The following is a 47,218-nucleotide window of genomic DNA, read 5'->3' as shown; positions in this document are numbered from 1 at the left end:
AAGCGGAAAATTGCTGCGACGCCGAAACTGGGGGCGAAGAACCAGCCTGATTGACCCAAGGGGTAAAGCAGGAACACGGAAACAAACACGGCGATGGGGCCGGTGAATGCTAGGGCGTTGTAGGGACGGATGCCTACCAAACGGGAGATTTCGATCTGACGCAGGCAAAAGCCGATCAGTGCGAAAGCGCCGTGGAGGGCGACAAATGTCCACAGCCCGCCGAGTTGGAACCAGCGGGTGAAGTCCCACTGTGCTTCGGGGCCCCATAGGAACAGCAGGGAGTGTCCGAGGCTGTTGGCTGGGGTGGAAACTGCTACGGTGAGGAAGTTGGCTCCTTCGAGGTAGGAGCTTGCCAAACCGTGGGTGTACCAGGATGTGACGAAGGTGGTGCCTGTTAACCAGCCACCGATGGCTAGGTAGGCGCAGGGGAATAGCAGGATGCCAGACCAGCCTACGAAGACGAAGCGATCGCGTTTGAGCCAGTCGTCGAGTACATCAAATATGCCTCTTTCGTTCTGGGCGCGTCCGACTGCGATTGTCATTTACGCAAATCTCCAAATGGATATAATTACAACGGATCTGTCTCTAGTCATGAGTCTTCCACCGTTGCCTCTGCTTAGCAGAAAACAAGTTGGATTATGAACAGAGTTTACTTTTCTTTACCGTATTGACGATTATAGAGGTAATTCTTTACAAGAGCAAGTTTTTCTTAAAAAACTTTCGGCTCTTGACTTTTGACTTGTGCGAAGTCCCCCAAGCCCTCGAAGTCCCCGAAGTCTTTGCCCTGCATTTGGGAACTTCTACTATATAGGAGTCTCTGCGCTTTGCGTCAGAAGCCCCGTGGCTTGGTAGATGTATCGCCCTCAACCTCTGATTTTTCTAAGAAACTGGGTTTCCGTGGGTAAGTCCTATATATATACTGAGGATAGAGCTCCAAACTTAGGTTTTTAAGACTATATGTTCAGCATTGACATCATTGTGAAAAATACGCCCGTCTCGCTGTCGGTGCAGCGGAAGTTGGAGGAGGACGCTGAGACTGTTTACCAGCAGGTACTGGCGGCGATTCGCAACTCCCAACCGCAAGTTTTGGAACTAACTTGCGAGAAAAATCCTGAGAAAAAGGTGGCTGTGATCAGCAGCGAGATTTCTGGGGTGGTGGTTTCTCAGAAATCGGGGGCGTCATCTACAGGCAGATCCCCTGGTTTTGTCTCGCTGTCGGCTGCAGAATGAGGGCTGGGGGTGTTGGTGCCGATATGGGCCAGTCAGCGGTTGCTGTGCGGGATTTGGGTTTTTGCTGGCCGTCGGGCGATCGAGTGTTGCAAGGTTGCTCTCTGGATGTACCCAAGGGCGAGTTTTGGATGCTTTTGGGCACTAACGGCAGCGGCAAGTCTACGCTGTTGAGGCTGATGGCTGGGCTGCTGCACCCCCAGTCGGGGGAAATTGACTTGGGTGGGCGAGTGGGTTTTGTGTTCCAAAACCCGGATCACCAACTGGTGATGCCGACTGTGGGTGCGGATGTGGCTTTTGGTTTGGTGGAGGAAAAGCTTTCTAACGTTCAGGTGCGGGCGAGGGTGGCGGAGGCTTTGGAGGCTGTGAATTTGCTGGAGTTGCAGCGGCGGCCGATTTATGCTTTGAGTGGGGGCCAGAAGCAGCGAATTGCTCTTGCTGGGGCGATCGCCCGTCACTGCGAAATTTTGCTGTTGGACGAACCGACGGCTTTGTTAGATCCTGATTCTCAGTTGGATTTGGTGGCGGCGGTGCAGCGGTTGGTGAAAAATCGCGGGATTACGGCTTTGTGGGTGACTCACCGTTTGGATGAGTTGAATTATTGTGATGGGGCTTTTTTGTTGGAAAAGGGCCAAGTCGTCGATCGGGGAGATCCGGCGCGTTTGAAGCAGCGGTTGATGCAAACTCAAGATGTTTAGCCCTCAAGCAATTTGAGAATTAAGTCACTCTGCGCTATGGAAATCGCAAAGAGAGTCAAACGAAGTGTGCCTCCGCAGACTAAGAAATAAATAGGGTATTTAACCAGAATTTCGCTGCACGCCAAATTAATCTCGCAATCCTCGATCGCGCAACAAAGCATCTGCCCAAGCTGCATCTGTTTCCGAAAGTGGCGGTACTGATGGCAGACTATAATTTATCTCCAGATCGTAACCTGCAATATCATATATTCCATTGAACAGCATTTGCAAATCAACAACAGGCTCAGGATCTTCTGAACGCAAAGGCAACGGGAAAGAAGGAATTACATTCTGAATATTAAAAGCATATAAATCACCGCGAGGACGGCGGTTGCCGCGACACACCAAAATGCGATAGTGACTCTCAATATTATTGCCAACAATTGGCATGGGTTCCCCATTTCGCAGTAAATCAATTTCAATTAAATGAGTGCGCGTACCTAGTACCTGTTGGCGTTTTTGTTCATACATCTGCCGTCCTTTACCAGAACGCTTATTAGCGGGTGAAAGAATTTCAATAGCTGTTACCACTTCTCTGGTTTCCACCTGTTTAATTTCTAAATAAGCTTCTTTGACAATCTCAGGAACAGGAATTGTCACAGTCACTGGTTGTGTTGGGGCTGACAAAACAGCCACATTCGGCATTGAAGGATTGCTGGCGTTTGCCAAGCGCTGTACCGTTATATCTGGAATACCAACACTCACAGAACTTTCTCCGCTGGTTTCATACATTCGCACTTCTACCGCGACTCGATATTTAGGCCGCAGTTGGGGAGATAAAAATCTGGCAATTTCACTAATCAGCAAGTTATGTATCCCAGGCCAAAAGTCGGGATGCTCTAAATACGGGTCCATACCGGGAAAGGGAGATGGCATTGATGTGACTCCTTGACTCAAGTCTATTTATAGTTTAGCAACGTTTTTTTGGGGAAATTAGGGCCGATCGCACTTCCGGTAAAATAGAATAATTCCTATTTGTGGAAGGGCGATCGCACTTTTCAACAATTAAACTTCGATCGACAATTGCATCGGAATTGGAACGCTGTTTTCATCTAACACAGACAGCGCATTCACGAAAACAATTGTATGGGGGACTGCCGGCATTAAGCGGCGCAGTGCATTTAGGTAAGATTCAGCATCGGGACGGCGGGCGAAACGGGCGACTGTTAACCGCTGACAGTTGGGGAGGTGGCGAATTAGATGCCAAGGTTGAAGTCGATCGCGATATGTCGATTGTTTTGGTATCATAGGAAAATCCTTCCCACTTTTGTGGGTGGTGAATGAAAGGCGATCGCTCTAGATTTCTCAGGTCAGGGGGCGATCGCTGTTAACTATCTTTATTAAAAGATATGAGCATAGCTGCTGTCAAGCATAAATGGGATTAATTCGATTGCGAGTTCGAGAATTCGCTGAGGAGAAGGGTTGGACGCTCAAAGAAGTCTCTGACAGAACGGGAATTCCCTACAGCACGGTTAAAAAATACGCCCAAGCCCCCAAAATGGCAACGGTGGACTACACGGCTTTGCAGAAACTTGCTGAAGTCTTCGATGTGATGGTGGAAGATTTGGTTGAGGTTTTGGAACGGTAAACTGATTTTTCAGCGGGAAAATGGGGTTAATTCGGTTGCGAGTTCGAGAACTGGCTGAGGAGAAGGGTTGGACGTTGAAAGAAGTTTCTGAGCGATCGGGCATTCCTTACAGTACGGTTAGAAGTTATGCCCATTCTCCCAAGCTGGCAACGGTAGATTACACAGCTTTAAACAAAATGGCTCGCGTGTTTGATATTGCGATCGAAGATTTAGTTGAGATTTTGGAAGAGTAGGCGATCGCTTAAACTAGGGAGTAGAGTGATAGCTTAGTTGATTAGGGCACTGAGCGAGGTAATTGTGGGGTTGACTGTGGGTGACTTAACTCGATTGGAACTCCTAGTTTCTCAGAAAGTTCCAGAACATTATTGCTAAAGTCAGCCGCTCCAGCTAAAACTCCAGTAATCATCGTAGCAAATGTGAACAGGGCAACTAAGCGGGTTTTAATTCTCTGGGGTTTTCGCTTGTCAGGAGTATTGATGTCCTCTTGCAAGTCATCCAAATGAACCAATACTTCTTCACGTTCGGCTTCTGGGAATGTTTGAGCCATATTGCGGAGAGAACTGATTAGTCTAGTAATTTCCTCAACATTCTGTCCAATATTTTGGGAGAAATCGGAAACAGTACCACTGCCACTCTGAATAAAGCCAATACTTGAATTGCTAGCGTGGATTGTTGTGTGATTAGTAGTAGATTCATTTTGATTGTGAGTCATAGTAAAATGGCCTCCTGTGATTAGGGTACCTTTATTATTACCTATGTATAGGTTAGAGTGCATACTAAGTTGCTCTAAAATTTTTTCTTCTATTATGTCAGCGTCAGAACGCAATTTAGACATAGCTTGTAAAAGCCTCTGCATATTACGGATATTAGAAGCTCCTATATCAGATTGCCTACTAAGTTGAGATTGCAGGTGCTGAGTGACGGCATGAAAATTATCGCAGCTAGTCTTGAGCCATTCTACAGATTTATAGGGATTATCTTGGATTTGTTCGCACTCATTCCATATTAAATGAAGAGTTTTAGCGAGAGTTGTTTGTATAGAAAACAAAAGGATAGCTGCTCGCGCACTATCCTGTACGCAGTGGGAAATTTTAATACACTGTTCGAGTAATGTTCGATCGAGCAGTAGTTCTGATTGAGTTAATCCGAAAGCTTGCGTAAAATTAGGTTCTATTATACAAAGCCATTTTACTAAAGCAAGTTCATCAACACTCATATCCTTGACTAAAGGCAAATTTCTTGCTTTCCAAGTCACTGAGAGGATACTTGCAGCATAAGCACTCAACAGAAATGTCCAATGATCCTCGCTATGGATTAATTTTTGTTCTCCTTGAATGAGGATGTCTTGCAACCATTTAAAATGATTAACCTGACTTTTGTAGTAGTGGCTAATGCCTAAAGTAATACCAAGCAATTCTGTAGGACGATAGAAAAACGATGTACGATCTGCGGGAAAAGCATCCCGACCAGATAGCCTGATTAATCCATCTGCCCAGCTTTTTATAAAATCTTCACTAAATTCTCTGCCACAGGCAATATTGTAGCCTACGGTAGCAAGAACAGGCGCCTCATTCAAGCGCTGTGGTGATAGTTTGGCTGCGTCTAAATTTGGAGGTACTTCTAATGAAATCTGGCTGTTTGTCTGATGCAAAATATAGTTAGCAAAACTGCTATCGGGTGATTCACTATGATAGTTTATCTGTAAATAGTTTACAATACTTTGCAACTGAGAATTGAAACAGTTCCTAATTACATCTATCATAGGAACCATTTACTTGCACGAAGTTTGATATTGAGCATTGCAGGCGACCATCCCCGAACATCCTGTAGGCGAGCGAGTAAACCCGCAATAAGTTCAGAGTAATAGATGGTTACAGGATCGGATGCGGGTAATAATGATTTCCAAGACAACGAAGTAAACTTCAGCACTTGTTCGCTGAGATACGTCAGATCGTAGTAGGTCGATTTAGGATGAAGATGAATAAGTAACGGCGTCGGTAGAGGTGTGCTGGATCGCTTAATCAGCTTCGATCCATTTGTACTTAGCAAGCGAGTGTAGCGCCCAAGTTGCAGAATAGTACCTCGTTCTGGTGCATAAATACCTTTGCGTTCGCCTTCTTTTACGTTAACACCCTGTTGAGATTTATCGAGCATTGTGAATGGGTGATCGTGGGAGATTGTTAAAAACGCGAATTCAACATTTTGTTCGTTACCGACTTGATCGACACACTCAGCAATAATATTAGCAACGTCAACATCTTTAAGTGGCCTCGCAGCGTGAAATACCAGTCTTACCTTATCATCTGGTTGCCAGCCATTGCGATTCTTTATTTCCTGCAAGATAGAGAGAGTGGAACTCCTTAATACACTAGGATATTCATCATAAGTACAGTCTTTAGACAAATTCCCCAAAAGGTAATTACCATCTCCTCGAAACACTGTGGTAATTCCCACAAATCGCTGTCGTTCCGTAAATCTACTACCCGATAGTTCGCAGGTGCCAACACCAATGACCAGTTCGTCATGAATAGTCAGATCGTGATCGACAGTCCAAGGTACACCATTCATTTTGGCATAAAGTGCAACCGTCAGATTTTGTAAAGTATATTGTAGGTCATTTTTCGATTGATTAATTGTGGCTAAACGAACCTCCTGAACTGGAATACCTGCCATTAATAAAAGTGATTTGGAGTGGATGTAGGGATTCTCGGAATCTGGTAGTCGTGTATGGTTATCCAGAAGCACTACCATTGCGGCATCAGGCATAATCTCTAGGCTAGCTAAAGTTAGTTCAATTGTGTCCCTATAAACAGTGGCAGGTTTATTTTGTGTATTTTTAAACCAGGGAATAGGCTGTAATATAAACTTCGGATTAACAAGACTAAAGATTTTTGCAAATCCACCAGTGTACCGGGATGTTTCTTGCCACTCTACATTTCCATCATAATCAATTTTTTTCTTCTTAATGCTGATACCGTCACGTAAGGTAGCGATAAAGTTTTCAACTGATCCCTGTTCTGTATCAGGGAAAAAAACAATTATTTCTGGAGTCTTCTTAGAAAAAGTTTGACGGCTAAATGGTCCATATTGCTCGATGCCAACCCAAGCGTAAAGCGATCTTTTAGTCCGTGCCGCATCAAAGCAATACTCAACTGATGATCCTGTAATTACAGACTGATATTCTTTCGTATTTATAGCTTCAATGCGCTCGCCAATTTTTCCTTGTAAACCGGGTGCGAGATCCAAAGGCGAGTTAAAGGCTAAAAAATTGTGCATTGTAGTAATAGTGCTATCAACAGCAGGGCCAATCAATAAGTTACTCTGCTCGTTATTAAGCGCAGACTCAAAATTTTTGTACTTATAGCCAAGTATGGCTTTGAGACAACTACTAAACGAGGCTTTAGAACGTTCTAGCCAAACTTCTTCCTCATGAATGGAGTCTATTTTGTCAAAGGATTCAGACAGATAAACAATTTTTTCTGAAATACGATCAATGCGCCCAACTAAGCGTCGCTGACCAGGAGCACATTGACGGCGAACGACATATAAGTCCCGAAGCTCAACACCCTCATTTTGAAGTGTGCTTAGGGATGCCTGAATTTGCCAATTAGTTTTGAGGCGAAGAAATAATCCAATACCTGATTCATCGTTCTGAATCTCAAAAGTTTTTGGTTCAAGAATGTATTTTGGAAAGACCTTGAAACTAGAAATAATGTCTGGTAAATTCTTGACAGTGCTAATAACTTCACGGATAAGTTCTTTTTTTTGAGCAAGGAAAGTAAAAGGTTTGCGCTTTAAAGGATTATATTCTGAGAAAATATCTGGTAGTAAATAGCTTATCCTACTGGTTATAAGTTGTAAATGTTCGTTACAGCTCAAATCCTCCAGTTGACCAAAGGACTTCTGGGGATTTGTGACCTTGGGAATACCGTACAGTTTGCCTTTTCGCCAGTGAAAAAACCACTCATCTCCCAGTAATTCTATAAAACTTTTTAATTCCTGGCTATTCGGTAGGTTTTGCACATATGCTTTGAAGGTTTTTGCAGAGAGTTCAACCTTAAAACCGTTGAGTTGAATATCCAATTTACTCATAAAGATACTTATATTTAAATAGAGTTTTTAGAATTTGTATTATAGGTGATCACTCAATAATATGAAATATGAACGTGATAAAACTTACATTATTGGAAATAATATTACATTTCAAGTATGTAGTTTTATACTCTATAATGAGCTTGCTATATTATTTTAGCGTTGAAAAGTTATAGATATGCTACATAAATAAAGTAGTGATTACCGTACTTGCCTTTAGTGCGATAACCCATTGTTGTAGTAGTGCAGCTAGTCTAAGCCGAAATAATTTAGATCTGGTTGCATTTTCTCAGCTATATGACTAGCTTTTGGTTAAAGGTGACTTACTGGTGCAGGTCACTTGTAGTTTAGCATTTCCTCAAAAGCAAAATCGCGCCCCCAAAAAAAGAAACGCGATCGCCTATTTTCCCGCTTCTCCCTCCTCCTCTGCGGCATTGTGGGACAGGCGGGACGCCTGTTATTTTCAGTGTTTCCTTCCCCTACTTCATCTCATATCCAAACAAATTCGGATCGACTTCTCCCAAATTTAAATCGGCCAAACCATACTCGGCCCAACGCCTTTCTACCATCGCCGCCACATCCGGATCGGACTCCAAAACTTCCCCCCATTCGTGATCGGTTTCCGGCGGCATCTTCGTAGTAGCATCAATCCCCATTCTGCCTCCCAAACCAATCTTTTCACTGGCAAAATCTAACGTATCAAAAGGCGTATTCGGCAGAATAAATACATCACGAACCGGATCGACTTTAGAACTAATTGCCCACACTACTTGACGCGGGTCGCGAATGTTGATACTTTTATCGACAACAATCACAAACTTAGTGTAAGTAAACTGCGGTAATGCACTCCAAAATGCTAAAGCAGCCCTGCGCGCTTGACCGGGATATGCTTTATCAATGGAGATAATTGCCGCTTTATAACTCAGGGCTTCCATCGGTAAGAAGAAATCGACAATTTCCGATACTTGCTGCCGCAAAATAGGGGTATAAATACGGTTAAGCGCGATCGCCATCATTGCTTCTTCTTTCGGCGGCCGCCCGCTAAATGTGGTCAGATAAATCGGGTCTTTGCGGTGCGTCATGCAGTGGAACCGCACCAACGGCGAATCTTCCACGCCGCCGTAATAACCCATGTGATCGCCGAAGGGCCCGTCGGGCAGAAGTTCCCCCGGCGTAATCGTTCCTTCTAGCACGATTTCCGAGTCCGCCGGTACTTCCAAATCTACGGTTTTGCACTTCGCCAATTGCACGCCGGAACCGCCGTAAAGTCCGGCAAATAACCATTCCGATAAATCTACAGGAATTGGCGTTGCTGCGGCGAGAATAATCAGGGGATCGACTCCAAGGGCGATCGCAACTTCCAACTTTTTACCAGCCTGCGCCGCTTTCCGCAAGTGTCGCGCGCCGCCCCGCACCGATAACCAGTGTACAGTCATCGTGTTTTTTGACTGCAACTGCAACCGATAAACCCCCACATTCGGCGTACCCGTTTCGCAATCTTTGGTAATTACCAAACCCAGGGTGATAATTTTGCCCGCATCTCCCGAATAAGGGCGAATCATCGGGATTTTGTTCAAATCCACCCCTTCTCCCTCAAATACCACTTGCTGACAAGCTGGGAAAAAGTCGCGGCCCGGTTTAGCTTTCACTACGTCAAACAGCACTTTGCCGAATTCTATCGCTTGGGAAATCTTTTTCGGCGGTTTTGGCTGTTGCAGCATTCCCAGTTTTTTGCCGAGCTCTTCTAGTTCGATCGGCTTTTCCATGTTCATCGCCCAGCAAACGCGCTCTTCCGTGCCCAAGAGGTTAATTGCTACGGGGAAATCTGCCCCTTTGACGTTTTCAAACAGCAATCCAGGGCCGCCTTTTTGCAGCATTTGGTTGGAAATTTCGGCAATTTCGAGGTCGGAATCGACTAAAGCGCTAATCCGGCGCAGTTGTCCTCGTTCTTCGAGCAGTTTTAGGAATCCCCGCAAGTCTCTTGCCATTGTTGTTAAAGAAATGTTAAGTGTCCCTACTATTATGCGGCGATCGGGGGATGGAGTGCGGGGTGGGGGCGATCGGGCGATCGCTAAATAAATTTCTCTTGTTATCGTTACTCTATGACTTGGTATTTCTCTGATTCATCAAAAATTGACTTTAGCTAATTTTTATTTGCAATACTCTTAACCATAATTTAAACAAAGCTTATTCTATTATTATTTAATCTACTGTTAACCAAAATTTAAAACAAGCTTATTATATTAAACCCCTTTCCTTGTGGATTTCAGTCTATCCTATGGAGGAGATTTGCAAAGCCTGCTATTAATATTGAGGACAAGGAGTTATGGTTTTCTTCACTAAAGGCTGGCGACGTGCCTTTATAGTTACGCTAGCGGTAGCAGCATTTTCGCTCTCGTTGATTACTTCCGCTGTAGCTGCTGTCACACTAAACGGTTCGGGAGCAACTTTCCCCAAACCTCTTTACGATCGCTACTTCTCTCAGATGAGAAGTGCAAATCAAATTACTGTAAACTACGAAGGAACTGGCAGCGGTGCTGGCATCAAAGCATTAATTTCAGGCACTGTTGATTTCGCAGGCAGCGACGCGCTGATGACGGCGGCGCAAATAGCCGAAGTAAAGCGCGGCGTCATGGCGGTTCCGACTGCTGGCGGCGCTGTTGCTGTTGTTTACAACTTGCCAGGAGTGAACAATCTGAGGCTAAATAACGATGCGATGAAAGGCATCTTTGAAGGTAAAATTACCCGCTGGAACGATGCTAAAATAGCGGGAATTTCTGGACAAGCTAAAAATTTGCCCAATACTCCAATTCGAGTAGCTGTACGCGCAGACAGCAGCGGTACAACCTTTATTTTTGCTAACCACTTGCAGGCGATCGGCAGCAGCGTCAAAGCAGCCGCTCAGCCGAGTTGGCCCGGAAGCCCTGTCAGCGGTCAAGGAAACCCCGGCGTAGCTGCTTTGGTGAAGAATACAGCGGGTGCGATCGGCTATGTTCAAGATACTTATGCTCGGCAAAATCAGCTCCAAACAGCATTTATTCAAAATAAAGCTGGCCGATTTGTAGATCCTAGCTTGGCTGAAGCAGAGAAAGCTTTAGCAGGGGAAACATTCCCCGCAGACTTCCGCTTAGTAGAAGGAAATCCTAACGACGGTTATCCGATTGTTGGTTTGACTTGGCTGTTAATCTACAAACAGTATCCTGCTGCGAAAGCAGAGGCTATTAAAAAGATGGTTAATTGGGTGATGACTACAGGTCAAGGTATCAACAAACAGCTAGAGTATACTCAAATTCCTTCAGCTACAGCTCAAAAGGTGGTTCAAACAGTTAATCAGACTGTGGTTGCCAGAGGTTAATTTGGGCGATCGCACGGGGTTATGAGTTGATGAGTTAAATGTAGGACTCAAAACTCATAAATTATCGGGTTAATGTGCGCAAAATTTACTGTGTAAGGTGCGCTGTGCGCACCCTACAAACCAGGTGCGCAGCGCGCACCCAGCCCATTAAATTACTCGTCTTGCAAGCAAATATTTCACTTTTTACGCAATAATTCCGGTATGACCAATCTTTCAAAAAAACCGAAAAAACAGACTCGGCAACCGGCAGAAATAAACACAGAAGTAGATTTGACAGATACTACTGGTGAAGCTTTATGGATGGAGTCAGGATTTACACTATTTGTATGGGGTTTTGCCTTAGCGACAGCGGGTACGCTGTTTTGGATGAGTGCGATAATTTTTAAAGATGCTTGGCCAGCTATTAGCAATTTTGGACTCTCATTCTTGTGGAATCCCAAGTGGGATATCGGCGAGTTGCAGTTTGGGGCTTTGCCGTTTATTTACGGTACTGTAATTAGTTCTGCGATCGGCATAATCATCGCACTTCCTTTAGGGCTGTCAGTAGCTATAGTTACTAGCGAGAACTTCTTACCCGTTTGGGTGCGATCACCCTTGGGGTTCATGGTTGAATTAATCTCGGCTATTCCCAGCGTGATAGTTGGCCTTTGGGGAATTTTTGTTTTGATTCCCTTTTTGTTGCCATTGCAGCAGTCATTGTTCGATAATTTCAGTTGGTTTCCCCTGTTCAGCAGCGAACCTTTAGGCCCCGGAATGCTGCCCGCTGGAATACTTTTATCGATTATGATTCTGCCCACAGTAGCAGCCATCAGCCGCGATGTATTGATGTCAGTTCCAGTCGATTTGCGAAGTGCTTCGATGTCTCTCGGTGCCACCCGCTGGGAAACGATATTCAAGCTGTTATTGCCAGCAGCTAGTTCGGGGATTATCGGCGCCACCATATTAGCATTGGGACGAGCTTTAGGCGAAACAATGGCTGTCACAATGGTAATTGGCAACTCGATTCAAATTAACCCATCCCTGCTCGCTCCCAGCTACTCAATTCCTGCTGTTTTGGCAAGTCAATTTCGGGAAGCTCTCGAACCGCTGCACATCGGCGCTTTGATGTATTTAGCCCTAATTCTATTTGTCATCACTCTGTTGGTAAATGCGATCGCAGTATTGTTAGTTCAGCTAATTGGCGTCAAAGGAGCTAAAAATTAACATCATCCAAAGCAACTTGGTCACAAGCCGCGCCGCCGGATTTATCCGCTGGTTCAATCTAAAATATCAAATCTAAAATTCCATGACTCAAACACAAAATTCAAACAGTATTCTGGATGTAGAAATCAACAACCCCCTGTCGCTAAGCAGAACTTGTTTCAGCCGGGGAATGACAGTTATCGCTTTCGCTCTGACAGCTCTGGCTCTGCTGCCTTTGTTTGCTATTTTATACAAAATCCTGGGGGAAGGACTCACACATTTGAGCTGGGAAGTGCTAGTATCTCTGCCCGCCCCCGTCGGAGTTGAAGACCAGCCTAACGGCTTTGCAAATGCGATTCTTGGGACAGCTTTAATGGTGGGAATTGCGACATTAATCAGCGTGCCTATCGGCGTAATGACGGGAATATTTTTGTCTGAGTTTGGTAGAGAAAACAAAGCGATGGCTAATAGTATTCGCTTTATTACCGTGATTCTCAGCAGTGTTCCCTCGATCGTAGTTGGCGTCTTTTCCTACGCCCTAATTGTCGTTACCACCAAAGCCTTTTCATCCTTAGCCGGCGGTTTCGCCCTCGGCATCATCATGCTTCCAGTTGTTGCTCTGACAACAGAACAAGCATTAAAATTAGTGCCTACTTCTTACCGTCTCGCTTCGGCTGGTTTGGGAGGCGGACGTTTTCAAACTATTTTTCGGATTATTATTCCCTCAGCACTTCCAACTATTACCACAGGTATTTTACTCGCTGCTTCCCGGGCCGCCGGCGAAACCGCACCGTTGATTGTAACAGCGTTGTCGAGTCAATTTTGGCCTCCTTTAGTTGATAAATTGGGCGAGATAATGCAGTCCCCCATAGGTGCAGAAACTATCTCAAAACTAAAAGAAATTCCCGAAACACTTCTGACTCCGACTCCTTCTATGTCGGTATTAATATATAGCTACGCCAGCTCTCCTTACAAGGAGCAGAACGAATTGGCGTGGACTGCTGCCTCTGTGCTTTTGGGCATGGTTTTGATTGCTAGCGTCGCATCCCGTACAGTAACTCGGAAACGCTTGCAAAATCGATAAATCAATAACTCAAGTCCATCTATCAGTCAAATATTAACAATATAACCAGGCAAATAATGAAACCTAAAGCTAACTTGAAGGCCGAAAACTCTACAGATAAATTCCTAGAAAATGCCACCCCGGAAATTGACCCCAATGCAATGCCAGCACTGCGGGTTCAGGACTTGAGTTTTTATTACGGAACTCACAAAGTCTTAGAAAATTTATCGATGAATATCCCTCACCCGCAAATTACTGCTATTATTGGCCCTTCAGGTTGCGGCAAATCTACCTTTCTCAAAGCTCTCAACCGGATTGGTGAATTGGAGGGAAAGGTTAAAATTAAAGGAAGAGTAGAGTTTTTTGGACAGGATATTTACAGCCCGAAAGTAAACATTAATAGTTTGCGCCGGCAAATTGGGATGGTGTTTCAAAGACCGAATCCTTTTCCGCTGAGCATCTACGATAATATTGCTTACGGGGTGAGGCTTTTTGGTCGCAAAAGCAAAGCAGAATTAGATGAGATTGTGGAATCTGCACTTAAAAGTGCGGCGCTTTGGAATGAAGTCAAAGACGATTTGAAGAAATCGGCTCAGGGGATTTCGGGGGGACAGCAGCAGCGACTTTGTATTGCTCGCGCTTTGGCTGTGCAGCCAAAAATTTTGCTGATGGATGAACCTTGTTCTGCTTTAGATCCGATTTCTACGATGAAGATTGAGGAGTTGTTTCAGACTCTGCGGCAGGAGTTAACGGTGGTGATTGTGACGCATAATATGCAGCAAGCGGCTCGGGTTTCTGATTACACGGCATTTTTTAATACTGATGAAAGTCGCATCGGCCGCCTGGTTGAATTTGGGCCGACAAGTCGGATTTTTACGTCTGCAAGCAATTCGAGTACGAGGGATTACATTCAAGGTCGTTTCGGTTAATACCAAAGTTCTTTTTTAGGTTTGTAGTTGCGCTTCAGCGCCGGCCGGCGCTGAAGCGCAACTACAAACCTGTTTCAACGTGACAAAAGCTTTAGTCCTGCTAATATCAGTATGGCACTGAACAGAAAACCGCTATAGTTATGTCTTTACCACTGCTTAAGCGAGAATTGGGTGTTTTCGGCGCTACTCTCATGGGGCTGGGCTCAATCGTGGGCACTGGAGTATTTGTGAGTATCGGGATTGCAGCGGAAGTTGCTGGGCCCGGAGTGATTTTGGCTGTGGGTATTGCTGCTTTAGTTGCTGTTTGCAATGGTCTTAACAGCGCTCAATTAGCGGCAAATCATCCTGTTAGCGGCGGTACTTATGAATATGGCTACAAATATCTCAATCCTTGGCTGGGTTTCACTGCCGGCTGGATGTTTTTGTTGGCGAAAACGGCTTCTGCGGCTACTGCTGCTTTAGGTTTTGCGGGGTATTTTTTAAATGCAGTTGGTGTAGCCGATCGCACTTACTTGATCCTAACAGCTTTAGTCGCCCTCGCCACCCTCACTTTAATTGTATTGACGGGAATTAGGCGATCGAATATTGCCAATACTGCCATAGTCTCAGTTACACTTTTATCCTTAGCGGTGTTTGTTGCTGTCGGTTTGCCAGAGGTAAGGTGGGAAATGGCCACCGTACAGAATGATAGCTCGATCGGCTCCATCTTCCAGGCCACCGCCCTGATGTTTGTCGCTTATAGCGGTTACGCCCGCATCACCACAATGAGCGAGGAAGTGCGGGAACCGAGGGAAACCATTCCCAAAGCCATAATTTTCACTTTGGTGCTGACAATGCTGCTTTACGTGGGGGTAGCAGTAGTTGTCGCGGGCGCAGGGGCACCCGATAAATTGTCTTTACAAACAGGTGGCACGACTGCACCCCTGGAAGTCATCGCCCGCAGTTTCCCAATTCCAGGAGTTTCTCAACTGCTAGCCGTCGGTGCAATTACCGCTATGTTGGGAGTCTTGCTGAACTTAATTTTAGGGCTGTCGCGCGTCTGGCTGGCGATGGGGCGGCGTCTGGATATGCCAAGAGTCTTGGCGCGGCTGAATCCAGAGGGGACAACTCCCTACGTGGCTGTGGTGGTTGTCGAAGTTACGATCGCACTTTTAATCCTCGTTGGCGATGTCAAAACCACTTGGTCATTTAGCGCTTTTAGCGTTTTGATATATTACGCTATCACCAACCTCGCCGCGCTGCAACTTTCCCCCGCCGAAAGGCTTTATCCGCAGTGGTTGGCTTGGGTGGGTTTGGGGAGTTGTCTGTTTCTGGCTTTCTGGGTGGAGAGGCAAATTTGGCTGACAGGATTGGCATTAATTGCCACCGGTTTAATTTGGCGGGCGATCGTCCGACTCCCAGCGAGAAAGTAGAATTGTGATAAATTGAAACAGCATCCCGCATTGTAGAGGGCCATGCCCGATCGAACTCCCTTGCTGGCGACTGAAGAATCTCCCGCATTCAGCGCCATCAGTCGCTATATCGCTCAAACACTAATTTCCATTCAGGAAAAGCATCCCGAATGGATAGCTGAAAAATACAGGAAAACCCCCTGGGCTAAACCTGATTTTCAGTCCGTTTTGATTGGAAAATTGACAAAAAGTTTTAGAGTAGCCAGCGATACAGATTCCCTGCTGCTGACTGCGAAAAAATACCTACAAATTCTGCTGGTTCCAGAATTCGTTAATTCACCTCAATTCAGCAAATTATGGGCCAAAATTCAGCAGCTAGCCCAATCTCAAACAGCACCAGCTAAATCACAAAACTCAGTTTCCTCAGAACCTCCAACTCCAACAGCCAATCAACCAGCCTCCCCTCCTGTCGGCATTGCTATCTTGCTGTTAGATGTCGAAAACTTGCAACTCACCATCGAAACCGAAAAATTCCTAGAGGGAATTTGCCACTATCCCATCCAAATCAAAGTTGCCTTTGCCAACTGGCGCAGCATGGGCAAGAAAGATGCCGAATTTCACCAGCGCGGCTATCAACTAATTCACGTCCCCCCCGGCAAAGACAGCGCCGACTTAAAAATGGCTACAGTCGGCGCCTCGATTTTCGTACATTATCCCACAGCCAAAGAGATTTTTGTCTGTTCGTCCGATCGAGCCCTCACTCACCTCAGCAACACACTGCAAGCCCACGGATTAACAGTATTTCAAGTCCGCAAACAAATAGATAAAATCATAGTTTTAAACAGCCAAACCAGACAAGTTGAAACCCATTCCCTCGTAACGACACCGGAAATTACACCCGTAGAACAATTAGTTATTCAGCTAAAAGAGTTAATCAAAAAAGAGCAAAAACGTACCTCAACTCAGTGGATAAAACTGTCTACAATTTCAGCTTTATTTAGAGAGAATTACGGTTTAGTCCTAAATCAAGTTGTTGCCCATCATTTGCTCGGCACTAAAACCAGGGATATATTTCTCAAATATCCTACCGATTTTGTCCTCCACAAACCCTCAGAAACTTCTCAAACTTATGTCACTATTTTTGAAGTCAGACTGTCGCCCCCACCGCCAATACTTAGCCAAGAAAATCTGAATAACCAGCAGGCAGCACCTGCGACCTTGACAGATATTAATTCTCTGGAAGACTTGGAAAGAGCTCTTGTCAAAATAGTTAGCGACTTAACCGACAACTCTCCTGAAAATTATGTATTTCTCTCTAATGTAGGTAGCGAATTTCACAGACAATACGGCAAACAAATTACCCAAATAATTAAAGATTTTAATCTCGGTAGAAAGTTTACTAAATTTTTGCAATCCTGCGCTTCTCTCCAGCTAAAAAAAGCCGAAAAAGGCTGGCAAGTTTCCCTCAATTAATTAAAAATTAAAATATATAAGCATCGCCATTACTAGCAACTTGAGTTATCATACAAACTGGACGTAAAGAAATGTAAAGGGATATGCAGGACAAAGTTGTGGTTGTGGTGGGTGCGACTGGCGGCATCGGTTCAGCGGTAGCCCGCAAACTCGCTGATGCGGGTGCGAGGCTAGTGCTCGCAGCCAGAGACAGCAGTAAATTAGACGCTTTAGCTAGCGAACTTTCAGCAACAGAGGTACTGTGCGTACCCACAGATATCACCGATTTACCGCAAGTCGAGACGCTGATGCACAAAGCGGCGGGGCATTTCGGACGAATTGATGCCCTCATAAATGCCGCCGGTGCCGGAATTCTCAAGCAGTGGAACAAGTTAGAACCCGCTGATTTAGATGCAATGCTTGACTTGAACTTAAAAGGCAGTTTTTACACGTCTCAAGCAGCGGCGAATGTGATGAAAGAGCGCAAATTCGGCCACATTTGCAATGTCATCGGGATTTTGGGCAAGCATTCGATGGCGATGGGAACGGCTTATTGCGCTTCAAAGTTTGGGGTAGTTGGTTTCAGCAAGTGCATGGCAGATGAGCTGCGACGCTACGGCATTAAGTTTACGCTATTCTATTTTGGCGGGGTGGATTCTCCTTTTTGGGATAATGTGAGTTTGAAGGTAGACAGGTCAAAAATGCTGAGTACCGAAACTGCCGCAAATGCGATTATGTTTGCTCTTTCGGCTGACCCGCAAGCTGTGCCGATGGAGATTAATATTCAGCCGGAAAGTCATTTGTTCTTTTAGCGATTGGGGAGTGACTTGAAGGCATTCGGGGTTCGGCAGCCAAAGCTCAAAGGCAAAAAAATTATGACATCTTTAAGTTTGAGAACTTGCCCGTAACCTCTATATCTAGGGTGCTTATGGGTACACCTGACCGCTTGAGGCAGACCTCGCGGCCGAATCCAAGTTATCGCAGACACCGGGTTTCTTTTAATTGCCGACCTATTTCTGCCTTCAGGGGGATTTAGGATATTAAATTTTTACGTTATTATTAAGCGCGCGCACTAAAAATACATGAAAAATATCCTTTCCTCAGTTCCTCCCTTGCAGTTTCCCACTGAAAATCAGCCGATTATCCATTTTTCACTTTCCATTTTCAATTATTGATTATGGAGTTCGATCGCATTCACTTTTACGTTGAAAATGCTAAAATATCCCGCGACTGGTTTGTCAGCCGCTTAGGCTTTCAATCAACAGCAGGTTATGCCAACAGCCACACTCAAACTGAAGTTGTCACCAGCGGCAATGTATGTTTTGTTTTATCTTCGCCCCTAACTCCCGCTAGTCTGGCTGCTAGTTGGTTGAAGTTTCATCCTCCCGGGATTGCCGATGTGGGTTTTCGGGTAAAAAATATCGAATTAGCGGTAGCTAGAGCGGCTGCCGAAGGCGCTAAAATCCTCGAACCGATTCAAGAAGACCTAAACGAAGGAGGCTATTTTAAGCGCGCAAAAATCGCTGGTTGGGGAGATTTAAGCCACACGCTCGTTGAGCGAATTGGTGGCCATTCACTGCTATCGGGTTTGGGTAAGCTGCCGCTGTTTACCTTGATTGACCACGTAGTGTTAAATGTTGAATCTGGCGATTTGTCAAGTGCTGTTAGTTGGTATCAAAAAATATTAGGTTTTCAACCGCAGCAAAATTTTGACATTCAGACTCAGAAATCGGCTTTGCGGAGCCAAGTTATGGTGCACGCTGAAGGTGGGGTGCAATTCCCGATTAATGAACCGGCATCAACTAATTCTCAAATTCAAGAGTTTTTGAGCGCAAATCGGGGGCCGGGAATTCAGCACATGGCTTTGCAAACTAATAATATTGTGGGGGTTGTTGCCGATTTGCGATCGCGCGGTTTACCTTTTCTGCCTGTTCCTCCAACATACTACTCCGAATTGCAGCAGCGGCAAAACTATTTGCCCCCAGATTGGCAATCAATTGCAGCTTCTGAAGTTTTGGCAGATTGGCAAGAAGATACTCCCGCAGCGATGCTGCTGCAAATCTTTACCCAGCCAATTTTTGCAGAACCGACTTTCTTTTTCGAGATGATTGAACGCCGAGTTACTTTAGTTAACGGCAAACAAGTGCAAGCGGGAGGTTTTGGCGCAGGGAATTTTCGAGCTTTGTTTGAGGCAATTGAACGGGAACAAATGAAGAGGGGAAGTTTGATAAATGATGGATAAAACTTCCCCTTTTTAGGTCAGGCTGGCGTGTTTATCAGCACTGCGATATCCCTCCACCCGTAGGCAATTTCTTTGAGTGCAACTCCTGCTCTGCTTGTCTGTTGTTCCTCCACTTTTTCACCTCCTAAAAATTCATAAAACCTGCAAGCTGAATTGTCTCCCAGTACCCAAACCAGCATCGAATTCAAAGTTAATTCTGCCAATTTTGTTGCAACTGTTCTCACAAGTTGCCGTCCGATTCCTTGACGCTGATATTCCTCCAAAATATAGATGGCAAATAATTCTCCTTGATAAACATATTTGCCAGTTCGCTCGCAACCACCCGCAGCAAAACCCACAATTTTTCCCTCGTCATTCTCAGCTACACACACAAAATCTTCACTTTTTTCTGCCTTTAGGAGGATTTCTCGCCAATTGGTTTCTCGCTTTTCATAGGATAACTGTGCGAGGTAATCTGCTGGTACAATTTCCCGGTAAGCTGTCCGCCAAGTATCTAGATTAACCCGTGCGATTGCAGGTGCGTCAGCGATTTTAGCTTCTCTCACAATCATCAGAAAATACTCCTTTCCCGCCCTGAAATTCTCTTTTCAAGTCTAGGCAAACTATACGATCGCGCCCTTCTAGTTTAGCTCGATACAGCGCTCGATCGGCCTGTCCAATTAACCCCTCAATCGATAAACCAGCAGAAGGCACAGCACTAGCGAGCCCCATACTGAGAGTTATAAACTTACTTACCTTGGAAGCAGCGTGAAAAATTGCCGCAGCTTTCAAATCGCTGCGAATTGATTCAGCTACCCGCATTGCTCCTTTCACATCAGTTCGCGACAAAATTACCGTAAATTCTTCGCCGCCGTAGCGGGCGGCTAAATCTCCCGCCCGCTGAGCGTTGCTAGCTAAAATCTGCGCCACTTGTTTTAAACATTCGTCGCCTCCTTGATGCCCGTAATGATCGTTGTAAAGTTTGAAAAAATCGATATCGCACAAAATTAAAGACAGCGACTCTTTTTCTCGCTGCATGCAATGCCATTCTAACTCCAATTTTTTGTCAAAACAGCGACGGTTGGGAATTTGAGTCAATCCGTCCACCGAAGCGAGCCGCTGCAATTCCATGTTAGCTGCTTCTAATTTTAATTTGGCTTGTTCTAAAGCTAAATTTTGCCGAGCTAATTCTTCACTTTGCCGTTTTTCTTGTTCGTACAAAAATCGGATAGAAGCTTCAGCTTTTTGCAATTCTTGCTCCGCAAATTTGCGCTTAACAAACTCGCCTAATTGAGAACCTAAACCACCTATTATCTGAAGTAACTCTTGATCCGGTGGCAGTTCTTCCCGACAAAAAAAAGTCATTACTCCTACAACTTGGCCCCTAGCGTGAATGGGAAAACCGAATCCCGATCGCAGTCCCGCTTGCTCGGCCAAGCGCGATCGCACGAAATTGCGATCGCCGGCAAAATCAGTAATCCACTGCGGAGAACCGCTCCTGGAAACCGCTCCCGGCAAACCCTCACCCGGAGCCAAAGTAATTTGCGGGTCGTTTTCGGCAAACTCGCTAACTTCTTCCGCTGCCTGCCAAACTGCCACCCGCCGCCAACAAGGAGTTTCCTCGATCGGACAGCAAAGTGGCAGCCACAAAAGCGGATCTTTTTCTGATTTTATTTCAGCACCAAATCTACTTTCTTTATCCCCCTCTGCGGGCGTCCAAAGTTCGCCAATATCCCACCCAAAACTTTGGCAAATACCTTGCAAAATTCTCGGAGTTGCGCTATCTAGAGAACTTGATTCTGACAGGATATGAGTAACAGCATACTGTGCTTCTTGACAATTTTTTATGCGCTGTTGCTTGGTAATGTCTTTGCCGATATAAACAAAATCGTGTAGAACATCGCTATCTGGATACTTGCTTCCTATGCTTGTCTCGAAAGTAGAGCATGAAAATGCGACAATCAGCTTTAAACCTATTTTCGTTTGGCAAGCTACTTTTACTTGAGGCCAATATTCGCTTTTAAGTGCAGGAGGTAGCTGGCTGACTTTGCGCAACAATTCCTCGTCAGTCGTAATCATGGATATGGATTTGCCGATAAATTCTGCTTCTGTATATCCAAATAATTGCTGTGCAGCTTGATTCACTTTTTTGATTTTTCCTGATGTTGCTGTTACTAACAAAACATCGCCTAGGGAATTAATAATTTTGTCAATATAATCTCCAGTCGCAGCTAAATAATCCACTTTAATACTGTTTTCGTTGGCAGCCTGAAGCATGCTTTGCTGAGCTACAATACTATCTGTCACATCTTCGCATAAAATAATCAATCTGTCAGCATTGGCTTGTCCCTTATAGCCAAAGATGTACAAATTTAGATACACATAAGATCCATTTTTGAGAACTCGGGTAATTGATTTTAACTGAAAGTCTTGCTCTCGTTCTTCAATAATGCCTTCAAGGATTCCTTCAATTCCAATCAGTTCAGGAAAACAATCGCGCACGTCTTTTCCTTCGGCTACTTCCTCATGAATATAGCTAAAATCTTGCACTTTCAAAGATATTTCTTTAATCTTAAGTTCCCGATCCACTGCGAGGTATTCCATCCTGCGTAAGGATAACAGCTTATAAAGAAGAATATTAATACTTCTTGGGCTGCTCTCTACAGTTAATGTTGGAAGTATTTCGTTATTGTAGAGCATCACTCTCCAAGGTTAGCAGGTAAAGTTAGTTGTTTTTTGGCTGCTATTTCTCATGGGAATTTTTATACTGGCGGATGCCACCACCTGTTACCGCTGGCTAATTTATGGAAACAGTGCACTTTTGATTCTCCAAACAGTTTTTTGCTTCTTTTAAAAATGGGCAAAATATTAATTTTACCAACTTTATTTTTGAGAAAGCGCAGTCAAAATCAGTCTCACTTGAGGTTGAGATTTATGAACAATACGTAGCGGTTTGCACTATTTGTGCCGCACATCTTAATTTTAAATTCCCCGATATGGGTTACAACCGCTAAACTTGAGGAGCGGCACAGTTTAATTCAAATGTTCCCTTTAATTAGAACCATTCCTATAGACCTTACCTCCCCTGGTTATTTGTGTCAATTTTTGTAAAGAAACTGTTACCTCTAAGTGATATTATAATATCGAACAATTTGTATAAAAGCTTAAAAATATTCTGCTAAATGCTGAGACTTATTACCGACTTTGATGGCCCGATCATGGACGTGTCCGATCGCTACTACCGAGTTTACCAGCAGTGTCTCGCCGAGACTCAGCGTTCGGACCAACCAGTGCGCGAACTCCCCAAGGCAGAGTTTTGGGACATGAAACGCGCGCGGGTTCCCGAAACCGAAATCGCCATTCTCTCAGGATTAGACGCAGCCCAAGCCCGCGATTTTGCCCAGAAACGCCGTCAAACCGTCCACACCCTACCCTACATGATTTACGATCGACCTGTTCCCAGCGCTCTGGAAACCCTCGAAAAGGTGCAGCGCGCTGGAGTAGACTTAGCGGTGATGACCATGCGCCGGGTCAGGGAACTAGATGAAGCTTTCAACCGCTGCAATTTAGGGCAATTTTTCCCTGAAAACCGCCGCTATTGCCTCCCCAACGATTACGTCAAAACCGGGGATGTCAAAGATAAGCCCCTGCTAATGGCAAGAGCTCTCGCCGAACTGCCGCCGGCTTCTGACCTTTGGATGGTTGGCGATACGGAGGTGGACATTATAGCAGCAAAAACGCACGGTGTTAAGGTAATTGGTGTTTTGTGCGGAATTCGCGATCGCACCCAACTAGAAATGCACCAACCGGATTTAATTGTTAACAATTTGAGTGAAGCAGTTGAGATTATTTTAGGTCGCCAAAATTAGTCATTAGTCATTAGTCATTAGTTATGAGTTATTAATTGTTAGCTGATGTTATTTGTCCGAGGTCTTGATTTCACAGTTATTAGTTGTTGGCTGCTGACTGCTGACTAATGACTAATGACTGCTGACTAATGACTGCTGACTAATAACTGCTGACTAATGACTCCTGACTATCGCAGAAAACCGCTGACCAGCCACAGAATTAAAAACGTAAACAAAGCGATAAATTTCTCTGTTGTTATAAATGCCGGACTGACAAAAGATCCCACAAGGCCTCCCAGCAGCAAGCCTATAACCAAGCCAGCCACAGTCAGCAGCACGGCCCGACCAAATTTTTGTTCCTTGCGATTAACAAAATAAAGACAAGAGCCGACCCCAAGAGCCAGAGTCAACTGTAGTAAAGCATCATTAGCCGCCGGATAAATACTCAGTCCGCCTAACCCCACATACACCCCAGCCGGCCACAAAATGTCCGATCGACTAGGAGTATCGATCAGCCGCTGCAACCAAGCTGGGCTGCCACTAGGAGGAGAGGGAGTAAAGCTTGCGGGTGGGGGAGTCAGCCGCTCGGGAAAGCGGATGCGTTCGGGGACTTTAATTTTACCTTCCTGTCGCTGCCGCAGGCGATCCATGAGGATCGCGTCGTAGGCTGCTTCGATCGATTCCAAACGTTTCTTGTCACCACTGTACTGCTCAGCTAGGCGCGTGCGGGCCTCTTGCACTTCATCAAAGGAAGCATCTTCATCGACTTCAAGCAGTTGATAGGGAGTTGGCTCACTCATTGTAATAACCCGCTGAAGACTCTCGTTATAGAGCAATCTTAACAAGAGAGGAAAGCGGGGCGGGGGCTCTGCCGCTTTCCCAAAAGTTTTGCTGCTAGTTTTTAGTGCTTTAAAACAGGAACCAGCAAACCTTAGGAAGGTAGAAGCTAGTAGGCATTCGGCATTCGTAAATAAAAAATAATGAATCCAAAGATTTTTATTTTTATCTGGGCCGTCTAAAATTTAACCTTCTGCCAAATGCCCTCAGAATGAACTTGTCCCGCAGGCGCTCACAATTCCCGACCACTGGACTTGTTTAAGTCGATCGCGGCGGTAGGAAAAAAAGCGAGCCGAGTCAGAATAAGTACAGAAAGGAGCGATCGCCACTTGACAAAGATCAATTCCCAACTGCTGCAATTGCAGAGCATTGCAGAGGCGAACATCCAAGCGTACCTTTCCCGGTTCTGGATCGGCTAAGACAGGCGTTTCCGGGAGTTGTTCCAAAAACTCTAGAATGCCGTCTGCTGTCGCACTCACGGCACTCTTAGGAGCAATGGTGGCTCCCAGTTCCGCTGCCACTGCCACAGATACCTGGTAAACCTCTCCAGCGATCGCCGGCCCCATAGCAATCTTCAGATTTTCTAGTTGACTGCCTTGTGCCACAAGTTGAGCGATCGCCTCTGGTAATATCTTAGCAGCAGTCCCGCGCCAACCCGCGTGAACTGCCGCAACCAGTCCCGTGCGATCGTCAGCAATCAGCACCGGCACGCAGTCGGCCGAGCAAACCCACAGCGCCTCCAATTCTCCCTCGGCCACCAAGCCATCAGCCTCAGCATAGCTTGGGGCGGCAGTTTCCGGGTTGGGAGGCACAACCGGGGGCAACTGAGTGGTTTTGAGTACCGCATTGCCGTGTACCTGTTGGAGTCGGTAAACCTTAGCTCCAGGTTGCAGAACTTCCGTCAGATCGATCGGCCCCTGGGGCGAGAAATCGCGAGTAAAAAAGCCGTGAGACCAGCGAGAAAGCAAGCTGCAAGTCAGATAGGGCAAGCCTTCAGAGTTCTGCCACTCCCAACTAATACCGTCTGGTTGTCCGGCGCACTCAGAGTCAGGAACATTTGTCAAGAGATCGCCAGCTACAGTCATGAAACCTATCCTTACCCAAGCGAATCATTTAGCTTGTATTCTAAACAATCAACAATTATGCCGACTACGTTTAAATCGACGATCGGCTTTAATCACAAAATCGCGATTCCTCGGCAGTTAACTCCGGCGGACGCCACCAAAATTTTGCATGACCCGAGAGCAAAATTTCGGTAACTAATTAACATATACGAACGCCAAAGCGCTATCATCAGTGTGACCGTCACAGACGAGTTGTCAGTGCAATCAGGCTCGAAAAAACCAGGGTATCCATCGCGACTCTACCCAGCGGCATTCGACTTATTCGATGCGCCAAAAAAATTGCCTCAAGCCCGGTAAAATCATTTAGGGCTGTATAAAGACAAGGATTGCAATACATTCGATCCTGACTTCGATCTCCTTTTACCCCCTGTTGAGTTGGGAAAAAAAATCGTGAAACCAGTTCCAGACAAGCAAATAACAGCCCATTTGAACACCAAACAGCAAAAAAAGAACCCTACAGGCGCCCGGACTCGATCGCGCCTTTTGTCCGAGCGCTCACTGCTGGTGGGACTGGGTTGCCTTGCCAGTCTGGGACTGCTCAGCAAAGGCTTAGTTTGGGCCCAAGCCGAAACTCCGCCAGCAGAACAAGCCGTCCCCGGCGCAGCAGAGCTCCAGCCATTATTTGAAGCTCCTCTCCCGCCCCCGGAACCCGAATACAGCCAAGGGTCGCCAGAACCAGACCCCGCACCGCAGGCAGAAGTTCCGCCGTCCGAGCCTTTCGATGCCCAACCGCCGTCCGAGCCGGAGTACGCCAGCGAACCACCTCCCACCCAATATTATCTGCCGGAACCCGCGCTGATTCCCCTGCCAGAAGCTACGGCCCAGGAGCCACCTTTTGAAGCGCCAGTTAACCCAGCCCACGCTGAAATCGACCAAACAGACTACAGCGTTGGCGCTACCAGCGAGTATCAAGAGTACGAAGCGCCAACAAGAATAGAGTTTGCAGAACGATCGAGCGGCTGCGAAGGAGTTGGCGGTTTGTGTGCGCCTCCTCCTGTTTCCGAGCCGGTGACGGCAGATGCCGGTGAACCCAACTACAGCCCGGAAACTCCGATCGCAGACGACGGCTATATTGCAGCCCCTCCTCCTCGAAATCTGCCAGAAAGCATTCCAGACAATGTTCGGGAAACTGTGGCCGGAAATAGTAGCGGGAATCCTGTCAGTAAAATCGGTCAAGCCGTTCAACAAATAGGCAGCCAGGTTTGGGGGGGTTCAAACCCGCCGGAATCTGCTTACGCACCCCCGCGCTACTCAGCAGGCGCTGGCTACTCGGCAGACGCTGGATATTCGGCAGACGCTGGATACTCGGCAAACATCGGCTACTCCGCAGACGCTGGATACTCCGCAGACGCTGGGTATTATGCTGGATCTGCATCTTACGGCGGGGCTCCAGCGCCCAGCATGGGACTCGGGCCGGTTCAAGTCGGTGCGGTTAGTGTCAGCAGCGGCAGCAATACCGGTTTTGCTTACTACAATCTCACGCCGCGTCCCGCAGGCCTGCCCGGAAATGGCAACAGCAGCTTGCTGTTTCCGCTATCTATTGCTTCGGCAATTACTTCGCCGTTTGGGTGGCGGACTCATCCAGTTATGGGCTACGGCAGGTTTCACACTGGAACTGACTTGGGGGCCCCGCTGGGAACGCCGGTACTGGCCGCCTATGCAGGTCAAGTGGCGATCGCCGATTGGTTGGGCGGCTACGGTTTGACGGTGGTTCTCAACCACAACAAAAAGTCTCAAGAAACTCTCTACGGCCACCTTTCGGAACTGTTTGTGAAACCGGGAGAGTGGGTCAAACAGGGAGAGACGATCGGCCGCGTCGGCAGTACAGGAATGTCTACAGGGCCTCACCTGCACTTCGAGGTTCGGCAAATGACTGACCAAGGTTGGGTGGCGATCGACCCTGGTTCTCAGCTAGAATTCGCTCTGGCAAAAATGATCGGCACTTTGGAAACCGCCAAAGTACCGCAAATGCCGAAAATGGTGGAAATACAAACCGCTAACTCACTCAAGGATTTGGAAAACGATCTGCCGCAGCTTCCACCTCTGCCGCTGGGAATGGACATCGAAGTTCACAACCTCCAGCCGCCATTCCCGGAACTGTTAAAAGCTGACACTTCTAAGCCCAAAGATGCCGAAGCAGTCAAACCCAAAACTCAGAAGCAAGCTAGCAGGTAAAATGGCGGCTTGGCTGGATTAATTTTTTTAGGGGCGGGCTATTCGCCCACCCCTAAAAAAATTGATGTTTTGTAGAACGGGCACTGCTATCCTGTTGCTGAGCATGGTGCAAGAGGTGTTGATATCAGATCCGAGGGATTTCTCGTTACCAGAAAAAGCCTGGTAACGAGGAAAAACCGATAAAAATTGGTAACTTGCAGCTTATGCTAATAGCGCAGCATTTATGGGAATTAATTTTATTTCTGATTATTGTAGCCGGCCCGATTCCCTTAAGCTTGTCTCTTGCTTTCGAGAATCAGAACGAAAACAATAACTATTCATTTCCCCATTTTCTCCTGGTACTCCTGACGGGATGGAGCATTGCACAAGTTTGTATCGGCTTGATTTTAGGAAGTGCCGATCGACTAAATATTGCTGCGGTTGTTATAGCAGAAATTCTGATTTGTGCGATCGGCTTAATCCTGATTTATACCAAAAACCACAAAACTTTTACCTTCTCGCAGTGGCCGATTCCCCGAATCAAGCAACCTCGGGATATATCCGAATATCTAATTATTTTTGCCACCGCTGTTGCAGGACTTTTGCTGTTGGAAACTCTCGCAACCAAACCCACAACCAATTATGATTCATTGTGGTTTCACCTGCCTGCGATCGCCCGATGGTATCAAACCCATTCATTTACATTATTAGATACTGCTGGAAATTGGATTTTTGAACAAGAGCAAGCTAAAGTATATCCGTACAATTGGCACGTTTTATCTGTTTTATGCTTAATCCCATTCAAAGAAGATTTTCTCGCAGCTTTTCCCTTGCTAATTGCCTGGGTACTTGAGGGAATTGCCGTCTATCTATTGAGCGTAAAATTTGGATCTACCCGGATTCACGCTATGGCAGCATCATCTTTAGTATTGACAGTACCGATGGTGCTCAACCAAGTTAATACCATTCAGCCAGACTTACCGCTAGCGGCAATATTTACAGTAGGTTTGTATCTTGGTTTATCCTATCACAGCAGCCGATCGCAATCCGAACTCTCCCTATTTCTGGCAGCCACAGGAATGCTAACCGGAATAAAAATCACTGGGATAGTCTATGCAGCCTCACTTTTAGGAGGATTAGCAATATTAGAAATTAAAAGATTAGCCCTTAATAAAAATTTTACACCAGCTAATTTTAGAATTCGCCACTTTATCAAACCAGTCTTGCTGTGCGGCATAGCTTGTTGCTTGTTTTTAGGGGGTTTTTGGTATGCGAGAAACTTGCTGCACGTCAATTATCCTGTCGGCGAGGCTGGCGATATTAAAGTTCCCTTACAGCCTTATTCCTTACCATCTCCCGTACCGCAGGCAACACCGCCGATACAGCAGGTAACACCTACCCTACCTGCGCCGCCCGCTTCGCCACTTTTAAAGATTTGGCAAAGCACTTTAGCAGCTCAATTTAATCCCAGCAAAATTTCCCACTGGCAAACTCTCGGCTTGCAAATCCTCATTAGATTGCAACTGCCATTTCTGGCGATCGCACTTCAGGTATTGGCAGCGCCTCTGGCTTTGATCGAAGGTAAAACCAGAATAATTAATCAAAATAATATTATTTTAATTGTACTTCTCGCCAGCACAGGAATTCTGTATCTAATTACACCTTACACGTCCGGTACTGCGGGAAATTCGATCGGTCAAATAAGTCCTCTACTCGGTTTTAACCTCAGATACGGATTTCCATTTTTAAGCGTACTCGCCATCGCCGCAGCAGCTACAGCAACTCTCTTAAAAACTCAAAATCTAGTTGTTCTGGTAGTTGTTTTGATTGGTGGTTTTTGCGGAATTATTAGCAACACAATTTTTGATTATATTAAAAATGCTTCTTTTACCGGAGATAGTATTGTTTGGGGGAGTTTGTTGATTGACAATTTTAAGTCTAATCCAGTAGAAGCTATTAATAGTATCTGGAAAATCTTAGCCCCCAGTTGGCAATATATATTAAGAGATCCGATATTGTATATTGTGTCAATCACGCTGGCTGCGATTTTCTGGATAATAAATCCTGGCTTAGGATGGCTAAATCATCTACTTCCTACCCGTAAAAAATCGATTTATATAGTGATAATTGGTGTGTGTATAGGATTGATAGTAATTGGTCATTGGAGGGAAAAGCGAGATTTGGCACGTACAGAACTGTATCGCGGTATTTACGAATATATTGACAAAAATACAGTACCAGATGAAAGAATAGGATTCTTTTTAAGTTCGCGCAGCTACCTTTTTTACGGGAAAAACTTGGACAGACAAGTTTTATATGTGCCTTTTAGAGCCGATCGACTTTCTGCATGGAGCGACAAACTCCGACAAAATAAAATTAGGACTGTGGGATTCGGGCCCCTGACTGAGAAAGACGCAGCTACCAGAAAAGCTCTATCTTGGCTGACAAGTGCCGAGGGCCCGCTGCAACGAGTTTTCGGAAAAGATTTTAATAATGAGTCGGTGTTATATCGCTTAAAAAATTAAAATATATCAGTTATAATTAGGACTTACGAACGGGTGTTCAGAAACCGCGTTTTTCAACCCAAATACTTGCTTAGAACTCTCAATTTCGGTTAAAAAACCCGGTTTCTTTGTTCGGAGTGCGTAAACCCTAATCATCAACCAAGCTAAAACTCTATTTTAAATTATTGTTCCGACTTACAATCGCCCCGATAAGTTAGCTTGGTGTCTCCAGTCTTTTGTGTAACTGGAATATCCGCGCGATAAATTTCAAGTCAGTGGCAGTGGGTAAATTATCTGGAACAATATTTTGAATATGTGCAATAGTTAACGAAGTTAGCTTGTAATAAACTTCGCTTTTGTCAACAGGGTTGACGGGTAGAAAACCTGATTAGGTCTAGTTCCTAGACATTTTTGTCACCATCCGAGAATAAGTTGCTTAATTGAAAGAATGAATATTAAAAAAATCCGTCAAGTTAACTTTCTTATGTTTCCGATAATTGGTACAAAAAGTGACAATAAAGCCATAAAAATTAGGCGGAGATAAAATTGTATGGCTGGGATTTTTCAAGCATTCCCAGTGCTGTGAGTCAGATCTGCGGAATGTGCGCTAAAGAGCGATCGCCCAAAAACTGTCGCAGTTGCACACCGATCGCCTCCAGAGAAAAATGAGTTTCCACCCGAATGCGAGCGCGCTTGCCCAACTCCCGCCCCCACGCCCGATCGTCTAAAACCCGACCGATCCCCCCTGCCAAAGCGGTTGCATCCTCACGGGGCACAACGATCCCGCCGTCAGCTTCGCCCCCCTCGAAAATATCAGGCACTCCAGGCGCGTCAGCAGCCACAACGGGCAACCCGCAAGCCATCGCCTCCAGCGGTGCAACCGGAAACCCCTCATGGCGAGAAGGCAAAGTATAAACGTCAGCCGCCGAGAGGTACTGTCGCATCAAAGCGCGATCGCGCACATATTCATTCACCCAAACAATGCCCGAAAGCTGCATCTGAGCGATTCGCTGGCTCAATTCCTCCGCGTCGCTACCAGTCCCCACCAGCAACAGCCGCAAATCTCGGTTTGGGCGATCGCGGCAGATCCGTTCCCAAGCTTCCAGCAATATATCTAACCCCTTGCGGCGAATCTCAATCCGCCCGTGACAGGCGACAATTTCAGCGTCACTGGGAAAACCCAGCAGTTGCCTAGCTTCAGCGCGATCCATTGGTTGCCACAGTTCCAAATCCAGCGGGTTAAAAATGCGGGCAATCTTGGCAGGAGGCACGCCATAGCGACTTTGCACGCGCTGTACCTCGGTTTGCGAAGCAATAATTAAACCCGCGCTCGCTTTGAGGGCGATCGGGCGCGACAAGCCTTCCCAAGGACTAACCTGAAAATCGCCCCCCTGAAACGTGGCAAAAACAGGCAGCCCCATCCGCCACCCCAACCAAGTGCAAGCGTCGAAGCGCGGGTACTCGTATTCTTGGCAGAGAATCGCTTGGCAGTTTTCGCGTCGCAGTTCTCCCGCCAGCAACCCCAGCGGTGTAGCCAGGTAAGGAGTAACGCTTTTCACCCCTGCCAACATCAGACGGCGGAGACCTCGAACCTCCCCAAACATATCCTGAACTGTCCATCCTTGAGGGTTAACCATCTGGCGGCGGACAGCTTGGTAGAGTTGAGGTGCCGGCAGGGTGCAGATTGTTGCTCCTGTCTCTTTGTGGGTGTAGTACAGGGGTTCAGTCACGCTACCAGAGATGCAGAATAACACTGTCCGCACCCCTGCCCGTCGCAGCGCCTCAATGTAGCCAAACATCCAGCCCCCCGTCATTTCGTTGCAAAAAGCTTCAAAGGAAACCCCGATGGTATCTAAAAAATCTTCGATTAAATCGCCCCAGTGGAGGAGGGCGATCGTTGGTTCTGGTTGGACATTCATAAATTTTATGGCTTCTGCCAAGCTGATGCTGTTTCCGTTCCCAGGGAATCAGGTTTGTGCCGCCAATAGCTCGTCCACGTTACAGGACTCAGGGCCGTACAGAATAATAGGCGCATGAGGCGGGGCAAGCGAGAGAAGGCAAAATCATGGCAGACTACTGTCAGGGGATTGATAAAAGTAGCAGAACTCTGGTAAGGCAAACCGATTAAATCCGTCAGTTGATCGATCGTATAGCCGCGCCGAACGTGGCCCCATTCTGCCATCACCTCTGCTTCAGGCGGGCAGATCGGTTTCATCACGCCGTAGTAAGGAAACTGCCAATTCTCATTGGGGCTGCTCACTAATAAAAATCCCTTTGGTTTAAGCACGCGCAGCGCTTCTGATACCGCTTTTTGGTGGTCGGGAATGTGTTCGAGAACGTCGAACATCGTCACTGCATCAAAGGACTCATTTTCAAACGGTAAATTGGTCGCGTCGCCACAGATGAAGCGTACTTTTTCCTGCTGGTTGCAAGGAACATTTGCATATTTAGGATCGAGGTCAATGTTAGTAATTTGCGCTTGCGGATAAAGTAAAGACGTTAAGCCTCCTTGACCTCCTCCTACTTCTAAAATTTCTTTAAAGGGGAGGTCTGGGGAAATGCGGTGAATTGCCCGCATCTTTTCTCTGTAAAAAAAACCCAGGGTCAAGGGCTGACCGAAAGGGTTGCGGGCTAAGAAATTGCCCAGCTTCTCTTTATGCGTTTCAGATTTATTGGTTTCAACAACTGTTGCCATAATCTTCCTCTAATTGGAAAAACTATCGATCCTTATTTACACGATTTTTGAGGTAAAAGCTGACTCCTGCAAAGCAACCTAATACCTCTGCCAATAGCGTTCTATTAATCCCTTTAAATCCGGTCAAAAGGCCGATTAAAAATCGTTTTACATAGTAGAGAGGTAAAATGATGAATAAGCGAAGCAAGTTCCCCCAGTGCTTGTAACGCTCAAACTGAATCAAAAGGGCGGCGATGTGGCCCCGCATATATTGGTACATCTGATGTTTCAAGCTATCGAGATCGTCCCGGTGATAGTGATAAACAACAGGGGTGGGATCGTAGTAGCAAATCCACCCTTCCGCCAGCACTCTGTACCATAGCTCTGAATCTTCACTGCACCCAGATGCCCCTGCACCTAAGCGTTCGTCAAAGTCTCCTAGTAACTCAAAAGCTTCACGCCGAAAAGCCATATTTGCTCCTGCGCCAATGCGCCAAACGGGAACGCCTAGGTGTTTCGTATCCTTAAAAAATTCAGGGTCAAAAGTCAGAGATCGGTATCCCCAACCAAAGCCACTCTCACCTTTTTGGAAAATTAATTGGGCTTCTGTTTCGAGTTCTGCTGGCAGGATCAGGCCGGTTACAGCGATGACCTTGGGTTCGCTGAAGCTTTGTGCAATCCTGGCCACCCAGTCAGGGTGAACGATCACATCATCATCGGTAAAGGCAATAATGTCGCCTGTACAGTGGGGGATGCCAGTATTGCGGGCGACGCTTAAACCAGGGCGAGGTTCTAATACATATTTGACTCCAGGGATCTCGGCCACCAGTTGGCGGGTAGCGTCTGAACTGGGAGCATTATCAATCACGATGAGCTCATGAGCAGGTTGGGATAAATTTTGCAGCGATCGCAAACATCGCGCCAATTGTTCTGGCCGATTTCGAGTGCAGATTATGACAGAAACAGATGCGCTGCTAGTCTGGGAAAAGCGATCCCGCAGCTTGGCAAGGGGTTGCTCTAAGGCTGTCAGGGCATGAAACTCAGGGGGCTGGTGCCACGCCCGATTTTTTTTGTAAACTTCTGGCAAAGGCGCTTTAAAACCTTGCTCTAGGAGGTGGCTGCCGACTGCAGGAGCGATCGCCAGCGCCGCTAGATTTGCTAGTTGTGAAGCCGAGATTGGCAACTGATCCTCTAAAATCTCCCGTTCGCCAAGGGGGATATTATGCCACCAAAACACTACATAGACTCCGGCGTAGTTGGAAATCAAGGGCAATTCAGGAATCTTTTCGCTCAATTCGACATTGAGAACTTTCCAAGGCTTGCTCACAGAAATTACCTCAAGAAATACTATTTATGAGCTGGCTAAACGGCTAATTTTGCACGCCCCAATAGCAAGCTGCGCTCTTCTGGGCTCATGCGAACCACGCGCCTAATTCCGGCCCACTTACCGCGTACAAAACTCCTGTTTATCTCTACTTCCGCCGGATTCATCCGCCCAAAAGCCGCTCTTAAAGATTGAATCAGGACATTTTGGGAAGCTTTCACCGCATCGATAATAAATTTCAACAGCCAATCTCGATAAGAACCAGACCAGAGAAGAGAATCGCCCAAAACTTGAGAGGTTCCTAGACCATAGTTAATGTCGATCAAGTATTTTTGAGAAGTACGCCTAGCCGGAATAAAGTGCCTTAACTTACAGTCGGGAGTGTACCACAGGTCGTATCCTGCTCCGTAAATCCGCAAAGCGATTTCCACATCTCCCCCTGATATGAGCTTGGTTCCGATACGATCCTGAAGTAACGGTTTATCGATCCAGCCAGTATGAGCGAGGGCTGCTCTATTCAGAACTAATCCTGCTCCCACTAAACAAGACTTTTTTTGGGGTTCTGTACCGTGTTCTTGTTGTGCGAAGGAGTACCCATAATTCAATACATATTTGGCTGGTAGAGTTTCCCAATCTAAGATTACTCGACCGCCAAAAGCGCCGCAGTCGGGATGAGCTGCTGCAAATCTAACAGCTTGTTCCACCCAATCTTCTGCCAGGAAGCAATCGTCATCTACAAAAGCAATCCAATCAGCAGTTGTATTTTGAACGCCACAGTGGCGGGCATAGGTTAATCCTTGCTGTGTTTCTGATACTGTAGAAAGCTGGGGAATTTTGCCCAACACTCGATATTTTTCGACAATTTTCTGCGTATTATCCGTGCAATTATTGTCAACTACTAAAACCCTCCACTCTAGCTTGGGTGAAACTATTTGTTGGGAAAGAGCTGAGAGAGCTTTGTCTAAAAGGGGAGCATTGTTATAAGTACAAATGACGATATCAATCGGCGGAAGCTTACTCATATTTAACTGTTCTTTCCTGCGTTCAATATGAAACAGATTTCTGAAAAAACTCTCCTAATTTTAGGCAAATTGCTGCCTAATTTTTTCAATGCGTTTTAAAGAGCGGGGGTATTCCCCAAACAGCCCCACTACACCACCCCACAACTCGGCTAGAATCATGGTTGGAGGTAATACATGGCATCCTCTGACACTTTTTTGCAACTGATTTAACTGATCGGCAAACCACCAGCCGACGAGCCAGCGCAATTTCGAGCGTTGGCTCGGATCGGTCTGATAAGATTTTACGACAAAAGCCATAAAACCTAAACCCCACGTCCAATACTGGCGGCGCAATTTTTCATATTCCCGGCGGTGTTGGTGAAACACCAGATAGCGAGGCTCATAGACGAGGGGATAGCCAGCGCGAACAACTCGATAAAAAATATCTAAATCGCCACCGCCGGGGAGGGGCGCACCTGTATCGAGTGCATCATCAAATCCCCCTAATTTCAGTAAAACATCTCGGCGAAATGCCATATTGCAACCAGCTCCAAATATGCCAGCCCCACAGGGGTATAAAGGATTATACGGCAAGATTTGACCGTAGCGGATTTTCTCAAAGCCGCGTCGAAAGCCTCCCCTGCTTTCAAATAAAATTTGGGCTTCAGTCACTAACTCATAAGGCAGCACTAACCCTGTAAAACCGCCAGCATCAGGATTTTCTGTCCAAGCTTCCATCAAGCCGTTCAGCCATTGGCGATCGGGCGTGACATCATCGTCAAGAAAGGCTAATAGTTCGCCAGTTGCTTCCTGCAGGGCGCGATTGCGAGCGAAGTCTAAACCGGGTTTTGGTTCCCTGGCATAGCGAACTCCTGGTAGAGAGTCTACCAATTCCTTCGTTCTTTCATCAGAAGGTGCATTATCAATTACTAACACTTCAAAGTAAAGCTTTTCACCGGCAATAGGTGTTTGCAACCTGAGTAAATATTGCAGGCACCGCGCCAGGTTTTCCGGCCGATCTTTCGTGCAAATTGCTACTGTCAGCGACGGAAAGCGCTCGCCATTTTCGGCAGGAGTTAGCTCTTCTCTAATCGCTTCCTGAAGTAACTTAATGCCGACTTCCCGTTCAATCATTTGAGCTAAATCTTCAGGAGAAAGGACGCTCTTTGGAGGAAGAGGCTGCACGATCAAACCAACAGCTTTATCTTTGCGCCGCACAACTATGGCAATACCTGTATCCTCCTCAGAAATTGTTAGAGTTGGGAGGGGCTGTGTCACTTCAATGTCAAGGATGGGATAAGGCATAAGTAATTCACCAACTTACTTTTAGTTTTGTATGTTGCGGTGTTGCAAGTGATAAAGCTTGGCGAAGAGGCCGTCGAGTTTCAGCAAATACTGGAGGTTGCCTTGTTCGATCGCCCTGCCATTTTCCATCACAATAATTTTATCCGCATTTTCAATCGTCGATAAGCGGTGAGCAATGACAATGACGGTACGATCCTGGCTGAGCGTATTGAGGGCCTCCTGAATCAAGTTTTCAGCAATACTATCCAGAGCATTCGTTGCTTCATCCAGAATGAGAATGTCCGGATCGCGGACAATGGCGCGAGCGAGGGCAATGCGCTGCCTTTGCCCGCCCGAAAGGCGAACGCCGCGATCGCCCACTTTCGTGTCATACCCTTCCGGCAGTTGGCTGATAAAATCGTGAGCATTGGCAAGTTTTGCCGCCTCAAAAATTTCTGCCTCGGTTGCTTCTAAACGCCCATAAGCGATATTATCCCTCACCGTCCCGCTAAAGATGTGGACATCTTGGCTGACAATCGCAATTCCTTTCCGCCAGTCCATTAAATTCAGTTCTTTTAATGAGCAGTCGTCAACATAAATTCCTCCTGACGTTGGCTCGTAAAAGCGGCAGAGGAGGCTGATTATCGTAGATTTTCCCGCACCCGACGGCCCCACTAAAGCAGTCGTTTGGCCGCGTTTAAACTCGACGGAGACATCCTCTATTGCAGGCCGATCTTCAGGATTGTAAGTTAAGGAAACTGACTCAAAATAGATCGCCTGCTTCAACTTGTTAAAGGGAACGGTACCAGAGCGGATGTAAGGTTTATCAGAAGTGTCTAAAAAAGACATCACCACTTCAGCAGAACTGGCGGTAGAGACTAAACCTAGCCTCGCGACATCTAGCTGTTGCACCTGCGGTTGCAAGCGGTAGAGGATGAATAAAAAAGTCAGCAGCGTTGGCATAGCTGACTGGTTTTGCAGGAGGGCGATCGCCAAAATTGCTAACAGGAGGAGTGCGGAAAAAACTTCATAGAGCGGATTGATGAGCCCTCCCAGCATATCGAGTTGCAAAAAGGTGTTTCGCACCTGCTGGGAAGCGCGATCGAAGCGTTCTTGCTCGTAAGGTTCCCGTCCAAAGGAGCGGATGGTTCTCATCCCCCCTAATCCCTCCCACATTCGGACAGCGAGCTGAGAATTGGCGTCTACCGCTTGCTGTGCCAGATGTTTGACTCGGCGCGTCACAAACTGGATGAACTGTGAGATGAGGAAGAGCGCTATACTGATAATTAAGGTGAGTTGCCAAGAGATGAGCAGTAACAGCGTCGCCAGGACAGTAATCGTACAAGCAGACGTAATCAAGTTAACAAACAAACTCAAAGCTTTGCTAGTCTGCCAACTCTCTGTTGCCAAAATATTCATAATCTTTCCCGATTCGCTGCGCTCTAAGAAAGAGTAGCTAACGGTTAAAGTTTGGTTGAAAATTTGGCAGCGCAATCGGTTGCTAATTCGCGAGTTTAACCAAGCAAAAAGCAGAGAATTACTATAGACAATCAGGTTTTTTATCAGGATGCTGACTAAAATACAAAATGGGATGATTAAGACGCGGTAGCCAGCAGGAACACCAGCGAATATCTTGTTCAGAGAATCAATGAAAGAATTGCCAGTTACAGCCTGAGCTTGTTCTTGCTGTAAAGTTTGCAAAAAGGGAATGAATAAGCTAATGCCAAAGCCGTCAGAAAGGGAAGCAAGCATACCCAAGGAAATCATTGCCGGGATTGCCCAAGGGTAAAGCTTGAGGAGGGGTAGCAGAGTTCTAATAGCCTGAATTTCTTTTTTCATAAGACAACTCTGCCTTTGCCGGGGGAGTGGCGCTAATGTTCACTTGAGGGAGCGTGTCAATATTTGCTTGATTTCGCTTGACAAGGAGGGAAATAGAGTAGTGAAAAATGTTCCCTATCGTTACCATTAATTCGATCTTTTTGCGCCGGAACTCTACCAACACCTCCCGGCTAATCAGTTGGTTCTCAGAGGATGGCGTATCTTCTATTATCACAGGTGCATCTAGAGCCTCCTGATGTTTCCAAGACTGGGATAATAGGTTGAAAAGGCTCTTTCCCAATACTCTGTAAAAGCCAGAACGGAATAAGGGTGAGATGCACTCAGTTTTTAAAGCTTGGAATAACCAAAAGAGCGCGGTGCGATCGCGGCCGTTGCGGCTGCTTTGGTGCGCTAAGTACAACAAAAAATTACTGGTAGATAATCGGTGCAGGAAATCGGGAATTTCGGGATGCCGTTGCTTGGCAGCTTGCAACATCAAAGATTGAGACTTCGCCATTGTCGTATAGTTGGTAGACATAGTGTTATACATCCTGCGATAGCCAATTGAAAATTCCGGCACGGCTCGAAATTGATAAAGCTCTGCTATCCGCAGGTACAAGTCCCAGTCTTCACAGCCTTGAGCATTCCTTTCCTTCAATGTCTTGTCATAAACCCCCACCTTTTCCAAACAACTGCGACGGATCATAGAAGCACTCGCGTTTCCTATAAAGTTGTGGCAGATTAGGGTCGCGTACACGTCACCTTCAATTCTAAAAGACCGGAATCCTCCTGTTAGCAATCCTTTTTCATCCAGATCCACTGTCCACGAATAGACCACCCCGACTTCTTCCCCTCCCTCCAACATACATTGAACTTGTTTTTCTATGTTTTCAGGATACCAAATATCATCGGCATCAATGGGGGCGATAAATTCTCCTCTCGACTTCTCAATTCCTAAGTTTCGAGCAACAGCGACTCCAGAATTTTGCTGTTTCAGAAGCTGAACGCGAGAATCTTTTTTGCCAATTTTTTCTACAATTTCAGGGGTTCGATCCTGGGAACCGTCATCGACTACTAAAACTTCAATTGCTGGATAAGTTTGAGCGAGAACAGATTTCAAAGTTTCTTCAATAAATGGCTCAGCGTTGTATGCAGGGATAATGACTGAAATGAGAGGCATAGAGAGGGATTTTTGAGAATCTGGCTGCATTGGCTTTTAACAAGGTTTTTCAAAATTTTTGTTGCTTTCTAGATTGGCGGCTGTACCTTACACTCCTCGCAGTCAGGACTTACACAGTTGGTGGAAGAGACAGCCAATATCCGCTGAGAATAATTTTACCCCATTCTCTGTTCAATGTCAATGGTATATAGGACGTTTAAATGAGTTTTTACAATCACAATAATGGTAATAGACTTAAATTAAAAGTCATATTTTAATAGTTCAAAATATCTCAATACATAAAATGTATGATAGTAAAAAAACTATGATTTTAAACAATTTGTTTGTAACCACAAGTCGGATAAGTTGTCATCAATGTTTATATTTAAGTATAATCATTCTATATAGCGGTTCTCAAGCAAGTGAGGCATAGGGGATAGGGGATAGGGCATAGGCATAGGACTCGCCCCCATACCTCACCACGCTTGAGAACCGCTATAGTGGGAACTTTCTATCAGTTTTGGTAAAAGAGGCAATCTACTGCATTTTTTCATTGTTATATCTGACAATCCATCAAGTTAGGGATTTTGCCTTCCTAAGTCTACGCAAATTTGGGCAACAGCAATTCAATTATGGTAGAGGTGCTTTTTTGTTTCACCCAATTATCTCGCAAAGCGCGGCTAATGGGAAACTACAACATCGGTTATTTTATCTGAATTTGCTAACTTATCCATTCTTCGATGCACCGGGCATTCAAAAGCTATTAATTTCTACATTGTTTTTAGTTTCACAGGTGGGAATTGCTGGGTGATGGTTTTGAAATAAAAAAGATTGAACCCTTTCTGAAGAGCAACTTCAGTAGTTAAAGTTTCTGGCTGAGGACTTCTAATTACTTCTAATATTTCCAGTAATTTATGCAATTTTTAGATGATTACTATTTTTTACATCTTTGTCTTAACAATTTAAGTTAACCAGTAATCTTCTTCCTCTTCTTCTTCTTCATATTCTTCATAATCTCCTTCTTCTATATCTGGATCTGCTCTTATGCTAGAGGGATTCCGATCGAGCAAAAAAGTTGTCCTTCGGTAGAACAAGTTATTTTCATCAATATCTAGCTGTCCTCCTAGTAGTAATTCGGGAAATTCTGCTTTTGCCCGTTCGCCAATACATATGTCGCGAACAAACTCAAAAAAATCTCGACCTAAATGACAAGTAAAGTCATGATTGCAGTTGACTCCATAAATATCATAACTTCTATCTTGTTCCCTGTAAGTTCTTAAGTCAAAAATACAAGCAACAAGACCGCATCCGCCGCCAAATAGATAAGAGTTATCCAGTAATTCCTTGACTTCACTTGACCACAATGAGCTATCTTTACAAGAGTCAAGAAGACTCTCATTTTCGTCTAAGTGTCCTTCTATATCATCAATATCAGGAACATCAATGAAAAAACCATCCTTACCAAATTTTTCTGACCCAAATACCTGGCAAAATTCTCGATATCCTTCAGGAAGAATCAAGCCGGCTTGAGATTCAAATTTTTGAATTTGGTCTTCAGTTAAAGTTGACAAACTTCCCTTTGGCCAAATCAATCCTTCTTGGGATGCAAAATCTTCCAATTCAGCTTCATTCAAAGTTGATACGCGATGAGGATATATTGGATTTCCAAAACTTTCTAAGCATAAATCTAATTGGGAAAGAAGCGATCGCCATTTGGTCAGATTATCGTTAGTCATATCTTTATCCATGCTATGTATCGCAATTCATTGATTACATAAATCCGTGTTCTGCTAAGAATTCGGGTGTAATTGTTCCCAAACTGTTGATTGCGGGGTCTTCTTCCCAAGCTTCGGGATGCGATTTTGAGCCACTGCGGAGAAATTTGGCGACATATTTGCCCAGAATATCTGCTTCTAAATTAACTAAACTTCCTGGTTGCAAATAGCTGAGGTTTGTCTCGGAAAAACTGTGGGGAATTACGGCAATTTCAAACCAATTGCCCTCAGCATCGCAATCTGCCACTGTTAAGCTGATGCCGTTGACGGCGATGCTGCCCTTGGAAACGATGTAAGGTGCGATTTGGCGCTGCCATCCCGAATTTGCTGCTGGTGGGGCAGTAAACCGCATCTCCCAAGCGTTGGCGGTTTGGGTTGATGTCGCTAAAGTGCCGATCGCATCTACGTGCCCCGTCACGAAATGTCCCCCCAATTTGCTACCGGCGCGCAGGGAGGTTTCTAGGTTCACCCAAGCATCGGGGAATGCTCCCAAAGTAGTGCGGCGCAGGGTTTCCGGGGAAGCGACGGCGACAAAACCCGTCGCAGGTAGAACTTCCACTACCGTCAAACAGACTCCATCCACGGCTACGCTGTCCCCAATGGCTAAATCTTGTAAAATCTGATAGGAGTTGCTGGATGTGCAGGAAATTTGGAAATAATCGTTGCCTAGCGACTTCAGCTTTCCGAGAGATTGAATTAGTCCTGTAAACATAAGTATTTTTCCCTAGTCGATCGCTTATTTACATCAAACCACAGCCAAAAACCAGACGCAGGAGCTTTTGCCCTCCCCCTGTCCCCTCCGAGTCAATGTCCCATCTCAAATCGACAGTGCCCGATTCGTTGCAGATTCAGGCGAAGATCGAGTCATACTGGATTTAGGTAATCTTTATGTCCAAGTTCTCTACTGCCTTACAGTTTCTTAATTCTATGAGGCCGATCGAATGATTGAAATGAAAGTCGCTGGGATTGCCTTAGATGCAGCCACGCGCAGTCCTATAGTCCTATTGAGAGACGCTACTGAGCGACGCGCTTTGCCTATTTATATCGGTCAGGAGCAGGCAAAGGCTATTATTAGTTCTCTGGAAGGTCACAAGCCTCCTCGACCTTTAACTCACGATTTGATGGTCAATTTTCTAGAAGCCTGGAATCTTACCTTGGAGCGTATAGTTATTCACTCGCTGCAAGATAACACGTTCTATGCCGTGCTGATCGTCCGTCAGGGAGAAGTTAAAAAAGAGATCGATGCCCGACCCAGCGACGCGATCGCCCTAGCCCTGCGCACGAATAGCCCCATCTGGGTGATGGAAGAAGTCGTAGCCGATGCTTCCATACCGGTCGATCGAGATGCTGATGAAGCGGAACGCCGGGCCTTCCGGGAATTTATCTCAAACCTCCGTCCAGAGGATTTGATCAAGAGAAGCGGCTTCAGCCCGGGCGAAACTTCCTAACATTTATGCGCTATCGACGGTTTGGCAAAACTAACTTGCACCTGTCCGTATTTTCCTTGGGAACCATGCGCTATTTGGCTTCTGAGGAAACTGCCGGTCAGACTGTACAAGAGGCTGTGTCTCAGGGAATCAATCACCTGGAAACGGCGGCGGGTTACGGTTGCAGCGAGGAATATCTCGGTGCGGCCCTCTCGGCTGGTTTGTCTGTCGATCGATCGCGCTTCCATGTCACTACGAAAATTTCCCCAACGGAGGATGCAGCAGCAATGGAACGCTGCATCGACTCATCCCTCAAACGCCTGAATTTAGACTATATCGACTGTCTGGCAATTCACGGTTTAAATACTTGGGAACATTTGGCGATTGTGCGATCGCCCACAGGCTGCATGGAATCTGTACGCAAAGCCCTGGCAGATGGTCGCATTCGGCACGTCGGCTTTTCGACTCACGGGCCTCTGGATCTGATTTTGGCTGCAATCAATACAGATTTGTTTGAATTTGTCAATCTGCATTACTACTATTTTTTTCAGCGCAACGCCCCGGCAATTGAACTCGCCAAGCACAAAGATATGGGCGTTTTCATCATTTCCCCGGCAGATAAAGGAGGGCAACTCTACACGCCCCCGGAAACTCTCGCACAATTGTGCTCGCCTTTCTCGCCCTTAGAGTTGAACTATCGGTTTTTACTGAGCGATACTAGGATTGGGACTTTGAGTGTGGGGGCTGCAAATCCGACCGAATTAGAGCAACCTCTGAAATATGCCGATCGCGACTTTCCCCTCACCAACGCCGAAATCGCTGCGTTCGATCGGCTAGAATCGGCTATTGCAGCCAGTTTGAAGACCGACAAATGCAGCCAGTGCTATGCCTGTTTGCCTTGCCCGGAAAACATCAACATTCCCGAAGTATTGCGACTCCGCAATCTCGCCGTCGGGTGCGACATGACTGACTTTGGCAAATACCGCTACGCCATGTTTGAAAATGCCGGACACTGGTTTCCCGGCAGCAAAGGCAACCGCTGCACCGATTGCGGCGAATGTTTGCCTAGGTGTCCCGAAGAGTTAGACATCCCAACTTTACTCAAAGATACTCACCAGCGACTGGGCGGTAAAGCAGGCAGGCGGTTGTGGGATTGAAAAAAAGGTGAAGTAGGGAAAAGGTCGATCGAGCGTATCTAAGTTTTGCAATAATTACGCTAAACTTTGGTTTAAGTAAATTTACTGTATACTCGATCGAAAAATTACTTAGTCTGGCGACTGTCTGCAAGAGCATCCCGATTTTGCAAAAAGCGTTTTCACAGGAGTGCGAGCATCCTGCACAGCCCAGCCTACATCTAAGCGCGATCGCTCCTGTGAAAGCACCCATTTGGATTCTCCCAACACACTTTAAATAGATCCGACAGTATATGTAAAAACAACTAAATAAAAAAATCTGATTTAACAGCGAGAAACCGATTTTTTTGAAAATATCTCTGTCATTTTCTTACTTTGTTGTACCTGACGAGAGCGAACAATTTTATGAAGATTGATTAACCGAACTCGATCGAAAATCTCAACTTTAAAATTGATTGTTTTCCAGATTTATTTATCGCCTGTCATCTATAACCGATTCAGTATCTACTACTATGGCTCAAACTCAGTTAAACGACAGCAAGCCAAATTGTCTGCAGCCAACTGAAGTTGCGACTTCCGAAAGATTTAAAACAGCTTTCAAGCCGTCCGCTTACAACTTGTCCGTCACCAGAAAACAGTTAATTGGACTGCTGGCGTTACAAACAATCTTGCCAGTCGGACTAACGGCAGCAGCACTTTGGCTAACATCGGCAGTTGGAAGCAACGAACTGCAAAATCAAGCTAAATCAGAACTGAGCCTTAGTGAAATTAACTACAATCTCAAACTCGATCGCGCCGCCGACCGTTTGCAAAACTCCTCTGACAGCAAAACGATCGCCCAAACAGCTTTAGCTTACAACAGCGGTAAACAAGTATCAGATTTGCGAAAATCTGTCAAGCAAATTCTGGAAAGTCATGTCAAAACAGGAGCAATACACAGTGCAGCTTTAGTGGGGAAAGATAGGAAGATAATTGTTAGCGTTAATCTCAACCAGGAAGGACAAAATTTTAATCCTCGCAACCTAGCATATCAAGAATTAGCAAAAAAAGAGCCAATTACGGCTAGCAAAATTCTGGCTAAATCGGAAAATCAGAAACAATTGCCAGCTTTGCAACCGGGATTGAGCGAACGTGTCCTTGTGAATTACGTAAAAATTCCCGTAAAAAACCCAAAAAATCAGACTGTTATTGCTGCTTTATTTCTAGGAACAAATCTGAGCAAAATCCCGATGGTTGCCAGTAGCGAAACCGTCAATTCACTCTTCGGATTTTACGCTATTTATGCACCGCTTAATGAGGGCAAATATGTCTTGGTAAGCGGACAAAGTGTTACGAAAAATCAACTGTTGCCCAACTTACAGTGGATGGACAGATCGCTACTGAGATCTGCACGCGCCGCCGATGGCAAACCAGTTGCCCAGCAAATACAAATAGGCAATCAAACTTATACAGTAGCAGCAAAATCCCTGAATAATCTAGTCGGAAAACCCGCTGTAATTTTAGTGCGGGGCATCCCCAAAACCTCGATCGCAACTTGGTGGGGCAATAACTGGCTGCTGGCAATGTGTGCGGCTGCCGTTGTCCCGTTCGCCTTGGGAGTTGCCGTCACTCGCCGGATTGCCAAACCCGCTAACTCAGATTTATCAACAGCAGACGGGAATTGGCCCTCTAATTCCACCGCCGAACCGCCGCAGCGAACCCGGAAGTTCGATCTAATTTATGACAATTTAAATTTCGGCGAAATTCCCGATTTATTTCCCAAAAAATCGAGTTTAAACGGTAAATTAGCAGTCGATTTTCGATATAAAAAAACTGCGGGCGATGGCCCGATCGCAAATCCCCACATCCCCCTCGCTTTCCAACCCCTAGAATTGCCCGCAAACTCCGTCTCAAATCAGTCGCGGCCGGCAAATACAGAACTAGAAAAAAGCGCGATCGCCTTAAATCAAGTCCAGGAAGCTTGGCAAGACTTAAATCGCCTCAACTTGGAATTGCAGCCAGAAATACTCGATCGCCAAAACACTCAAAAAGCCCTGCGAAAGAGCGAAGCACTGTTGCAAGCGATTTTAGACAACTCAACAGCAGTGATTTACATCAAAGATGTTGACGGAAAATACCTGCTCACCAACCGCCATTTTGACAATTTGTTCGACATCGCAAAAGAGCAAATAACAGGCAAAACCGACGGCGATATTTTTCCCGACGAAGACAAAGCAACAGCCTTGCGAGAAAACGACCTGAAAGTTCTCGAATCTTCCTCGCCCCTAACTATCGAAGAAATCATCCCTCAAGACGACGGCCCGCACACTTATATTTCTCTGAAATTTCCCCTCTGCAACTCCGAAGGTAAAGCTTATGCAGTCGGTACAATTTCTACAGACGTGAGCGATCGCAAACTTGCCGAACTCACCCTAGAAAAGGCCAAAGCAGAACTAGAAATAGAAGTCGAACAGCGCACCATATTCCTCAAACAAGCCAACGAACTTTTGCAGTTTGAACTCGCAGCCAAAGTCCGCGGCGCTATCGCTGTCAGACAAATGACTGCTCAGGTAGCCCGACACGCCAGAACAGTTGACGGGATTCTCGGCGCTTCTCTTGACCTAATTTTTCTAGTAGATCGATCGGGAAAGTACACTTACGTCAGCCGCACCGCCGCTCAAGCTGCCGGCATGAATCCCAGAGAAATGATTAGCAAAACCTGGCAGGAATTAGGCTGGTCGCCAACAATTATGCAGCGGGTTCACCAAGAATGCGACGGCATATTTGCCACAGCCGAGCCCGTGAAAGGCGAAGTCATCGTTCCCACGGCAAGCTGGGGAACCCGCGACTACGAGTACATTCTCAGCCCGCTTTGTGCGACTGACGGCAGCGTCGAAGCGGTGGTGGCGACGCTGCGGGATATCACCGAACGCAAAGACGCTGAGGAAGCGTGGCAGTTGGCAAAAGAAGCAGCAGAACTCGCCAACCGCGCCAAGAGTGCTTTTCTGGCAAACATGAGCCACGAGTTGCGGACTCCCCTGAACGCGATTATCGGCTACAGCGATATGCTGGTGGAAGATGCCGAAGAGTTAGGCAACTTAGAGATAGTCTCGGATTTAGACAAAATTCGCACTGCTGGCAAACACTTGCTGCGACTAATTGACGACATTCTCGACATTTCCAAAATTGAAGCTGACAAGATGGAGATTTACCTCGAAAGCTTCGATGTCGGCGGCTTAATCGAGGAGGTGGTAACAACCATCAAACCGCTGATGGATAAAAACGGCAATACTTTGCAAGTATTGACTTCTGACAATATCGGCGCGATGCACGGCGATTTGATGAAAGTGCGGCAGGTAATTCTGAATTTGCTCAGCAATGCTGCTAAATTTTCGGCTAATGGGGCGATCGTACTTACTGTCGAAAGAATTACCAGCGAAGAATTAAAAAATAAATATCAACCGAGAGTTGCTCAAATGTTAATTTTGGATGCAGAATTTTTAATTTTTCGAGTGACCGACACGGGCATCGGCATGACACCAGAGCAGCAACAGCGACTGTTTCAACCTTTCACTCAAGCCGACAATTCAACTACTCGCAAGTACGGCGGTACTGGTTTGGGACTGACTATCAGCCAGCGTTTCTGTCAGATGATGGGCGGCGATATTGAAGTTACTAGCGAGTTAGATTGCGGTTCTACTTTTACTGCTTGTCTGCCTGCTTCATTGTTTAGGCGATCGGATTTTTAACATGACTGTAGGGGCTGGTTTTACCAACAATAAAAGCCAAAAACAAACAATCTAATAAACCCTCCCCTCCGCAACACAAAATCGCAATGTACATCTTTTGCAGATAATAAAATGTAACTGGAGTTTAGACTAAAAAAGAGAGAACGGTGGCAAAAGAAGAACTAGAGCCACCGCGCCAGGAGAGAATGAGG

Annotated in this window: 37 protein-coding genes and 1 pseudogene; 19 read left to right on the top strand and 19 right to left on the bottom strand. The window is 46.0% G+C overall.

What is annotated here, in order from left to right:
- A pseudogene (locus tag QUA78_RS20500) lies at positions 1-542 on the bottom strand (photosystem II D2 protein (photosystem q(a) protein)); the annotation flags it as partial.
- Between the two features lie 89 nt (positions 543-631).
- On the opposite strand from QUA78_RS20500, the gene QUA78_RS20495 reads away from it, so the two are divergent.
- The 3 genes from QUA78_RS20495 to QUA78_RS20485 all read left to right on the top strand — a co-directional run bounded on the left by QUA78_RS20495 (position 632) and on the right by QUA78_RS20485 (position 1,925).
- On the top strand, positions 632-811 hold the full coding sequence (locus QUA78_RS20495) for a hypothetical protein (protein ID WP_333398993.1): 180 nt from the start codon (positions 632-634) through the stop codon (positions 809-811).
- 146 nt (positions 812-957) lie between these two features.
- Positions 958-1,230, top strand: a complete 273-nt coding sequence (locus tag QUA78_RS20490) for a hypothetical protein (RefSeq protein ID WP_333398992.1) — start codon at positions 958-960, stop codon at positions 1,228-1,230.
- Positions 1,227-1,925, top strand: a complete 699-nt coding sequence (locus tag QUA78_RS20485) for an ABC transporter ATP-binding protein (protein ID WP_333398991.1) — start codon at positions 1,227-1,229, stop codon at positions 1,923-1,925. Before QUA78_RS20490 ends, QUA78_RS20485 begins: the two co-directional genes overlap by 4 nt.
- A 126-nt stretch (positions 1,926-2,051) precedes the next feature.
- Here QUA78_RS20485 and QUA78_RS20480 read toward each other — a convergent pair whose 3' ends face one another.
- Positions 2,052-2,840: a DUF4058 family protein gene (locus QUA78_RS20480; RefSeq protein WP_333306557.1), complete on the bottom strand. Its 789-nt coding sequence runs from the start codon at positions 2,838-2,840 to the stop codon at positions 2,052-2,054.
- A gap of 129 nt (positions 2,841-2,969) precedes the next feature.
- Entirely contained in the window at positions 2,970-3,212 is a 243-nt protein-coding gene (locus QUA78_RS20475; protein WP_333306555.1) for a hypothetical protein, read from the bottom strand.
- Between the two features lie 127 nt (positions 3,213-3,339).
- Between QUA78_RS20475 and QUA78_RS20470 the strand changes: the two genes are divergently transcribed.
- Both QUA78_RS20470 and QUA78_RS20465 read left to right on the top strand, forming a co-directional pair.
- On the top strand, positions 3,340-3,552 hold the full coding sequence (locus QUA78_RS20470) for a helix-turn-helix domain-containing protein (protein WP_293186087.1): 213 nt from the start codon (positions 3,340-3,342) through the stop codon (positions 3,550-3,552).
- A 20-nt stretch (positions 3,553-3,572) separates the two neighbouring features.
- Positions 3,573-3,785: a helix-turn-helix domain-containing protein gene (locus tag QUA78_RS20465; protein ID WP_006635455.1), complete on the top strand. Its 213-nt coding sequence runs from the start codon at positions 3,573-3,575 to the stop codon at positions 3,783-3,785.
- A gap of 41 nt (positions 3,786-3,826) precedes the next feature.
- On the opposite strand, the gene QUA78_RS20460 is transcribed toward QUA78_RS20465, so the two are convergent.
- The 3 genes from QUA78_RS20460 to QUA78_RS20450 form a co-directional block, all read right to left on the bottom strand.
- Complete coding sequence (locus QUA78_RS20460; RefSeq protein WP_333306552.1) at positions 3,827-5,314, bottom strand: hypothetical protein; 1,488 nt, start codon at positions 5,312-5,314, stop codon at positions 3,827-3,829.
- The gene (locus tag QUA78_RS20455) at positions 5,311-7,644 is read right to left on the bottom strand and encodes a Piwi domain-containing protein (RefSeq protein WP_333306550.1); all 2,334 of its coding nucleotides are present in this window, start codon (positions 7,642-7,644) and stop codon (positions 5,311-5,313) included. Before QUA78_RS20455 ends, QUA78_RS20460 begins: the two co-directional genes overlap by 4 nt.
- A 479-nt stretch (positions 7,645-8,123) precedes the next feature.
- Positions 8,124-9,632, bottom strand: coding sequence for a UbiD family decarboxylase (locus QUA78_RS20450; protein WP_333398990.1), 1,509 nt, complete (start codon positions 9,630-9,632; stop codon positions 8,124-8,126).
- Between the two features lie 338 nt (positions 9,633-9,970).
- Here QUA78_RS20450 and pstS point away from each other — a divergent pair, with 338 nt between their 5' ends.
- The 8 genes from pstS to hppD all read left to right on the top strand — a co-directional run bounded on the left by pstS (position 9,971) and on the right by hppD (position 19,258).
- Positions 9,971-10,999 carry a phosphate ABC transporter substrate-binding protein PstS gene (pstS, locus tag QUA78_RS20445; RefSeq protein ID WP_333303275.1) on the top strand — a complete coding sequence of 343 codons (1,029 nt, stop codon included), beginning with the start codon at positions 9,971-9,973 and terminating at the stop codon, positions 10,997-10,999.
- Between the two features lie 201 nt (positions 11,000-11,200).
- Positions 11,201-12,202, top strand: a complete 1,002-nt coding sequence (gene pstC / locus QUA78_RS20440; protein ID WP_333303274.1) for a phosphate ABC transporter permease subunit PstC — start codon at positions 11,201-11,203, stop codon at positions 12,200-12,202.
- Between the two features lie 82 nt (positions 12,203-12,284).
- Positions 12,285-13,265 carry a phosphate ABC transporter permease PstA gene (gene pstA / locus QUA78_RS20435; protein WP_333303273.1) on the top strand — a complete coding sequence of 327 codons (981 nt, stop codon included), beginning with the start codon at positions 12,285-12,287 and terminating at the stop codon, positions 13,263-13,265.
- 56 nt (positions 13,266-13,321) lie between these two features.
- Positions 13,322-14,173, top strand: coding sequence for a phosphate ABC transporter ATP-binding protein PstB (gene pstB, locus QUA78_RS20430; RefSeq protein ID WP_333303272.1), 852 nt, complete (start codon positions 13,322-13,324; stop codon positions 14,171-14,173).
- Between the two features lie 140 nt (positions 14,174-14,313).
- Entirely contained in the window at positions 14,314-15,585 is a 1,272-nt protein-coding gene (locus QUA78_RS20425; protein WP_333303271.1) for an APC family permease, read from the top strand.
- 42 nt (positions 15,586-15,627) lie between these two features.
- Positions 15,628-17,037, top strand: a complete 1,410-nt coding sequence (locus tag QUA78_RS20420; RefSeq protein ID WP_333303269.1) for an NYN domain-containing protein — start codon at positions 15,628-15,630, stop codon at positions 17,035-17,037.
- A gap of 83 nt (positions 17,038-17,120) precedes the next feature.
- Complete coding sequence (locus QUA78_RS20415) at positions 17,121-17,828, top strand: SDR family oxidoreductase (protein ID WP_333303268.1); 708 nt, start codon at positions 17,121-17,123, stop codon at positions 17,826-17,828.
- Positions 17,829-18,193: 365 nt separating this feature from the next.
- Entirely contained in the window at positions 18,194-19,258 is a 1,065-nt protein-coding gene (gene hppD / locus QUA78_RS20410) for a 4-hydroxyphenylpyruvate dioxygenase (protein WP_333303267.1), read from the top strand.
- 17 nt (positions 19,259-19,275) lie between these two features.
- Here the strand turns inward: hppD and QUA78_RS20405 are convergent, their stop codons facing one another.
- Both QUA78_RS20405 and QUA78_RS20400 read right to left on the bottom strand, forming a co-directional pair.
- Positions 19,276-19,809 carry a GNAT family N-acetyltransferase gene (locus QUA78_RS20405; RefSeq protein ID WP_333303266.1) on the bottom strand — a complete coding sequence of 178 codons (534 nt, stop codon included), beginning with the start codon at positions 19,807-19,809 and terminating at the stop codon, positions 19,276-19,278.
- Entirely contained in the window at positions 19,790-21,841 is a 2,052-nt protein-coding gene (locus tag QUA78_RS20400; protein WP_333303265.1) for a diguanylate cyclase, read from the bottom strand. Before QUA78_RS20400 ends, QUA78_RS20405 begins: the two co-directional genes overlap by 20 nt.
- Before the next feature lie 578 nt (positions 21,842-22,419).
- Between QUA78_RS20400 and QUA78_RS20395 the strand changes: the two genes are divergently transcribed.
- Complete coding sequence (locus tag QUA78_RS20395) at positions 22,420-23,106, top strand: HAD family hydrolase (protein ID WP_333303264.1); 687 nt, start codon at positions 22,420-22,422, stop codon at positions 23,104-23,106.
- Positions 23,107-23,273: 167 nt separating this feature from the next.
- Here the strand turns inward: QUA78_RS20395 and QUA78_RS20390 are convergent, their stop codons facing one another.
- Both QUA78_RS20390 and pgeF read right to left on the bottom strand, forming a co-directional pair.
- On the bottom strand, positions 23,274-23,885 hold the full coding sequence (locus QUA78_RS20390) for a CPP1-like family protein (RefSeq protein WP_333303263.1): 612 nt from the start codon (positions 23,883-23,885) through the stop codon (positions 23,274-23,276).
- A 243-nt stretch (positions 23,886-24,128) separates the two neighbouring features.
- Positions 24,129-25,007: a peptidoglycan editing factor PgeF gene (gene pgeF, locus QUA78_RS20385; protein WP_333303262.1), complete on the bottom strand. Its 879-nt coding sequence runs from the start codon at positions 25,005-25,007 to the stop codon at positions 24,129-24,131.
- A 429-nt stretch (positions 25,008-25,436) separates the two neighbouring features.
- Between pgeF and QUA78_RS20380 the strand changes: the two genes are divergently transcribed.
- Together QUA78_RS20380 and QUA78_RS20375 are read left to right on the top strand one after the other, a co-directional pair.
- A complete protein-coding gene (locus QUA78_RS20380; RefSeq protein ID WP_333303261.1) occupies positions 25,437-27,221 on the top strand; it encodes a peptidoglycan DD-metalloendopeptidase family protein in 1,785 nt (594 codons plus the stop codon).
- A gap of 203 nt (positions 27,222-27,424) precedes the next feature.
- Positions 27,425-29,725, top strand: coding sequence for a hypothetical protein (locus QUA78_RS20375; RefSeq protein ID WP_333303260.1), 2,301 nt, complete (start codon positions 27,425-27,427; stop codon positions 29,723-29,725).
- 566 nt (positions 29,726-30,291) lie between these two features.
- Here QUA78_RS20375 and QUA78_RS20370 read toward each other — a convergent pair.
- The 9 genes from QUA78_RS20370 to ribE form a co-directional block, all read right to left on the bottom strand.
- Entirely contained in the window at positions 30,292-31,623 is a 1,332-nt protein-coding gene (locus QUA78_RS20370; protein WP_333303259.1) for a glycosyltransferase family 4 protein, read from the bottom strand.
- A 5-nt stretch (positions 31,624-31,628) separates the two neighbouring features.
- On the bottom strand, positions 31,629-32,399 hold the full coding sequence (locus QUA78_RS20365) for a methyltransferase domain-containing protein (protein WP_333303258.1): 771 nt from the start codon (positions 32,397-32,399) through the stop codon (positions 31,629-31,631).
- 22 nt (positions 32,400-32,421) lie between these two features.
- Positions 32,422-33,705: a glycosyltransferase gene (locus QUA78_RS20360; RefSeq protein WP_333303257.1), complete on the bottom strand. Its 1,284-nt coding sequence runs from the start codon at positions 33,703-33,705 to the stop codon at positions 32,422-32,424.
- 35 nt (positions 33,706-33,740) lie between these two features.
- Positions 33,741-34,724, bottom strand: coding sequence for a glycosyltransferase (locus QUA78_RS20355; RefSeq protein WP_333303256.1), 984 nt, complete (start codon positions 34,722-34,724; stop codon positions 33,741-33,743).
- Positions 34,725-34,784: 60 nt separating this feature from the next.
- Positions 34,785-36,008 (bottom strand): glycosyltransferase, encoded by a 1,224-nt coding sequence (locus tag QUA78_RS20350; RefSeq protein ID WP_333303255.1) that lies wholly within the window; start codon positions 36,006-36,008, stop codon positions 34,785-34,787.
- Between the two features lie 21 nt (positions 36,009-36,029).
- Positions 36,030-37,826 (bottom strand): ABC transporter ATP-binding protein, encoded by a 1,797-nt coding sequence (locus QUA78_RS20345; RefSeq protein WP_333398989.1) that lies wholly within the window; start codon positions 37,824-37,826, stop codon positions 36,030-36,032.
- Positions 37,801-38,985 carry a glycosyltransferase family 2 protein gene (locus tag QUA78_RS20340; protein WP_333398988.1) on the bottom strand — a complete coding sequence of 395 codons (1,185 nt, stop codon included), beginning with the start codon at positions 38,983-38,985 and terminating at the stop codon, positions 37,801-37,803. The genes QUA78_RS20345 and QUA78_RS20340 overlap by 26 nt, the downstream gene beginning before the upstream one ends.
- 941 nt (positions 38,986-39,926) lie before the next feature.
- Positions 39,927-40,712 (bottom strand): SMI1/KNR4 family protein, encoded by a 786-nt coding sequence (locus QUA78_RS20335; protein ID WP_333305898.1) that lies wholly within the window; start codon positions 40,710-40,712, stop codon positions 39,927-39,929.
- A gap of 22 nt (positions 40,713-40,734) precedes the next feature.
- Entirely contained in the window at positions 40,735-41,451 is a 717-nt protein-coding gene (ribE, locus tag QUA78_RS20330; RefSeq protein ID WP_333305900.1) for a riboflavin synthase, read from the bottom strand.
- 229 nt (positions 41,452-41,680) lie between these two features.
- On the opposite strand from ribE, the gene QUA78_RS20325 reads away from it, so the two are divergent.
- The 3 genes from QUA78_RS20325 (at position 41,681) to QUA78_RS20315 (ending at position 47,027) form a co-directional block, all read left to right on the top strand.
- Complete coding sequence (locus tag QUA78_RS20325) at positions 41,681-42,187, top strand: bifunctional nuclease family protein (protein ID WP_172185863.1); 507 nt, start codon at positions 41,681-41,683, stop codon at positions 42,185-42,187.
- Between the two features lie 5 nt (positions 42,188-42,192).
- Positions 42,193-43,323 carry an aldo/keto reductase gene (locus QUA78_RS20320; RefSeq protein WP_333305902.1) on the top strand — a complete coding sequence of 377 codons (1,131 nt, stop codon included), beginning with the start codon at positions 42,193-42,195 and terminating at the stop codon, positions 43,321-43,323.
- Positions 43,324-43,811: 488 nt separating this feature from the next.
- A complete protein-coding gene (locus tag QUA78_RS20315) occupies positions 43,812-47,027 on the top strand; it encodes a PAS domain-containing protein (protein ID WP_333398987.1) in 3,216 nt (1,071 codons plus the stop codon).
- Positions 47,028-47,218: the final 191 nt, after the last annotated feature.

The sequence above is a fragment of the Microcoleus sp. K4-B3 genome, from assembly GCF_036704615.1.
Classification (GTDB): domain Bacteria; phylum Cyanobacteriota; class Cyanobacteriia; order Cyanobacteriales; family Microcoleaceae; genus Microcoleus.
The sequence above is the reverse complement of the archived record's forward strand: the minus strand, read 5'-3'. Positions and strand labels throughout refer to the sequence as shown.

Coding starts and splice junctions, on each gene's coding strand:
- QUA78_RS20455 (WP_333306550.1), bottom strand. CDS start 7,644: ATGAGTAAATTGGATATTCAACTCAACGGTTTTAAGGTTGAACTCTCT.
- QUA78_RS20340 (WP_333398988.1), bottom strand. CDS start 38,985: ATGCCTCTCATTTCAGTCATTATCCCTGCATACAACGCTGAGCCATTT.
- QUA78_RS20400 (WP_333303265.1), bottom strand. CDS start 21,841: ATGGAATACCTCGCAGTGGATCGGGAACTTAAGATTAAAGAAATATCT.
- QUA78_RS20370 (WP_333303259.1), bottom strand. CDS start 31,623: ATGAATGTCCAACCAGAACCAACGATCGCCCTCCTCCACTGGGGCGAT.
- QUA78_RS20470 (WP_293186087.1), top strand. CDS start 3,340: ATGGGATTAATTCGATTGCGAGTTCGAGAATTCGCTGAGGAGAAGGGT.
- QUA78_RS20460 (WP_333306552.1), bottom strand. CDS start 5,314: ATGATAGATGTAATTAGGAACTGTTTCAATTCTCAGTTGCAAAGTATT.
- QUA78_RS20405 (WP_333303266.1), bottom strand. CDS start 19,809: ATGATTGTGAGAGAAGCTAAAATCGCTGACGCACCTGCAATCGCACGG.
- QUA78_RS20420 (WP_333303269.1), top strand. CDS start 15,628: ATGCCCGATCGAACTCCCTTGCTGGCGACTGAAGAATCTCCCGCATTC.
- ribE (WP_333305900.1), bottom strand. CDS start 41,451: ATGTTTACAGGACTAATTCAATCTCTCGGAAAGCTGAAGTCGCTAGGC.
- QUA78_RS20365 (WP_333303258.1), bottom strand. CDS start 32,399: ATGGCAACAGTTGTTGAAACCAATAAATCTGAAACGCATAAAGAGAAG.
- pstS (WP_333303275.1), top strand. CDS start 9,971: ATGGTTTTCTTCACTAAAGGCTGGCGACGTGCCTTTATAGTTACGCTA.
- QUA78_RS20345 (WP_333398989.1), bottom strand. CDS start 37,826: ATGAAAAAAGAAATTCAGGCTATTAGAACTCTGCTACCCCTCCTCAAG.
- QUA78_RS20315 (WP_333398987.1), top strand. CDS start 43,812: ATGGCTCAAACTCAGTTAAACGACAGCAAGCCAAATTGTCTGCAGCCA.
- QUA78_RS20350 (WP_333303255.1), bottom strand. CDS start 36,008: ATGCCTTATCCCATCCTTGACATTGAAGTGACACAGCCCCTCCCAACT.
- QUA78_RS20485 (WP_333398991.1), top strand. CDS start 1,227: ATGAGGGCTGGGGGTGTTGGTGCCGATATGGGCCAGTCAGCGGTTGCT.
- QUA78_RS20480 (WP_333306557.1), bottom strand. CDS start 2,840: ATGCCATCTCCCTTTCCCGGTATGGACCCGTATTTAGAGCATCCCGAC.
- pstA (WP_333303273.1), top strand. CDS start 12,285: ATGACTCAAACACAAAATTCAAACAGTATTCTGGATGTAGAAATCAAC.
- QUA78_RS20425 (WP_333303271.1), top strand. CDS start 14,314: ATGTCTTTACCACTGCTTAAGCGAGAATTGGGTGTTTTCGGCGCTACT.
- QUA78_RS20375 (WP_333303260.1), top strand. CDS start 27,425: ATGCTAATAGCGCAGCATTTATGGGAATTAATTTTATTTCTGATTATT.
- pgeF (WP_333303262.1), bottom strand. CDS start 25,007: ATGACTGTAGCTGGCGATCTCTTGACAAATGTTCCTGACTCTGAGTGC.
- QUA78_RS20475 (WP_333306555.1), bottom strand. CDS start 3,212: ATGATACCAAAACAATCGACATATCGCGATCGACTTCAACCTTGGCAT.
- hppD (WP_333303267.1), top strand. CDS start 18,194: ATGGAGTTCGATCGCATTCACTTTTACGTTGAAAATGCTAAAATATCC.
- QUA78_RS20335 (WP_333305898.1), bottom strand. CDS start 40,712: ATGGATAAAGATATGACTAACGATAATCTGACCAAATGGCGATCGCTT.
- QUA78_RS20355 (WP_333303256.1), bottom strand. CDS start 34,724: ATGAGTAAGCTTCCGCCGATTGATATCGTCATTTGTACTTATAACAAT.
- pstC (WP_333303274.1), top strand. CDS start 11,201: ATGACCAATCTTTCAAAAAAACCGAAAAAACAGACTCGGCAACCGGCA.
- QUA78_RS20390 (WP_333303263.1), bottom strand. CDS start 23,885: ATGAGTGAGCCAACTCCCTATCAACTGCTTGAAGTCGATGAAGATGCT.
- QUA78_RS20450 (WP_333398990.1), bottom strand. CDS start 9,632: ATGGCAAGAGACTTGCGGGGATTCCTAAAACTGCTCGAAGAACGAGGA.
- QUA78_RS20320 (WP_333305902.1), top strand. CDS start 42,193: ATGCGCTATCGACGGTTTGGCAAAACTAACTTGCACCTGTCCGTATTT.
- QUA78_RS20490 (WP_333398992.1), top strand. CDS start 958: ATGTTCAGCATTGACATCATTGTGAAAAATACGCCCGTCTCGCTGTCG.
- QUA78_RS20415 (WP_333303268.1), top strand. CDS start 17,121: ATGCAGGACAAAGTTGTGGTTGTGGTGGGTGCGACTGGCGGCATCGGT.
- QUA78_RS20395 (WP_333303264.1), top strand. CDS start 22,420: ATGCTGAGACTTATTACCGACTTTGATGGCCCGATCATGGACGTGTCC.
- QUA78_RS20465 (WP_006635455.1), top strand. CDS start 3,573: ATGGGGTTAATTCGGTTGCGAGTTCGAGAACTGGCTGAGGAGAAGGGT.
- QUA78_RS20325 (WP_172185863.1), top strand. CDS start 41,681: ATGATTGAAATGAAAGTCGCTGGGATTGCCTTAGATGCAGCCACGCGC.
- pstB (WP_333303272.1), top strand. CDS start 13,322: ATGAAACCTAAAGCTAACTTGAAGGCCGAAAACTCTACAGATAAATTC.